Annotated in this window: 55 protein-coding genes and 4 tRNA genes (1 of these 59 only partly in view); 23 read left to right on the top strand and 36 right to left on the bottom strand. The window is 71.3% G+C overall.

Annotated elements, in window-relative coordinates; genetic code table 11:
* The 14 genes from ACZ6ZR_RS32160 to ACZ6ZR_RS32095 form a co-directional block, all read right to left on the bottom strand.
* A protein-coding gene (locus ACZ6ZR_RS32160) for a response regulator (RefSeq protein WP_465648400.1) crosses the window boundary here: on the bottom strand, positions 1-640 show its 5' portion. It extends 35 nt beyond the left edge of the window; the window shows 640 of its 675 coding nt (coding positions 1-640); the start codon lies at positions 638-640; its stop codon lies off the left edge, out of view.
* A gap of 45 nt (positions 641-685) precedes the next feature.
* The gene (locus ACZ6ZR_RS32155; protein ID WP_465648398.1) at positions 686-1852 is read right to left on the bottom strand and encodes a sensor histidine kinase; all 1167 of its coding nucleotides are present in this window, start codon (positions 1850-1852) and stop codon (positions 686-688) included.
* Between the two features lie 46 nt (positions 1853-1898).
* The gene (locus tag ACZ6ZR_RS32150) at positions 1899-2576 is read right to left on the bottom strand and encodes a DUF4097 family beta strand repeat-containing protein (protein ID WP_465648396.1); all 678 of its coding nucleotides are present in this window, start codon (positions 2574-2576) and stop codon (positions 1899-1901) included.
* A 182-nt stretch (positions 2577-2758) separates the two neighbouring features.
* Positions 2759-6652, bottom strand: a complete 3894-nt coding sequence (locus ACZ6ZR_RS32145) for a DNA-directed RNA polymerase subunit beta' (RefSeq protein ID WP_465648394.1) — start codon at positions 6650-6652, stop codon at positions 2759-2761.
* Between the two features lie 101 nt (positions 6653-6753).
* The gene (rpoB, locus tag ACZ6ZR_RS32140; RefSeq protein ID WP_465648392.1) at positions 6754-10230 is read right to left on the bottom strand and encodes a DNA-directed RNA polymerase subunit beta; all 3477 of its coding nucleotides are present in this window, start codon (positions 10228-10230) and stop codon (positions 6754-6756) included.
* Positions 10231-10831: 601 nt separating this feature from the next.
* On the bottom strand, positions 10832-11215 hold the full coding sequence (gene rplL / locus ACZ6ZR_RS32135; protein WP_465648390.1) for a 50S ribosomal protein L7/L12: 384 nt from the start codon (positions 11213-11215) through the stop codon (positions 10832-10834).
* A 91-nt stretch (positions 11216-11306) separates the two neighbouring features.
* Positions 11307-11870: a 50S ribosomal protein L10 gene (gene rplJ / locus ACZ6ZR_RS32130; RefSeq protein ID WP_465648388.1), complete on the bottom strand. Its 564-nt coding sequence runs from the start codon at positions 11868-11870 to the stop codon at positions 11307-11309.
* Between the two features lie 290 nt (positions 11871-12160).
* Positions 12161-13000, bottom strand: a complete 840-nt coding sequence (locus ACZ6ZR_RS32125; RefSeq protein WP_465648386.1) for an SCO4651 family lipoprotein — start codon at positions 12998-13000, stop codon at positions 12161-12163.
* A gap of 53 nt (positions 13001-13053) precedes the next feature.
* A complete protein-coding gene (locus tag ACZ6ZR_RS32120; protein WP_465648384.1) occupies positions 13054-14052 on the bottom strand; it encodes an SCO4651 family lipoprotein in 999 nt (332 codons plus the stop codon).
* Between the two features lie 132 nt (positions 14053-14184).
* Entirely contained in the window at positions 14185-14907 is a 723-nt protein-coding gene (rplA, locus tag ACZ6ZR_RS32115; protein WP_465648382.1) for a 50S ribosomal protein L1, read from the bottom strand.
* 76 nt (positions 14908-14983) lie between these two features.
* Positions 14984-15418, bottom strand: coding sequence for a 50S ribosomal protein L11 (gene rplK / locus ACZ6ZR_RS32110; protein ID WP_402295156.1), 435 nt, complete (start codon positions 15416-15418; stop codon positions 14984-14986).
* Between the two features lie 167 nt (positions 15419-15585).
* On the bottom strand, positions 15586-16575 hold the full coding sequence (gene nusG, locus ACZ6ZR_RS32105; RefSeq protein WP_465648380.1) for a transcription termination/antitermination protein NusG: 990 nt from the start codon (positions 16573-16575) through the stop codon (positions 15586-15588).
* A gap of 197 nt (positions 16576-16772) precedes the next feature.
* The gene (gene secE, locus ACZ6ZR_RS32100; RefSeq protein ID WP_380149372.1) at positions 16773-17120 is read right to left on the bottom strand and encodes a preprotein translocase subunit SecE; all 348 of its coding nucleotides are present in this window, start codon (positions 17118-17120) and stop codon (positions 16773-16775) included.
* Between the two features lie 142 nt (positions 17121-17262).
* Positions 17263-17335, bottom strand: a tRNA-Trp gene (locus ACZ6ZR_RS32095).
* A gap of 239 nt (positions 17336-17574) precedes the next feature.
* Here ACZ6ZR_RS32095 and ACZ6ZR_RS32090 point away from each other — a divergent pair.
* Both ACZ6ZR_RS32090 and ACZ6ZR_RS32085 read left to right on the top strand, forming a co-directional pair.
* A complete protein-coding gene (locus tag ACZ6ZR_RS32090) occupies positions 17575-18810 on the top strand; it encodes a pyridoxal phosphate-dependent aminotransferase (protein WP_465648378.1) in 1236 nt (411 codons plus the stop codon).
* 107 nt (positions 18811-18917) lie between these two features.
* A complete protein-coding gene (locus ACZ6ZR_RS32085) occupies positions 18918-19946 on the top strand; it encodes an adenosine deaminase (RefSeq protein WP_465648377.1) in 1029 nt (342 codons plus the stop codon).
* Between the two features lie 6 nt (positions 19947-19952).
* On the opposite strand, the gene ACZ6ZR_RS32080 is transcribed toward ACZ6ZR_RS32085, so the two are convergent.
* The 6 genes from ACZ6ZR_RS32080 to ACZ6ZR_RS32055 form a co-directional block, all read right to left on the bottom strand.
* Complete coding sequence (locus tag ACZ6ZR_RS32080) at positions 19953-20990, bottom strand: UDP-N-acetylmuramate dehydrogenase (protein ID WP_465648375.1); 1038 nt, start codon at positions 20988-20990, stop codon at positions 19953-19955.
* A 31-nt stretch (positions 20991-21021) separates the two neighbouring features.
* Positions 21022-21444: a MaoC family dehydratase gene (locus ACZ6ZR_RS32075; protein WP_465648373.1), complete on the bottom strand. Its 423-nt coding sequence runs from the start codon at positions 21442-21444 to the stop codon at positions 21022-21024.
* 5 nt (positions 21445-21449) lie between these two features.
* A complete protein-coding gene (locus ACZ6ZR_RS32070) occupies positions 21450-21920 on the bottom strand; it encodes an FAS1-like dehydratase domain-containing protein (protein WP_465648372.1) in 471 nt (156 codons plus the stop codon).
* Positions 21921-22058: 138 nt separating this feature from the next.
* Positions 22059-22223, bottom strand: a complete 165-nt coding sequence (rpmG, locus tag ACZ6ZR_RS32065; RefSeq protein WP_006604855.1) for a 50S ribosomal protein L33 — start codon at positions 22221-22223, stop codon at positions 22059-22061.
* 82 nt (positions 22224-22305) lie between these two features.
* Positions 22306-22378, bottom strand: a tRNA-Met gene (locus tag ACZ6ZR_RS32060).
* A gap of 46 nt (positions 22379-22424) precedes the next feature.
* Positions 22425-22497: transfer RNA gene (locus ACZ6ZR_RS32055), tRNA-Thr, on the bottom strand.
* A gap of 312 nt (positions 22498-22809) precedes the next feature.
* Between ACZ6ZR_RS32055 and ACZ6ZR_RS32050 the strand changes: the two genes are divergently transcribed.
* Together ACZ6ZR_RS32050 and ACZ6ZR_RS32045 are read left to right on the top strand one after the other, a co-directional pair.
* A complete protein-coding gene (locus tag ACZ6ZR_RS32050) occupies positions 22810-24132 on the top strand; it encodes an amidohydrolase family protein (protein WP_465648370.1) in 1323 nt (440 codons plus the stop codon).
* 322 nt (positions 24133-24454) lie between these two features.
* The gene (locus ACZ6ZR_RS32045; RefSeq protein ID WP_465648368.1) at positions 24455-25057 is read left to right on the top strand and encodes a superoxide dismutase; all 603 of its coding nucleotides are present in this window, start codon (positions 24455-24457) and stop codon (positions 25055-25057) included.
* A gap of 60 nt (positions 25058-25117) precedes the next feature.
* Here ACZ6ZR_RS32045 and ACZ6ZR_RS32040 read toward each other — a convergent pair whose 3' ends face one another.
* From ACZ6ZR_RS32040 to ACZ6ZR_RS32030, 3 genes are all read right to left on the bottom strand, one after another.
* Positions 25118-26233, bottom strand: a complete 1116-nt coding sequence (locus ACZ6ZR_RS32040) for an MrcB family domain-containing protein (protein ID WP_465648366.1) — start codon at positions 26231-26233, stop codon at positions 25118-25120.
* A gap of 215 nt (positions 26234-26448) precedes the next feature.
* Positions 26449-27687, bottom strand: a complete 1239-nt coding sequence (locus ACZ6ZR_RS32035) for a helix-turn-helix domain-containing protein (RefSeq protein ID WP_465648365.1) — start codon at positions 27685-27687, stop codon at positions 26449-26451.
* The gene (locus ACZ6ZR_RS32030) at positions 27687-28112 is read right to left on the bottom strand and encodes a putative quinol monooxygenase (RefSeq protein WP_465648364.1); all 426 of its coding nucleotides are present in this window, start codon (positions 28110-28112) and stop codon (positions 27687-27689) included. The genes ACZ6ZR_RS32035 and ACZ6ZR_RS32030 overlap by 1 nt, the downstream gene beginning before the upstream one ends.
* A 371-nt stretch (positions 28113-28483) precedes the next feature.
* On the opposite strand from ACZ6ZR_RS32030, the gene ACZ6ZR_RS32025 reads away from it, so the two are divergent.
* The 15 genes from ACZ6ZR_RS32025 (at position 28484) to ACZ6ZR_RS31955 (ending at position 39647) form a co-directional block, all read left to right on the top strand.
* Positions 28484-28765 carry a hypothetical protein gene (locus ACZ6ZR_RS32025; protein ID WP_465648363.1) on the top strand — a complete coding sequence of 94 codons (282 nt, stop codon included), beginning with the start codon at positions 28484-28486 and terminating at the stop codon, positions 28763-28765.
* Between the two features lie 193 nt (positions 28766-28958).
* Positions 28959-29933 carry a DUF2637 domain-containing protein gene (locus ACZ6ZR_RS32020; RefSeq protein WP_465648361.1) on the top strand — a complete coding sequence of 325 codons (975 nt, stop codon included), beginning with the start codon at positions 28959-28961 and terminating at the stop codon, positions 29931-29933.
* Between the two features lie 11 nt (positions 29934-29944).
* Positions 29945-30283: a hypothetical protein gene (locus tag ACZ6ZR_RS32015; RefSeq protein WP_465648359.1), complete on the top strand. Its 339-nt coding sequence runs from the start codon at positions 29945-29947 to the stop codon at positions 30281-30283.
* Positions 30284-30410: 127 nt separating this feature from the next.
* Entirely contained in the window at positions 30411-30740 is a 330-nt protein-coding gene (locus ACZ6ZR_RS32010; RefSeq protein WP_465648409.1) for an RRQRL motif-containing zinc-binding protein, read from the top strand.
* A gap of 42 nt (positions 30741-30782) precedes the next feature.
* Positions 30783-31232: a hypothetical protein gene (locus tag ACZ6ZR_RS32005; RefSeq protein ID WP_465648358.1), complete on the top strand. Its 450-nt coding sequence runs from the start codon at positions 30783-30785 to the stop codon at positions 31230-31232.
* Between the two features lie 17 nt (positions 31233-31249).
* Positions 31250-31651 (top strand): RapZ C-terminal domain-containing protein, encoded by a 402-nt coding sequence (locus tag ACZ6ZR_RS32000; protein WP_465648356.1) that lies wholly within the window; start codon positions 31250-31252, stop codon positions 31649-31651.
* Entirely contained in the window at positions 31651-31974 is a 324-nt protein-coding gene (locus tag ACZ6ZR_RS31995; RefSeq protein WP_465648354.1) for a hypothetical protein, read from the top strand. Before ACZ6ZR_RS32000 ends, ACZ6ZR_RS31995 begins: the two co-directional genes overlap by 1 nt.
* 97 nt (positions 31975-32071) lie before the next feature.
* The gene (traA, locus tag ACZ6ZR_RS31990; protein WP_465648353.1) at positions 32072-32584 is read left to right on the top strand and encodes a plasmid transfer protein TraA; all 513 of its coding nucleotides are present in this window, start codon (positions 32072-32074) and stop codon (positions 32582-32584) included.
* A 20-nt stretch (positions 32585-32604) separates the two neighbouring features.
* On the top strand, positions 32605-34674 hold the full coding sequence (traB, locus tag ACZ6ZR_RS31985) for a plasmid transfer protein TraB (protein ID WP_465648351.1): 2070 nt from the start codon (positions 32605-32607) through the stop codon (positions 34672-34674).
* A gap of 140 nt (positions 34675-34814) precedes the next feature.
* Positions 34815-35006, top strand: a complete 192-nt coding sequence (locus tag ACZ6ZR_RS31980) for a hypothetical protein (RefSeq protein WP_465648349.1) — start codon at positions 34815-34817, stop codon at positions 35004-35006.
* A gap of 11 nt (positions 35007-35017) precedes the next feature.
* Complete coding sequence (locus ACZ6ZR_RS31975) at positions 35018-35170, top strand: hypothetical protein (protein ID WP_465648347.1); 153 nt, start codon at positions 35018-35020, stop codon at positions 35168-35170.
* A gap of 78 nt (positions 35171-35248) precedes the next feature.
* Positions 35249-36097 carry a bifunctional DNA primase/polymerase gene (locus ACZ6ZR_RS31970; protein ID WP_465648346.1) on the top strand — a complete coding sequence of 283 codons (849 nt, stop codon included), beginning with the start codon at positions 35249-35251 and terminating at the stop codon, positions 36095-36097.
* A gap of 2 nt (positions 36098-36099) precedes the next feature.
* The gene (locus ACZ6ZR_RS31965) at positions 36100-37575 is read left to right on the top strand and encodes an ATP-binding protein (protein ID WP_465648344.1); all 1476 of its coding nucleotides are present in this window, start codon (positions 36100-36102) and stop codon (positions 37573-37575) included.
* A gap of 450 nt (positions 37576-38025) precedes the next feature.
* The gene (locus ACZ6ZR_RS31960; RefSeq protein WP_465648342.1) at positions 38026-38208 is read left to right on the top strand and encodes a helix-turn-helix transcriptional regulator; all 183 of its coding nucleotides are present in this window, start codon (positions 38026-38028) and stop codon (positions 38206-38208) included.
* 62 nt (positions 38209-38270) lie between these two features.
* Positions 38271-39647 (top strand): tyrosine-type recombinase/integrase, encoded by a 1377-nt coding sequence (locus ACZ6ZR_RS31955; RefSeq protein ID WP_465648340.1) that lies wholly within the window; start codon positions 38271-38273, stop codon positions 39645-39647.
* A 183-nt stretch (positions 39648-39830) separates the two neighbouring features.
* Here ACZ6ZR_RS31955 and ACZ6ZR_RS31950 read toward each other — a convergent pair.
* Positions 39831-39911, bottom strand: a tRNA-Tyr gene (locus tag ACZ6ZR_RS31950).
* 218 nt (positions 39912-40129) lie between these two features.
* Here ACZ6ZR_RS31950 and ACZ6ZR_RS31945 point away from each other — a divergent pair.
* Entirely contained in the window at positions 40130-40618 is a 489-nt protein-coding gene (locus tag ACZ6ZR_RS31945; RefSeq protein WP_465648338.1) for a YajQ family cyclic di-GMP-binding protein, read from the top strand.
* Positions 40619-40797: 179 nt separating this feature from the next.
* On the opposite strand, the gene ACZ6ZR_RS31940 is transcribed toward ACZ6ZR_RS31945, so the two are convergent.
* Together ACZ6ZR_RS31940 and ACZ6ZR_RS31935 are read right to left on the bottom strand one after the other, a co-directional pair.
* On the bottom strand, positions 40798-41529 hold the full coding sequence (locus ACZ6ZR_RS31940) for a hypothetical protein (protein WP_465648336.1): 732 nt from the start codon (positions 41527-41529) through the stop codon (positions 40798-40800).
* Between the two features lie 281 nt (positions 41530-41810).
* Positions 41811-42284, bottom strand: a complete 474-nt coding sequence (locus ACZ6ZR_RS31935; RefSeq protein ID WP_465648334.1) for a hypothetical protein — start codon at positions 42282-42284, stop codon at positions 41811-41813.
* A 118-nt stretch (positions 42285-42402) separates the two neighbouring features.
* Between ACZ6ZR_RS31935 and mug the strand changes: the two genes are divergently transcribed.
* Positions 42403-42972, top strand: a complete 570-nt coding sequence (gene mug, locus ACZ6ZR_RS31930; protein WP_465648332.1) for a G/U mismatch-specific DNA glycosylase — start codon at positions 42403-42405, stop codon at positions 42970-42972.
* Positions 42973-42979: 7 nt separating this feature from the next.
* Here mug and ACZ6ZR_RS31925 read toward each other — a convergent pair whose 3' ends face one another.
* A complete protein-coding gene (locus tag ACZ6ZR_RS31925) occupies positions 42980-43930 on the bottom strand; it encodes a LysR family transcriptional regulator (RefSeq protein ID WP_465648330.1) in 951 nt (316 codons plus the stop codon).
* Between the two features lie 146 nt (positions 43931-44076).
* Here ACZ6ZR_RS31925 and ACZ6ZR_RS31920 point away from each other — a divergent pair, with 146 nt between their 5' ends.
* Both ACZ6ZR_RS31920 and ACZ6ZR_RS31915 read left to right on the top strand, forming a co-directional pair.
* Positions 44077-45159: an NADP-dependent oxidoreductase gene (locus ACZ6ZR_RS31920; RefSeq protein WP_465648328.1), complete on the top strand. Its 1083-nt coding sequence runs from the start codon at positions 44077-44079 to the stop codon at positions 45157-45159.
* 113 nt (positions 45160-45272) lie between these two features.
* Positions 45273-45899 carry a DUF4232 domain-containing protein gene (locus ACZ6ZR_RS31915; protein ID WP_465648326.1) on the top strand — a complete coding sequence of 209 codons (627 nt, stop codon included), beginning with the start codon at positions 45273-45275 and terminating at the stop codon, positions 45897-45899.
* A gap of 25 nt (positions 45900-45924) precedes the next feature.
* Here ACZ6ZR_RS31915 and ACZ6ZR_RS31910 read toward each other — a convergent pair whose 3' ends face one another.
* The 9 genes from ACZ6ZR_RS31910 to ACZ6ZR_RS31870 form a co-directional block, all read right to left on the bottom strand.
* Entirely contained in the window at positions 45925-46509 is a 585-nt protein-coding gene (locus ACZ6ZR_RS31910) for a GNAT family N-acetyltransferase (protein WP_465648324.1), read from the bottom strand.
* A gap of 82 nt (positions 46510-46591) precedes the next feature.
* The gene (locus tag ACZ6ZR_RS31905; RefSeq protein WP_465648322.1) at positions 46592-47530 is read right to left on the bottom strand and encodes a formylglycine-generating enzyme family protein; all 939 of its coding nucleotides are present in this window, start codon (positions 47528-47530) and stop codon (positions 46592-46594) included.
* A 51-nt stretch (positions 47531-47581) separates the two neighbouring features.
* The gene (locus ACZ6ZR_RS31900; RefSeq protein ID WP_465648320.1) at positions 47582-48997 is read right to left on the bottom strand and encodes a sulfatase family protein; all 1416 of its coding nucleotides are present in this window, start codon (positions 48995-48997) and stop codon (positions 47582-47584) included.
* Positions 48998-49243: 246 nt separating this feature from the next.
* Positions 49244-49951 (bottom strand): ABC transporter ATP-binding protein, encoded by a 708-nt coding sequence (locus ACZ6ZR_RS31895; RefSeq protein WP_465648407.1) that lies wholly within the window; start codon positions 49949-49951, stop codon positions 49244-49246.
* Positions 49952-50034: 83 nt separating this feature from the next.
* A complete protein-coding gene (locus tag ACZ6ZR_RS31890; RefSeq protein WP_465648318.1) occupies positions 50035-50823 on the bottom strand; it encodes an ABC transporter ATP-binding protein in 789 nt (262 codons plus the stop codon).
* Positions 50820-52103: a branched-chain amino acid ABC transporter permease gene (locus ACZ6ZR_RS31885; RefSeq protein WP_465648317.1), complete on the bottom strand. Its 1284-nt coding sequence runs from the start codon at positions 52101-52103 to the stop codon at positions 50820-50822. Before ACZ6ZR_RS31885 ends, ACZ6ZR_RS31890 begins: the two co-directional genes overlap by 4 nt.
* Positions 52100-53020: a branched-chain amino acid ABC transporter permease gene (locus ACZ6ZR_RS31880; protein ID WP_465648315.1), complete on the bottom strand. Its 921-nt coding sequence runs from the start codon at positions 53018-53020 to the stop codon at positions 52100-52102. The genes ACZ6ZR_RS31885 and ACZ6ZR_RS31880 overlap by 4 nt, the downstream gene beginning before the upstream one ends.
* A gap of 19 nt (positions 53021-53039) precedes the next feature.
* Positions 53040-54215: a branched-chain amino acid ABC transporter substrate-binding protein gene (locus tag ACZ6ZR_RS31875; RefSeq protein ID WP_465648312.1), complete on the bottom strand. Its 1176-nt coding sequence runs from the start codon at positions 54213-54215 to the stop codon at positions 53040-53042.
* Positions 54216-54315: 100 nt separating this feature from the next.
* Positions 54316-55320 carry a zinc-dependent alcohol dehydrogenase family protein gene (locus ACZ6ZR_RS31870; protein ID WP_465648310.1) on the bottom strand — a complete coding sequence of 335 codons (1005 nt, stop codon included), beginning with the start codon at positions 55318-55320 and terminating at the stop codon, positions 54316-54318.
* Positions 55321-55361 lie beyond the last annotated feature (41 nt).

The raw sequence follows: 55361 nt of genomic DNA, 5'->3' as shown, positions 1-55361 counted from the left end.
ACGCGAAGACCACCGCGTGCACCCGGTCCCGGAGCTGGAGCTTGGCCAGCACGTTGGAGACGTGCGTCTTAACTGTGTGCTCGCTCACCACCAAGGCCTCGGCGATCTCCGCGTTGGAGAGCCCGCGCGCGAGCAGCCGCAGCGTCTCCGTCTCACGGGCCGTCAGCTGCTCCAGCAGCCGGGACGGCGGACGCTGCGGCCCCGGGCCGGAGCGCCGGCGGGCGGTGAACTCGCCGATCAGCCGGCGCGTCACCGAGGGGGCCAGCAGTGCCTCGCCGGTGGCCACCATCCGCACCCCGTGGGCCAGGTCGTCCCGGCGGACGTCCTTGAGCAGGAAGCCGCTGGCCCCGGCGTACAGCGCGTCGTAGACGTAGTCGTCCACGTCGAAGGTGGTCAGCATGATCACCTTGGTGGCCGGGTACTCCGCGCAGACCCGGCGGGCCGCCTCCAGCCCGTCCATCACCGGCATCCGGACGTCCAGCAGCAGGACGTCCGGGGCGAGTTCGCGCACCCGCTCGATCGCCTCCGCGCCGTTGGCCGCCTCGGCCACCACCTCGATGTCCGGCTGCGCGTCCAGGATCATCCCGAACCCGGCCCGCACCAGCTCCTGGTCATCGGCCACCACCACCCGGATCGTCACACTGCTCCCCTTCTCGACTTCTCAACTTCTCAACTTCTCGACTTCTCAACTCGCCAACGGCAGGCGGGCACTGACCACGAAGCCGCGCCCCCCGGGGCCGGGCCCCGCCTCCGCCCGGCCGCCGACGGCGGCCGCCCGTTCCCGGATGCCGACCAGCCCGCGGCCGCCCGACCACTCCCCCGCCCGCGGGGCGCCGATCCCCCGCCCGTCGTCCGTCACCCGCACCAGCAGTTCGCGGCCGGTCCGCACCACGCTCACCTCGGCGGCGGTCGCCCCGGCGTGCTTCACGGTGTTGGTGAGCGCCTCCTGCACGATCCGGTACGCCGCCGCCTGCACCTCCGGCGGGCCGACCTCCGTGCAGTCCAGCGCCACCCGCAGGCCCGACTCGCGGACCCGCTCCACCACCGCCGGCAGCTCCGCCAGGGTCGGCTGCGGGGCCAGCTCGGGCCCGGCTCCCTGTTCCCTCAACACCCCGAGCACGCGCCGGAGCTGGACCATCGCGTCCCGGCCCGAGTCGGCGATGGTGTCGAAGGTGCGGACCGCCCGGTCCGGGTCGCTGCGCACCACCAGCGGGCCCGCCTCGGCCTGGATCACCATCAGCGAGACCGCGTGCGCCAGGATGTCGTGCATCTCCCGGGCGATCCGGGCCCGCTCCTCGGCCACCGCGCGGGCCGCGTCCGCCTCGGCCCGGCGGGCCAGCTCACCGGCCCGGTCCGCAGCGTCCGCCGCCTTGCGGCGCAACTCCCGTGCCAGCGAACCGAACACGAACGCCCCGACCGAGGTCAGCAGGCTGAACAGCGCACCGTTCAGCGAACGGGTGCCCGCCACGTTCCCCCAGACCAGGCCGGTCAGCATCAGCCAGCGCTGCCAGTCCCGGCCCCGGTCCGCGACGGTGTAGACCGTCACCACGGCCGCCAGCGGCACCTGCGGCATGGCCGAGTGCGCCGCCACGGTGACCGCGATCGAGACCAGGCTGGTCAGGCAGAAGACCGTGAACGGAGCCTTCCGCCGCCACGGCAGCGGCAGCGCGGTGGCCACCGCCAGCGCGTACACCCACCACTGCCAGTCCGGTTCGTCGTGCCAGACCGTCCAGACCGCGATCGCCGCCGAGGCCACCGCGAGAGCGCCGTCCAGCACGTACGGATCCACCCCGGCCCACCGGGCCCGCCACCACGCCCCGGCCCGCTCCGCGCGCGCCTGCCACCACTCCACCCCGGCCCCACCCCCGTGCGGCCGATCATCCCGCACCGCGCCCGGCTCAACCACCGACGACCGTCACGTCACCCGTCGCCGCCCGCGCCGTGACCTTCCGCTCCGACTGGCTGCGCACCGGCACGTCCACCTTCGCCGCCCCCGTGCCTGTCCTGGCGTCCACCGCGTACTCCGCCCCCGGCGGCAGCTCCAGCCGCACGTCGCCGGTGCCCGCCGTGGCCCGCACGTTCTCCGGCGCCACCGTGAAGCCGGCCTTCACGTCCCCCGTCCCGGCCGTCAGCTCCACCGTCCGCGCCCCGAGCCGCTCCGCCGTCACCCCGCCCGTCCCGGCCTGCGCCGTCACGTCACCGGTCAGCCCCGACAGCCGGACGCTCCCCGTCCCCGTCCTCACCCGCACCTGCGTCCCGGCCGGCGCGTGCACCACGTACCCCACCGAGCAGTCCCCGTCCGGGCAGCGGTACGACAGCGTCAGCGTCCCGTCCACCAGCTCGTGCCGCGCCTGCGGCGCCTCGTCGCTCCACTCCTGACCCTCCGTCACCGAGACGCCCCGGGCCCCCTCCTCGCCCCGCACCACCACGTCCCCGGTCCCCGAGTCCACCACCAGCACCCGCACCGGCCCGTCCACCGCGTACTCCACCTCGCGGCGCTCCTCCCCCAGCGAGCACCCGCTCACCCCGCCCAGCACCACCGCCGCCATCACGGCCCCCACCAGCACACGCTTCACGACCGGACCTCCCCGCCATCGACAACCCGACAACCCGACAAGAAGATCATCCCGCCTCCCCCCGCACGGGACATCCCTCCCCGGAGCGGTTGTGCCCCCTCCCCCGCCAGGGGGAGGAAACGCCGCAGGGCGGCCACCCCGTGTGGGGTGACCGCCCTGACGGCGGATCAGATGACCTGGACTCAGCCGGTGTACGGGCCGTAGTCGTAGTCGTCCAGCGGGACGGCCTGGCCGGAGCCGGCGCCGAAGGGCGACAGGTCGTAGTCGTCGTAGCCGACGGCCGAGTACATCGCGGCCTTGGCCTCCTCGGTCGGCTCGACCCGGATGTTGCGGTAGCGGGGGAGACCCGTACCGGCCGGGATGAGCTTACCGAGGATGACGTTCTCCTTGAGGCCCAGCAGCGGGTCCGACTTGGCGTGGATCGCCGCGTCGGTGAGCACCCGGGTGGTCTCCTGGAAGGAGGCCGCCGACAGCCAGGACTCGGTGGCCAGCGAGGCCTTGGTGATACCCATCAGCTGCGGACGGCCGGAGGCGGGGTGACCGCCCTCGGAGACCACGCGACGGTTCTCGGTCTCGAAGCGGCCGCGCTCGACGAGCTCGCCCGGGAGCAGCTCGGCATCGCCCGACTCGATGATCGTCACGCGGCGGAGCATCTGCCGGATGATGATCTCGATGTGCTTGTCGTGGATCGACACGCCCTGCGAGTTGTAGACCTTCTGGACCTCGGCCACCAGGTGGATCTGGACGGCACGCTGGCCCATGATGCGCAGGACGTCGTGCGGGTTCATCGTGCCGGCGGTCAGCTTCTGGCCGACCTCGACCGCCTCGCCCTCGGAGACCAGCAGCTTGATGCGCTTGGAGATCGGGTAGGCGATCTCGTCGCTGCCGTCGTCGGGGGTGACGACCAGCTTGCGGGTCTTCTCGGTGTCCTCGATCCGGACCCGGCCCTGGGCCTCCGCGACCGGGGCCACACCCTTGGGGGTACGGGCCTCGAAGAGCTCGACCACACGGGGCAGACCCTGGGTGATGTCGTCACCCGCCACACCACCGGTGTGGAAGGTACGCATCGTCAGCTGGGTACCGGGCTCACCGATCGACTGGGCGGCGATGATGCCGACCGCCTCACCGATGTCGACCAGCTTGCCGGTGGCCAGCGAACGGCCGTAGCAGAAGGCACAGGTGCCGACCGCAGACTCACAGGTGAGGATCGAGCGGGTCTTGACCTCGCTGATGCCGTGACGGATCAGCTCGTCGATCAGGACGTCACCGAGGTCGGTGTTGGCGGTGGCAAGGAGCTTGCCGTCCACCGTGATGTCCTCGGCCAGCATGCGGGCGTAGACGCTGGTCTCGACGTCGTCCGTCTTGCGCAGCGAACCGTCCTCGCCGCGGACGCCGATCGCCAGCTTGAGGCCGCGCTCGGTGCCGCAGTCCTCCTCGCGGATGATCACGTCCTGCGAGACGTCCACCAGACGACGGGTCAGGTAACCCGAGTCGGCGGTACGCAGCGCGGTGTCGGCCAGACCCTTACGGGCACCGTGGGTGGAGATGAAGTACTCCAGCACGGACAGGCCCTCACGGAACGAGGCCTTGATGGGACGCGGGATGGTCTCGTTCTTCGCGTTCGACACCAGACCACGCATACCGGCGATCTGACGCATCTGCATCATGTTTCCGCGAGCACCCGAGTCCACCATCATGAAGATGGGGTTGGTCTTCGGGAAGTTCGCGTTCATCGCCTCGGCGACCTCGTTGGTCGCCCGGGTCCAGATGCCGATGAGCTCGCTCTTGCGCTCCTCGTTGGTGATCAGGCCGCGCTCGTACTGACGCTGCACCTTCTCGGCCTGGGCCTCGTAGCCCTCGAGGATCTGCGGCTTGCTCGGCGGGACCACGACGTCGGAGATCGACACCGTGACGCCCGAGCGGGTGGCCCAGTGGAAACCGGACGCCTTGAGGTTGTCCAGGGTCGCCGCGACGACGACCTTGGGGTAGCGCTCCGCCAGGTCGTTGACGATCGCGGAGAGCTGCTTCTTGCCCACCTCGTAGTCGACGAACGGGTAGTCCTCGGGCAGCAGCTCGTTGAAGAGCGCGCGGCCGAGGGTGGTGCTGAGCCGGAACGACTCGCCCTCGAACCAGCTCGACTGACCGTCCTCGTCGACCGGCGGGGTCCAGCCACGGGGCGGGACGGTGCCGACCGGCAGACGGATGTCGACGACGGCCTGGACGTCGAGCTCCTTGGCGTCGAACGCCATCACGGCCTCTGCGGTGGAGGAGAAGGAACGGCCACCGCCCTTCACCTCGTCCCGGTCCGAGGTCAGGAAGAACAGACCGAGCACCATGTCCTGGGTCGGCATGGTGACGGGGCGACCGTCGGCCGGCTTCAGGATGTTGTTCGAGGACAGCATCAGGATGCGGGCCTCGGCCTGCGCCTCCGCGGAGAGCGGCAGGTGGACGGCCATCTGGTCACCGTCGAAGTCCGCGTTGAACGCGGTGCAGACGAGCGGGTGGATCTGGATGGCCTTGCCCTCGACCAGCTGGGGCTCGAAGGCCTGGATGCCGAGGCGGTGCAGGGTGGGCGCACGGTTCAGCAGGACCGGGTGCTCGGCGATGACCTCTTCGAGGACGTCCCACACGACCGGACGGGCGCGCTCGACCATGCGCTTGGCCGACTTGATGTTCTGCGCGTGGTTCAGGTCCACCAGGCGCTTCATCACGAACGGCTTGAAGAGCTCCAGCGCCATGGCCTTCGGCAGACCGCACTGGTGCAGCTTGAGCTGCGGGCCGACGACGATGACCGAACGGGCCGAGTAGTCGACTCGCTTGCCGAGCAGGTTCTGGCGGAAACGACCCTGCTTGCCCTTGAGCATGTCGCTCAGGGACTTCAGCGGACGGTTGCCCGGGCCGGTGACCGGCCGGCCACGACGGCCGTTGTCGAAGAGGGCGTCGACCGCCTCCTGGAGCATGCGCTTCTCGTTGTTCACGATGATCTCGGGCGCGCCGAGGTCGAGAAGCCGCTTCAGGCGGTTGTTGCGGTTGATGACGCGGCGGTACAGGTCGTTCAGGTCCGAGGTGGCGAAGCGGCCACCGTCGAGCTGGACCATCGGACGCAGGTCCGGCGGGATCACCGGGACGCAGTCCAGCACCATGCCGTTGGGCTTGTTGGTGGTCTGCAGGAAGGCGGAGACGACCTTGAGGCGCTTGAGCGCACGGGTCTTCTTCTGGCCCTTGCCGGTCCGGATGATCTCGCGCAGGCGCTCGGACTCCTCGGCCAGGTCGAAGGTCTCGAGGCGGTCCTTGAGGGCCGCCGCGCCCATCGAGCCGGAGAAGTAGGTGCCGAAGCGGTCGCGCAGCTCGCGGTAGAGCAGCTCGTCGCCCTCGAGGTCCTGGACCTTGAGGTTCTTGAAGCGGGCCCAGACCTCGTCGAGGCGGTCGATCTCGCGCTGCGCGCGGTCGCGCAGCTGCTTCATCTCACGCTCGGCACCCTCGCGCACCTTGCGGCGCACGTCGGCCTTGGCACCCTCGGCCTCGAGCTCGGCGAGGTCCGTCTCGGCCTTCTTGGCCCGGTTCTCCAGGTCGGAGTCCCGACGGTTCTCGATCTGCTGACGCTCGACGGAGACGTGCGCCTCCAGCGAGGGGAGGTCGCGCTGACGGCGCTCGTCGTCCACCCAGGTGATCATGTAGGCGGCGAAGTAGATGACCTTCTCGAGGTCCTTCGGCGCCAGGTCGAGCAGGTAGCCCAGGCGGGACGGGACACCCTTGAAGTACCAGATGTGGGTGACCGGAGCGGCCAGCTCGATGTGGCCCATCCGCTCGCGGCGCACCTTGGCGCGGGTCACCTCGACGCCGCAGCGCTCACAGATGATGCCCTTGAAGCGGACGCGCTTGTACTTGCCGCAGTAGCACTCCCAGTCCCGGGTGGGGCCGAAGATCTTCTCGCAGAAGAGCCCGTCCTTTTCCGGCTTCAGGGTGCGGTAGTTGATGGTCTCCGGCTTCTTGACCTCGCCGTGGGACCACTGGCGGATGTCGTCGGCGGTGGCCAGGCCGATGCGGAGCTCGTCGAAGAAGTTGACGTCAAGCACTGGTCGTCAAGCCCTCTTTCGTGAATCGAGGTTCTGTCTGTTGGTCTGAGGGGGGCCTGGGGGCGGGCCGGCTGATGGGGTATCAGCCGGCCCGGCCTCAATCAGACCTCTTCGACGCTGCTCGGCTCGCGCCGGGACAGGTCAATGCCGAGCTCCTCGGCGGCGCGGAACACGTCCTCGTCGGAGTCGCGCATCTCGATGGACGAGCCGTCCGAGGACAGCACCTCCACGTTGAGGCAGAGCGACTGCATTTCCTTGATGAGGACCTTGAAGGACTCGGGAATGCCGGGCTCGGGGATGTTCTCGCCCTTGACGATCGCCTCGTAGACCTTCACGCGGCCCAGGACGTCGTCGGACTTGATGGTGAGCAGCTCCTGCAGCGCGTAGGCCGCGCCGTACGCCTCGAGGGCCCACACCTCCATCTCACCGAATCGCTGACCACCGAACTGCGCCTTACCACCGAGCGGCTGCTGGGTGATCATCGAGTACGGACCGGTCGAACGGGCGTGCAGCTTGTCGTCGACCAGGTGGTGCAGCTTCAGGATGTACATGTAGCCGACGGACACCGGCATCGGGAACGGCTCGCCGGAGCGGCCGTCGAAGAGCCGGGCCTTACCGGTGGAGTTCACCAGGCGCTCACCGTCACGGGTGAGGGTGGTGTGGTCCAGCAGGCCGGTGATCTCGTCCTCGCGGGCGCCGTCGAAGACCGGGGTGGCGAGGTTGGTGCCACCCTCGACCGTGTCGGCGCCGATCGCCTGGAGACGCTGGGCCCACTCCTCCGCGAGGCCGGAGACGTCCCAGCCCTGCTTGGCGAGCCAGCCCAGGTGGATCTCCAGGACCTGCCCCGGGTTCATTCGGGACGGGACACCCAGCGGGTTGAGGATGATGTCGACCGGGGTGCCGTCCTCCAGGAACGGCATGTCCTCGACCGGCAGGATCTTCGAGATGACGCCCTTGTTGCCGTGACGGCCGGCGAGCTTGTCACCGTGGGTGATCTTGCGCTTCTGGGCGACGTAGACGCGGACCAGCTGGTTCACGCCCGGGGGAAGCTCGTCCCCCTCCTCGCGGTCGAAGACGCGGACGCCGATGACCTTGCCGGACTCACCGTGCGGCACCTTCAGCGAGGTGTCGCGGACCTCACGGGCCTTCTCACCGAAGATCGCGCGGAGCAGGCGCTCCTCCGGGGTCAGCTCGGTCTCACCCTTCGGGGTGACCTTGCCGACCAGGATGTCGCCGGTGACGACGTCCGCACCGATCCGGATGATGCCGCGCTCGTCGAGGTCGGCGAGGACCTCCTCGGAGACGTTCGGGATGTCCCGGGTGATCTCCTCGGGGCCCAGCTTGGTGTCACGGGCGTCGACCTCGTGCTCCTCGATGTGGATCGAGGAGAGGACGTCGTCCTGGACGAGGCGCTGCGACAGGATGATCGCGTCCTCGTAGTTGTGACCCTCCCAGGACATGAACGCCACGAGCAGGTTCTTGCCGAGCGCCATCTCACCCTGGTCGGTGCAGGGGCCGTCGGCCAGCACCTGGTTGACCTCGACGCGGGCGCCCTCGTCGACGAGCACCTTCTGGTTGAAGGAGGTGCCCTGGTTGGAGCGGGTGAACTTGGCGGCGCGGTACGTGTTGTACGTGCCGTCGTCGTTGGCCACGGTGACGTAGTCGGCCGAGACCTCCTGGACGACACCGGCCTTCTCGGCCACGATCACGTCGGCGGCGTCGACCGCGCAGCGGTACTCCATGCCGGTGCCGACCACGGGTGCCTCGCTCTTCAGCAGCGGCACCGCCTGACGCATCATGTTGGAGCCCATGAGCGCGCGGTTCGCGTCGTCGTGCTCGAGGAACGGGATCATGGCGGTCGCGACCGACACCATCTGGCGCGGCGAGACGTCCATGTAGTCGATCTCGGTGCCCGGGATGTAGTCGATCTCGCCACCGCGGCGGCGGACCAGGACACGCGGCTCGGCGAAGGTCAGCTCGTCCGTCAGCGGGGCGTTGGCCTGCGCGATGACGAAGCGGTCCTCCTCGTCGGCGGTCAGGTAGTCCACGGCCTCGGTGACGACACCCTCGATGACCTTGCGGTACGGGGTCTCGATGAAGCCGAAGGCGTTGACCCGGCCGTAGGACGCGAGCGAGCCGATCAGACCGATGTTCGGGCCTTCGGGGGTCTCGATCGGACACATGCGGCCGTAGTGCGAGGGGTGCACGTCACGGACCTCGAAGCCGGCCCGCTCACGGGACAGACCACCGGGGCCGAGTGCGGACAGACGACGCTTGTGGGTCAGGCCCGACAGCGGGTTCGTCTGGTCCATGAACTGCGACAGCTGGCTGGTGCCGAAGAACTCCTTGATGGAGGCGACGACCGGCCGGATGTTGATCAGGGTCTGCGGCGTGATCGCCTCGACGTCCTGGGTGGTCATGCGCTCGCGCACGACGCGCTCCATACGGGCGAGACCCGTACGGACCTGGTTCTGGATCAGCTCGCCGACGTTGCGGAGGCGACGGTTGCCGAAGTGGTCGATGTCGTCGACCTCGACCACGATGTCGCGGCCCTCGTCGTCACGCCAGTCGACCTCGCCGGCGTGCAGCTTCACCAGGTACTTGATCGCACCGATGATGTCGGGCTCGGTGAGGACGCCGGAGTCCAGGGACTCCGCGTTGCCCAGCTTGCGGTTCACCTTGTACCGGCCGACCTTCGCGAGGTCGTACCGCTTCGGGTTGAAGTACAGGTTCTCCAGCAGCGTCTGGGCGGCCTCACGGGTCGGCGGCTCGCCAGGGCGCAGCTTGCGGTAGATGTCCAGGAGCGCGTCGTCCTGGCCCTGGGTGTGGTCCTTCTCCAGGGTGGCGCGCATCGACTCGTACTCGCCGAACTCCTCGAGAATCATCTCGTTGGTCCAGCCGAGCGCCTTGAGCAGCACGGTGACCGACTGCTTGCGCTTGCGGTCGATGCGGACACCGACCATGTCGCGCTTGTCGATCTCCATCTCCAGCCAGGCACCGCGGGAGGGGATGATCTTGCAGGAGAAGATGTCCTTGTCGGACACCTTGTCCAGGCTCGAGTCGAAGTAGACACCCGGCGAGCGCACCAGCTGCGAGACCACGACACGCTCGGTGCCGTTGATCACGAAGGTGCCCTTGTGGGTCATGAGCGGGAAATCGCCCATGAAGACCGTCTGAGACTTGATCTCACCGGTCTCGTTGTTGGTGAACTCGGCGGTGACGAAGAGCGGGGCCGCGAACGTGAAGTCGCGGTCCTTGCACTCGTCAATGGAGTTCTTCGGCGGCTCGAAACGGTGGTCGCGGAAGGTCAGCGACATCGACCCGCTGAAGTCCTCGATCGGGGAGATCTCCTCGAAGATCTCCTCCAGACCGGACTTCGTGGGGACGTCCTGACCGTTCTCCAACGCCTCCTCGACCCGTGACCTCCAGGCCGCATTGCCGAGCAGCCAGTCAAAGCTCTCGGTCTGCAGGGCCAGGAGGTTGGGGACCTCGAGGGGCTCCTTGATCTTCGCGAACGAGACGCGGAGCGGGGCGGTGGATGCGGCGGAATTGTTCGAGGCGTTGCGCGGCGCGGCCAAGAGGGGGGTCCTTCCGAGGGCTCGGAGCTCACTACGCGCGTACCGGCCGGGCCTTGCCGAGGCGGAAAACCCCAGGTCAGGACAGGGGCCACTCCGGGCGACGAGTCACGGAGCAGCTAACAGGCAGCGCAAAGGGACAGTGTAGCCAAAAGGCACACTGCTGACAAGCTCTGATTCGGAGACCGAATCGGAGACCCCTCTCCTACCACTCACCAATGGCCCGGACGCCCCGGGCCACCGCACCTCACGATGAGTCAGTTCCCGGCGGAGCCACGGAATATGCATCCGGAACCGCTCCGACCGCTTGGACCCATCACGCGGGGCGCGGATCGAGAATCGCGCGCCCGGTGCGGTTCGTCAAGGGCCGCACCGGAGTGCGGACCTCACACCGTTCATCGTCCGAGCAGGCCACCGCGTTACAGCCCCTGCGAGAGGCCCTCCGGGGACGACAGCGATCACCATACCCGCCACCGCCGACAGTGGCCGAGCCCACAGTCCGCCAGGACGGTGAACGTCAGGTCCCGGAGAACCAAAAAGGCCGGGCCGACCACCCACAGGGGTGATCGGCCCGGCCTCGCGCCCTCTCAGGGAGGGCACTGAGTCACTTGACGGTGACCTTGGCGCCGGCGCCCTCGAGCTGGGCCTTGGCCTTCTCGGCAACGTCCTTGGCGACCTTCTCGAGAACCTTCGCACCAGCGGTGTCGACGAGGTCCTTGGCCTCCTTCAGGCCGAGGGAGGTGAGGGCGCGCACCTCCTTGATGACCTGGATCTTCTTGTCACCGGCGCCATCGAGGATGACGTCGAACTCGTCCTGCTCCTCGACGGCCTCGGCCGCGGCACCGGCACCGCCGGCGACGACGACGGCGGCCGGGGCGGCAGCGGTGACGTCGAACTTCTCCTCGAAGGCCTTCACGAAGGCAGCGAGCTCGATGAGGGTGAGCTCCTCGAACTGCGCGAGCAGCTCGTCCTGGGTCAGCTTCGCCATGATGGCGTCCTTCCACTAAATCGGCAGGTTAGGTGCCGGATGTACGGGGTGAAGCGGGCACTGGCCCGCAGCGAGGCGTGAGCCTGCCGAATTATTCGGCGGCCTCGTCCTCAGCGGCGGGAGCCGGCGCGCCGGCACCGCCCTGCTCGACCTTGTCGCGAAGCGCGTCCACGGTGCGGACGAGCTTCGACGGGAGGGCCTGGAAGAGCGCGGCAGCCTGGGACTGCTTGGCCTTCAGGGCACCCGCGAACTTGGCGAGCAGCACCTCGCGGGACTCGAGGTCCGCGAGCTTCTTGATGTCATCGGCGGACAGCGCCTTACCGTCAAGGACACCGCCCTTGATGATCAGTGCGGGGTTCTCCTTGGCGAAGTCACGCAGAGCCTTCGCCGACTCCACCGGGTCACCGGTGACGAAGGCGACAGCCGTCGGACCAGTGAACTGGTCGTCGAGCTCGGTGATCCCAGCCTCGTTGGCGGCGATCTTGGTCAGCGTGTTCTTCACCACGGCGTACTGGGCGTTCTCGCCCAGCGAGCGACGCAGGGTCTTGACCTGCTTCACCGTGAGACCGCGGTACTCGGTCAGCAGGGCGGCGCTGGAGGAACGGAACTTGTCCGTCAGCTCAGCGACGTCAGCAGCCTTGTCGGGCCTGGCCATAGGCTTACGCCTCCTTCCGTGATGTCGAAGTCAGGCCGACCATGGATCAGTCGACCATCCAACGCCTCGAACCACAGGTGACGAAAAAAGCCCCATGCGCAGGGGCATGGGGCTTGCAGATCTCAACGGCTCCGAAGAACCGGAAATCAGACGCACCAGACACACCTGCGCGGGCCGCCCGCTTGACGCGGGACCTTCGGTGCCGGCTCCCCCGGAAGGGAAACGGCGACAACCAGCGGTCTTTGGCAGGCCCCACCGTACCCCGGGCCGGGCTTTCGAACCAAATCCGGTCAGGAAGCCAACGGAGGCAAGGCGGCCGAGCCCATGTCGGCGGTGTCCGCCGCGTCCGGGGCCTGCACCGGGAGCGAGCCGCCCCAGTCCTGGTACGTCACGGTGTCGTTGCCCTGGCCGCCCGAGCGGTGCAGCCGGACCAGCTGGTCCTTGTCGTCCAGCCAGAGGTCGAGGGTGACCTCCCCGCTGCCGAGCCCGGCCCGGAGCGCCTCCTGGCGGGCCGCCGGCAGCTGGGTCTGCGCGGCGGCGTACCGCTCGGAGGCCAGGACCACCCGGTAGTGCTGGACGGTGACCTCGGCGACGGTCTCCTCGCCGATCAGCTGCGGGCGCTCGGCGGCGACGGCGGCGGTCAGCGCCACCATCGGGTTGAGCCGGTCTACCAGGGCGGCGTACGGGATGTCGCGCTGGCCGCCCTGGGTGGCGTACTTCTCCCAGTGCCGGCCGGCGTTGCGGTCGGCGGTGGCCTGGTCGCCGCCCCGGTAGGCGGTGGTGTCGAGTATCACCAGCTGCTCGGACGAGCCGGGGTGCTTGAGCTTGAGCACCGTCTTGGGGGCCCAGAACAGCGCCCCGGAGGCGGACTCGTCGCCGAGCCGGGCGGAGTAACCGGCCCGGCGGGCGGTGTCCATCGCCAGCTGGGCGGAGAGCAGCACCCCGTGCGGGGAGCGGTCGGTGGGGCTGGGCAGGCCGGTCGGGGTGCGGGTGGCGGAGGGGCTCGGGCCGGCCTTGCCGCTCGCGCCGCCGGAGCCGTCCGGAGCGGGGCCGTCCGAGCCGCAGCCGGCCAGGCCGGTGAGCAGCAGGACGGCGAGCGCCGCGGCCGCCGTGCGCCGTGCCCTCGTCATCCCGTCACCCGTCCTCGTGCCGCCACTCCCCCGCCAACCTCTCACGCCGCGGGTCAGCCGCCGAAGCCCTTGAGCAGATCCGCGACCTCGAACACGTCGGTGGCCGGCGGCGCGGCCACCTGCGGGGCCCGGCCCAGCTCGCCGTAACGGACCGTCATCTCGCCGGCCCGGGACGGGGTCAGGTCCGCGGCCCTGAGCTGGACCAGCTCGTTCCGGCCGTTGATCCACAGGTCCAGCGCGCCGCCGTTGCGGCCCAGGTCGGCCAGGGCCTGCTGCTTCTGTTCCTCCGTCAGACCGTTGACCAGCGCGTCGGCCACGCCGGTGGCGCGGAAGTGCACGGCCTCCTGGCCGTCCACCGACTCGACGCCAACCTTGGCCAGGCCCGGGCTGCCCGCACCGGCGGCCAGCGCCACCGACGGGTTCAGCACCTTGGCCAGTGCGACCAGGCCGCGGGCGTCCTCGCCACCGGCCAGCACCTGGGTGCCGCCGGGCTTGGCGTTCGGGTCGACCTTCATCCAGGGCTTGCCGCCGACCAGCGCGGCGGTCTGCTCGGGCGCGCCGACCCAGACCGAGCCGCCGGCCGCGCGGAGCCGGGCCTGGGCGCCGTCGGGCTGGGTCAGCACCAGGTCGATGGAGCCCTGGGCCCAGGAGAAGGAGCCGCCGCCGCCCTGGGCGACCGCGCCGGTGCCGACCGACAGCTTGGCGTTGCCGGCCTTGGCCATCACCCCGCCCGCCGCGACCAGCACGTCCTTGGCGGCCCCGGCCGGGGCCGGAAGGGTGCCCGGGGCGGTGGAGCCGGAGCCTCCGGTGGTGGTGCCCGTGCCGCCGCCCGCGGTGGGGCTCGCCGAACCGGCGGGGTCCGAGGCGGCCCCCGAGGGGACGGCGGAGCCCGTGGCGCCGGCCGAGGCGGCGGCGGAGGCCGCGGCCGAAGCGGTGCCGGACGGCGCGGCCGTGGCGGCGGTCTTCGCGGCGTCGTCGGAGCCACCGGCCCCGCAGGCCGTCAGCCCGGCCACCAGCAGCGCGGCCAGGGCGGTCACCCGTATCGTGCGCATTCGTGGAACCCCCTACGTCCCGGATCTCGGTAGGCGGACTCTAGTCGACGCGGACACGCGAACGGGCCCGCACCCCCCGGTGAAGGGGAGTGCGGGCCCGTGGGAACGCGGTTACCGCTGGAGCTCGGAGGCTCAGACGGCGGCCGGGTCCTCCTCGACGAGGAGGTTCCGGGTGCGGTTCGGGTCGACCTGGATGCCGGGGCCGATGGTGGCCGCGAAGGCGGTCTTCTTGATGTAGCGGCCCTTGGCGGCGGCCGGCTTGGCCCGGAGGACCTCCTCGAGCGCGGCGGCGTAGTTCTCGACCAGCTGCTCATCGGTGAACGAGGTCTTGCCGATGATGAAGTGCAGGTTCGAGTGCTTGTCGACGCGGAACTCGATCTTGCCGCCCTTGATGTCGTTGACAGCCTTGGCGACATCGGGGGTGACGGTGCCGGTCTTCGGGTTCGGCATCAGGCCACGGGGACCGAGCACGCGGCCGAGGCGGCCGACCTTGCCCATGAGGTCCGGGGTGGCGACGACGGCGTCGAAGTCCAGCTTGCCCTTGGCGACCTCGTCGATGAGCTCGTCGGCGCCGACGATGTCGGCGCCGGCAGCACGCGCGGCCTCGGCACGCTCGCCGGTCGCGAAGACCAGGACCCGAGCGGTCTTACCGGTGCCGTGCGGGAGGATCACGGTGCTGCGGACCATCTGGTCGGCCTTGCGCGGGTCGACACCCAGGCGCATGGCGACCTCGACGGTGCCGTCGAACTTGCTGGTGGAGGTCGCCTTGGCGAGGCGGACGGCCTCGAGGGGGGCGTAGATCTTGGCGCGGTCGACCTGGGCGTCCGCGGCCTTGAGGGCCTTGCTGCGCTTCACTGCTTCTCCTGAAGGTGATGGAGTTCGTGGCGTATCGGGCCGCGCAGGCCCTACCACGGGTGGACGAGAGGGGTGATCAGCCCTCGACGGTGATGCCCATCGACCGGGCGGTGCCGGCGATGATCTTCGACGCGGCGTCCAGGTCGTTGGCGTTCAGGTCGGGGAGCTTGACCGTGGCGATCTCGCGCACCTGAGCCGCGGTCAGCTTGGCGACCTTGGTCTTGTGCGGCTCGGCGGAGCCCTTGTCGACGCCCGCGGCCTTCAGGATGAGGCGCGCGGCCGGCGGCGTCTTCGTGATGAAGGTGAAGGAGCGGTCGTCGTAGACCGTGATCTCCACCGGCACGATCATGCCGCGCTGCGACTCGGTCGCCGCGTTGTAGGCCTTGCAGAACTCCATGATGTTCACGCCGTGCTGGCCCAGCGCGGGGCCGACCGGCGGAGCCGGGTTGGCCGCACCGGCGTTGATCTGGAGCTTGATGAGCCCCGTGATCTTCTTCTTCTTGGGAGGCATGCTCTCCGGGTCCTTCCGAGAGTGGTTTGCTGGTGCGTCCGGCGGCCGGGGCGACACCCGTCCGGGTGGACACACATCGGACCAGGCTAACCGCTGTCACCGCCTGGACCAAAACGAGTTCGGGGCGGGGCCACCAGGCCCCGCCCCGAACTCGAAGCTCTGTCCTACTAGTTCTTCTGGATCTGGTCGAAGGAGAGCTCGACCGGGGTCTCGCGGCCGAAGATCTCGACCAGGCCCTTGACCTTCTTCGAGTCCGGGTTGATCTCGTTGATGGTCGCCTGCAGGGTGGCGAACGGACCGTCGGTGACGGTGACCGAGTCGCCGACCTCGAAGTCGAGCACCTGGACCTCGACCGGACGGATCGGGGAGGCCTTGCCGGCCTCCTTGGCCGCCTGGCGCTCCACGTCGGGGGCGAGCATCTTGACGACCTCGTCCAGGGTCAGCGGGTACGGGTCGTAGGCGTTGCCCACGAAGCCGGTGACGCCGGGGGTGTTGCGCACGACGCCCCAGGACTCCGGGGTGAGGTCCATCCGGACCAGCACGTAGCCGGGGAGCTTGTTCTGCCGGATGGTCTTGCGGTCGCCGTTCTTGATCTGGACGACCTCCTCCTGCGGCACCTGCGAGTCGAAGATGTAGTCCTCGACGTTGAGCGAGACGGCGCGCTGCTCGAGGTTCTGCTTCACGCGGTTCTCGTAGCCGGCGTAGGTGTGGATGACGTACCACTCGCCCGGCGCGGTGCGCAGCTCCTCGCGGAAGACGGCCACCGGGTCGACCTCGACCTCGGGCTCCTCGACGGCGGCCTCGGCCTCGTCGTCCGCCTCGGCGGTCTCGTCGTCGGCGGCCTCGACCTCAGCGGCCTCGTCCTCGGCGCTCTCGTCCTCGTCCTCGGCGTCGGAGCCGACGGCCTGGAGGGCGGCGGCGAAGGCGTCGTCCTCGTCGAGCTCGTCCTCGTCCACCTCGTGCACGGCGGCCTCCTCGGCGGGCTCGCCCGCCTCGGCCTCGTCCGCAGCCTCGACCTCGTCCTCGTCCGAGTCGACCGCGTCCACGATCTGCTCGGCGTCCTCGACGTCGGCAGCCTCGACGTCGGCGGCCTCGGCGGCGAGGTCATCCGCCTCGCGGACGGTCTCGTCGGCGTCGTACAGGGGGGAGTCAGACACGGTGGCTGCTTCTTTCCTGGAAGTGAGATGGAACGGCTCCGGGCCTTCCGGCGCCACGAAGGGCGCGCTGCGGGAACGACCCGGACCTCCAACAGTACCGAGTCAACGGTAGCGGGAACGCCCGGAGTGCGCCGACAGCTCGACCCGGACCGTCATGACGGCCCGGGTCGGGGAGTGGAGCGGGAGGTGGCGGCGGATCAGCCGAACACCCACAGGCTGAGCTTGGAGAAGCCGTAGTCGAGACCGGAGACGAGGCCCATCACCACGACCACGAAGACCACCACGACGATGGTGTACTGGGTCAGCTGGTTGCGGGAGGGCCAGACCACCTTGCGGAGCTCGGCGATGATCTGCCGGTAGAACAGCGCGGCCCGGGCGAAGACGCCCTTCTTGGCCCGCTTGCCGGCCTTCTTGTCGCCACCCTCGGCCTTCTTGGCACGCTTGCGGTCGCGGCGCGAGAGCGCCTCGTCGGCAGGCGTGGCCTCCGCGGCACCCTCGGGGTTGCCGCTCTCAGGCGTTGCGGTGGAGCCCGTGGTCTCCGTCACTCGTCCTCACCTGAATCCGGGTCCTGCCGAGCGTCGCGTCGCGGGTGCGGGCGATCCGGCGAATGCAGTGCTGAAAGGTGCCCTCTCCGCATCAAGCCCGCTCGCTCCAGTGGAGCGAACGGGCTGGGTACGGTTCAAGCAGCAGGGCAAGAGGGACTTGAACCCCCAACCGCCGGTTTTGGAGACCGGTGCTCTACCAATTGAGCTATTGCCCTACGGGGCCTTGTGGGCTCCGGAGATGTCTCACAACCTACCGCATCCTGGCCGCTGCGTTCACTACGCCTCGGTGGAGCTGCACTTCGGGAGCCATCGAGCAGTGAGTGTACGTGTTCCGGGCCGTCAGGTCGAACCCCATTCACCAGGTCGGGGCGCAAGCCGTACGCAATGCGGACCGATCGGTACGCATCCTGGACCCGTCTGCCCCCGGAGCGCCCTCTCTGCGACGATGGCGGGCATGAGCGCTCCCACCCCCAGCAACCGCCCGTCGGACCGCCGTGTCTCCGCCCGGATCGGCGCCATCGCCGAGTCCGCCACCCTCGCGGTGGACGCCAAGGCCAAGGCCCTCAAGGCGGCCGGCCGGCCCGTGATCGGCTTCGGCGCCGGCGAGCCGGACTTCCCGACCCCGGACTACATCGTCGCGGCGGCCGTCGAGGCCTGCCAGGACCCGAAGAACCACCGCTACACCCCGGCCGGCGGTCTGCCGGAGCTCAAGGCCGCCATCGCCGCCAAGACGCTGCGCGACTCCAACTACGTGGTGGACGCCTCCCAGGTGCTGGTCACCAACGGTGGCAAGCAGGCGATCTACGAGGCCTTCGCCGCGATCCTCGACCCGGGCGACGAGGTGATCATCCCGGCCCCGTACTGGACCACCTACCCGGAGGCCGTGAAGCTGGCCGGCGGCGTGCCGGTCGACGTGATCGCCGACGAGACCACCGGCTACAAGGTCTCGGTGGAGCAGCTGGAGGCGGCCCGCACCGAGCAGACCAAGGTGGTCCTGTTCGTCTCGCCGTCCAACCCCACCGGCGCGGTCTACACCGAGGCCGAGGCCGAGGCGATCGGCCGCTGGGCGCTGGAGCACGGCCTCTGGGTGCTCACCGACGAGATCTACGAGCACCTGGTCTACGGCGACGCGACCTTCACCTCGCTGCCGGCCCTGCTGCCCGAGCTGGCCGACAAGTGCATCGTGGTCAACGGCGTGGCCAAGACCTACGCGATGACCGGCTGGCGGGTGGGCTGGCTGATCGGCCCGAAGGACGTCGTCAACGCGGCCGCCAACCTGCAGTCGCACGCCACCTCCAACGTCTCCAACGTCGCGCAGCGCGCCGCGCTGGCCGCCGTCTCGGGCGACCTGGCCGCCGTGGACGAGATGAAGGAGGCGTTCGACCGCCGCCGCAAGACCATCGTCCGGATGCTCAACGAGATCGACGGCGTCTTCTGCCCCGAGCCCGAGGGCGCGTTCTACGCCTACCCCTCGGTCAAGGACCTGCTGGGCAAGGAGATCCGCGGCAAGCGTCCGGCCACCTCCGCCGAGCTGGCCACCCTGATCCTGGACGAGGCCGAGGTCGCGGTCGTCCCGGGCGAGGCCTTCGGCACCCCGGGCTACCTGCGCCTGTCGTACGCGCTCGGCGACGCCGACCTGGTCGAGGGCATCAGCCGGATGCAGAAGCTGCTGGGCGAGGCCCGCGACTGACGCTCCGTCACCTTCCCGGGCCTGCCCCGGTGCCGCCCCCTTCACTCCTTCGGAGGACGTGAGGGGGGCGGTTCCCGTTCGGGGGTGCGATGCGGCAGGATCGGTGAATGGATCAGCCTCGTGACGTACGGGCCCTGCCGAAGGCCCACCTGCACCTGCACTTCACCGGTTCGATGCGGCCCGCCACCCTGCTGGAGCTGGCCGAGAAGCACCGCGTCCGGCTGCCGGAGGCGCTCAGCTCGGGCGAGCCGCCCCAGCTCAGGGCCACCGACGAGCGCGGCTGGTTCCGGTTCCAGCGGCTGTACGACACCGCGCGCTCGGTGCTGCGGGACGAGTCGGACATCCGGCGGCTGGTGCGGGAGACGGCCGAGGACGAGGCCCGGGACGGCTCCCGCTGGCTGGAGATCCAGGTCGACCCGACCTCGTACGCGCCCCGGCTCGGCGGGCTGATCCCCGCCCTGGAGCTGATCCTGGACGCCACCCGGGAGGCCTCGGCCGCCACCGGGGTCGGGATCCGGGTACTGGTCGCGGCGAACCGGATGAAGTCCCCGATGGACGCCCGGACGCTGGCCCGGCTGGCCGTCCGGTACGCGGACCAGGGGGTGGTCGGCTTCGGGCTCTCCAACGACGAACGGCGGGGCCTGGCACGGGACTTCGACCGGGCCTTCGCCATCGCCCGCAACGGCGGGCTGCTGGCCGCCCCGCACGGCGGCGAGCTGTCCGGGCCGGAGTCGGTCCGGGACTGCCTGGACGACCTGGGGGCCGGCCGGATCGGGCACGGGGTGCGGGCCGCCGAGGACCCGCGGCTGATGCAGCGGCTGGCGGACCGTCAGGTGACCTGCGAGGTCTGCCCGGCCTCCAACGTCTCGCTCGGGGTCTACGAGGAGCCCGGGCTGGTGCCGCTGCGCACCCTCTTCGAGGCCGGGGTGCCGCTGGCGCTGGGCGCGGACGACCCGCTGCTGTTCGGCTCCCGGCTGGCCGCCCAGTACGACCTGGCGCGGGACGTGCACGGCTTCTCGGACGCCGAACTCGCCGAGCTGGCACGGCAGTCGGTGCGCGGCTCGCGCGCGCCGGAGGACGTCCGCAAGGTACTGCTGGCGGACATCGACGGGTGGCTCGGCGGTCCTACGGACTGACGGGCGCTACAGGGTGACGCCGACCATCACGGGCTCGTTCACCAGCTCCACCCCGAAGGCGGCCCGGACGCCGTCCCGGATCTCCCGGGCCAGCGCCAGCAGGTCCTCGGTGGAGGCGGCGCCGCGGTTGGTGAGGGCCAGGGTGTGCTTGGTGGAGAGGGTGGCGGGCCCGGAGCCGTAGCCCTTGCCGAAGCCGGCCCGGTCGATCAGCCAGGCGGCGGAGGTCTTGGTGCGGCCGTCCGGCGCAGGGTAGGCCGGGGCCGTCTCGCCCGCACGGGCCTGGAAGTCGGCGTACTGACCGGCCGTCAGGACCGGGTTGGTGAAGAAGGAGCCGGCCGACCAGGTGTCGTGGTCCGCCGGGTCGAGCACCATGCCCTTGCCGGCCCGCAGGCCGAGCACGGTCTCGTGGGCCTTGCGCAGGCCGATCCGCTCGTCCGGGCCGACGCCGAGCGCCTTGGCGACCTCGGCGTAGCGGACGGGGGTGGAGAGGCCGCCGGCGTCCTCCAGCCGGAAGCGGACCCGGAGCACCACGTAGCGGTCCGGGTCGGCCTTGAAGCGGCTGTGCCGGTAGGAGAACTCGCAGTCGGCGTTGCCCAGGGTGACGGTCTCGCCGGTGCGGCGGTCGTACGCCACCACCTCGGTGATGCCGCTCGCCACCTCCTGGCCGTAGGCGCCGACGTTCTGCACCGGGGTGGCCCCGGCCGAGCCGGGGATGCCGGCCAGGAACTCGATCCCGGCCAGGCCGGCGTCGACCGTGCGGGCCACCGCCTCGGACCAGACCTCGCCGGCGGCCAGCTCCAGCAGGGTGCCGTCCAGGGTGAAACCGGTGGTGGCGATCCGCAGCACGGTGCCGTCGAAGCCCGCGTCACCGATCACCAGGTTGGAGCCGCCGCCGATCACCAGCAGCGGCTCCCCGGTCCCGTCGGCCTTGCGGACGGTCTCGATCACCTCGGCGTCGGTGGTCGCGGTGACCAGCCGGCGGGCCGGGCCGCCGAGGCGCAGCGTGGTCAGCGGGGCGAGGGGGGCGTCCAGTTCAACGAGCACGCCCCCCAGCCTAGCCGCGGGTCACTCCGGCCTACTTCAGCCTGACCACCGCGCGGGACATCCCGAGCACCTTGTTGTCGCCGTTCTTGGCGAGCAGGTCGACCCTCACCTTGTTGTCGTCCAGCAGGGCGGCGACCTTGGCCGAGACCTCGATGGTGGTGCCGACACCGTCGTTGGGGACGGGGACGGGCTTGGTGAAGCGGACGCCGTACTCGACCACCGCACCCGGGTCGCCGACCCAGTCGGTGACCACCCGGATCGCCTCGGCCATGGTGAACATGCCGTGGGCGATGACGTCGGGCAGGCCGACCTCCAGGGCGAACTTCTCGTTCCAGTGGATCGGGTTGAAGTCGCCGGAGGCGCCGGCGTACTGGACGAGCGTGGCGCGGGTCACCGGGAAGGACTGCGCGGGCAGTTCGGTGCCGACCTCGACCGAGGCGTACGTGATGCTCATCTCGTTCACTCCCCCTGCTGGGTGTCGCCGGCATCGGCGGCCCGGGCCACCAGCGTCATGACGGCGGTGACCACGTGCTCGCCGCTCTCGTCGTGCACGGCGCCGTTGACGGTCAGCACGTCGTTCCCGGCCAGCGACTTGATGGCGTCGATCCGCACCGTGACGGAGAGCCGGTCACCGGCCCGGACCGGGCGGGAGTAGGTGAACTTCTGGTCCCCGTGCACGACCCGGGTGTAGTCCAGCCCGAGCTCCGGGTCGTTCACCACCTGCGCGGCCGCCTGGAAGGCGATCACGAACGGGAAGGTGGGGGGCGCGATCACGTCCGAGTATCCGAGCGCCTTCGCCGCCTCCACGTCGGTGTACGCCGGATTGGCGTCCCCGACCGCGACCGCGAACTCGCGGATCTTCTCGCGGCCGACCTCGTAGGGCGCGGTGGGCGGGTAGGTCCGCCCGATGAACGAGGGATCGAGAGCCATGGGCCACTCCTCTGACGGTGGGTCACGCTGTGCGGTGGTACGGAGATGCAGAAAAAGCTCCAGGCCGTGCCCCCTTGCGGGAGACACGGCCTGGAGCCAAGAGCCTGATCACAGCAGGCCCGGTGACGCCCTACGGGGTCAGCGGGTCTCGCGGTGCGCGGTGTGCGAGTTGCAGCGGGGGCAGTGCTTCTTCATCTCAAGACGGTCCGGGTCGTTACGCCGGTTCTTCTTGGTGATGTAGTTCCGCTCCTTGCACTCCACGCAGGCCAGCGTGATCTTCGGGCGGACATCGGTGGCAGCCACGGGAGTGCCTTCCTTGAACAATGATTGATGACACGACAAGAGTAGCCGATCGGGAGTTGAACCCCCCGATCGACTACGCGGGTAGCGGTGACCGGACTTGAACCGGTGACACAGCGATTATGAGCCGCTTGCTCTACCAACTGAGCTACACCGCTGAGATGATCGAGCGTCGGATCCGAAGATCCTCAGCTTCCTCACCAGAGCCCCCATGCGGAATCGAACCGCAGACCTTCTCCTTACCATGGAGACGCTCTACCGACTGAGCTATAGGGGCGAACGAGGAAGAGATTACACGTTTCCCGGCCAGAGGTGAAATCCGTTCCCCGACCGGAAGATCGCAGGTGGACGGCTCGTACGGGCACTCCCCCGCAGGACCGGCGTTCGATCGCGCCGTGGAACCCACGGAGGGCCGTACCGACCGCGGGCCCGACCCACGGCCCGACGCGCGGCCCGACGCGCGGCCCGACCCGATACGACTTATGCCAGCCTCCGAGCGCCTCGCACCCGGGCCCCATAGGCTCGACCCTCAGTGATCTTGCGGCTCCCGGAGCGCCCGGCGGGCCGCCGGACAACGAGGAGCCGCCCGATGACCGCGGACAGCGCACCCGCCGACGGGCCGCACCAGGGCGAGGAACCCGCACGCAGCGGCAACCCGCTGGGCCACGGCCCCGTCCTGCTGCTCACCAACGCCCGGCTGACCGACGGCCGGCTGGTGGACGTACGGATCAGCGGCGACCGGATCCAGGCCGTCGGCACCTGCGGCTCGCTCGGGCCGCTGCCCGCCCTGCCCGGCGCCCCCACCAGCACCACCGGCGCCAAGATCGACCTCAGCGGCTACCTGCTGCTGCCCGCGCCCGCCGAACCGCACGCCCACTACGACGTGGCCTTCTCCGCCGCCCTCCAGACCCCTCCCCCGGAGACCCCGGCCGAGCTGGTCCGCCGGGTCACCGAGGCCGCGCTCACCGCGCTCGGGTACGGGGCCACCGCGCAGCGCACCCACGTCCGGATCGCCGACGTGCACGGGCTGCGCCGCCTGGAGGCCGTCCTGACGGCCCGCCAGGCACTGCGCGGACTGGCCGAGCTCCAGGCGGTGGCCGTCCCCCGGCTGCTCACCGGCCGGGCCGGGGCGGACGGCCGGGCCCAACTGCGGGAGGCGCTCAAGCTCGGCGCCACCGCCGCCGGCGGCTGCCCCGACCTCGACCCGGACCCGGCCGGCTACGTCCAGGTCCTGCTGGAGGCCGCCCGGGAGGCGGACTGCCCCGTGGACCTGCACACGGCGGGCGCGGACCCGGCCCAACTCGCCCGGCTGGCGGCCGCGTTGGCTCCGCTGCGGCCGCGGGTCACCGTCGGGCCGCTGTCCGGGATGGCCGTGGGCGGGGCCGCAGGCGGGGGCCCGGGCGGGGCCACAGGCGGCGGCCCGAGCGGGGCCGCCGTGCTGGCCGGGGCCGGGCTGCGGGTGGTCTGCCTCCCGCAGAACGGTCACTGCGTCGGGCTGGAGGGGCCTGCTCGCGCCCTCCGGGCCTCCCTGGTACGGGAGTTGACCGAGGAGGGGGTGGTCCTCGCGGCCGGCGGCGGCGCCCTCCGGGACACCGGCAACCCGGTCGGCCGGGCCGACCCGCTGGAGGCCGCGTACCTGCTCGCGGGCGGGGGCGGGCTCAGCCCGGAGGCCGCCTACGAGGCTGTCTCCAACCAGGCCCGGATCGCGCTCGGGCTGCCGCCGGTGCGGGTGGACGCCGGGTTCCCGGCGGAACTACTGGCCGTCCGGGGCGACTCGGTGGCCGGGGTGCTGGCGGGCGGGCACAGCCGGCTGGTGATCCACAGCGGGCGGATCGTGTCGCGGACCAGTGCGGTGCGGGAGTTCGCGGACACGGTGGCGCTGGCGCTCCCGCGGCAGAACACGCCGGGGTAGTACCCCTCTGCGCCTCCTCGACCGCCCGCGTAGCGGCAACCGCTGCGCGGGGCGGCCGGCCGGCGTGTCCGGAGGGCGGTCGAGCGAGTGGCGGGGGCGGCCGGCCCGACGTCCCGGCGGGCGCCGGTTGGGAAGACGATCAGCACTGGCGGGAGGACTCCCGGCGCGGTGACCGGGACGTTCTGCGGCAGACGGCTGGCGGGCCGACCGCCCCCGCAAGACACTCTCCTGGCTCTCAGATGTAATTGCAAGTCATACGCAATAAGGTGGCAACGGCACGCCGACACACCGTCAGCACAGCGAACTAGGAGCCCTTTTACCCATGGGTCAGTACACGCTCCCCGATCTTCCGTACGACTACTCGGCCCTCGAGAAGGCGATGTCCGCCGAGATCCTCGAGCTCCACCACTCCAAGCACCACGCCGCCTACGTCGCCGGCGCCAACACCACCCTCGAGCAGCTCGCCGAAGCCCGCGAGAAGGACAACTTCGGCGGCCTCGTCGGCCTCCAGAAGACCCTCGGCTTCCACCTCTCCGGCCACGTCCTGCACTCCCTCTTCTGGGAGAACCTCTCCCCCGAAGGCGGCGGCGAACCCGAAGGCGACCTCGCCGACGCCATCGGCGAACACTTCGGCTCCTTCACCGCCCTCAAGAAGCAGCTCACCGCCGCCACCGTCGGCGTCCAAGGCTCCGGCTGGGGCATCCTCTCCTGGGAGCCCCTCGGACAGCGCCTCATCGTCGAACAGGTCTACGACCACCACGGCAACGTCGGCCAAGGCACCACCCCCCTCCTCGCCTTCGACGCCTGGGAACACGCCTACTACCTCCAGTACCGCAACGTCCGCCCCGACTACGTCACCCGCCTCTGGGACATCGTCAACTGGACCGACGTCACCAACCGCTACACCACCGCCAAGAACGCCTGACCCTCGGCATCTCGGCAGACACGAAGCCCCGTCCCGGGACCGGGACGGGGCTTCGATCCGTCAGATCTTCGTTCGATAGAGGTACGACACGACGGACAGGTCGTCCTCCTCGATCATCCACGGGGAGATGCAGGTCAGCTCTCCTCCCGCGGCCGTCGGCTGCTCCGCCGTCCGCTCCAAGGAGATCGAGCGGACCACCACCAGCGCGTTCTCCGGGAACAGCTCCCGCTGCCTCTCGACCTCGGCCCGCGTCAGGACCACTTGCTCCCCCGCCGAGGTCGTCCCCTTCACCTCGACGTGCAACCGCTCGCCGTCGCCCCGGGTCAGCGCGAGGTCGTAGGACTCCTGGGCCCCCACGTCCTTCACCGCCCACCCCTGTCGCTCGAAGTGCGCAGTGGCCGCCTCGACGGCACACAGCTCCACTGCCCGGCGCTCGGCCGCCGTCAGTCGGAAACCCTGACCGCGCCCACCTCTCGGTCGACCGGCCCGTCGGCCCGCCGTCTCCGCGGCCACGTCCAACAGGTCGAGTACCTCTGGCGCGACCTCACCCGGCACCGGAATGCCACGCCGCTCCCCCTCGTAGACCCGTCCCAGTAGTTCGGCCATGAAGACGAGGTCGTCGGTCATGACCTCAGCGGTGGGCAGCTCGGTCAGCGGGTACTCGATCGCCACCACGTTCCCCGCCTCGTAACCGCGGCTGAGCTTCCCCTTCGTGCCCTGCAGGTCGATCGACCGCACCAGGCCCCGGCGGTTGGCAGCCGCCTCCTCGACGAGGGGCAACGCCCATTCGACCCGGGCCCTCAGCTCCTCCGGGCTCCGCTTCGCGAACACTGTCCCCGTCCACACCGTGGTCCCCTGATTGAGAGACAGGTAGACCCGGTCGCCCGAGGCACTGAACAGGTAGACGACATACCAACCGACGGTGGCGCTGGGAGACCTCTGCTTGCTGTGCAGGCGCACCCAGGGGATCACCGAGTTTCGCCCGGTACTCGACTTGCCTTCGAACCCGACGTCATCTGCCGGGAGCCCCAACTCCTTGGCGAGGGCTTCGGTCAGACCCCTCAGCCGAGCCGGCAGCTCCCGCCTGAGGATGGCGCCCCTCCGGTCCATCTCCGGCGTCTTGTCCGCCGACCACGAGGGCTGAAGGGTGAGCACTTCGCGCATCAGAAAGTCCACGTCCGCACAGTAGGACGAACCCCTGACAGCACCACGCACATGCAGAGGGGCCCGGAGAGCGTTTCCGCTTTCCGGGCCCCTCTTTATCCTGTGGCTGGTGCAGGGTTCGAACCTGCGTAGCTTGCGCGGCAGATTTACAGACGACGCACGCGACCTACCCTGACCTGCTGCAACACCGCCAGGGCCGGACTGTCCCCACGCCACCCCCACAGGAGCTAATCGAGAGCATTCGCCCGTTCGGCGAGACCGAGCAGATCGGCCGGAGCAGAACGGCCAGCCACCAACACCAGCTCCCGGATCGTGGCACGAGCTGCGACGTGGGTTCGCACGGTCTCCGGGGCAAGCTCTTCGGCACGAAGGAGGCACTCCAGAGCCTCACCCAGGTGGCGCCGCTGGGCATGAGCCCGGCCAAGATCCATGAGCAACCGGGAGCGTCGCTCCGGGGAGAGCCCGGTCGCGTCGATCTGGCGCCCGAGGTCGAGAGCCTCCCCCGCGTCGCCGAGGTCCACCGCCGCTGACACAGCTTGGATCTCGACGTTGGTGGACCCGAACTCCAAGTTGAAGTCGTTTCGATCTTCCCCGAGCTTGGCAGCAACCTCCCGGGCCTTCTGCAACTCCGAACGCGCCTCCTCTCGTTGACCGCTCCGCGCGTGCACGAGCGCCAGGACAAGGTGGAGCGACCCCAGCACCGAGAGCGCTTCGGGCTCCACACCCTTCCGCTTCGCGTAGCGGCTCAAGGCGTTCACCGCGCTCTCCGCCGCATGCTGAGCCTGGTCGAGGTGCTTGAGACGGACGAACGCCTGAGCGAGACGGAACGTACCTGCAAACACGATGAGCGGCTGAGCTGACCGCTCAGCCGCTCGAATCGAACGGTCAGCGGCCACCCAGGCCGCGTCGGCCTCATCCTGCCGCACGAAGGCAGCAGCCAGCGCCTGGTAGGCCTGACTAAGCAGGCCGTGGACTGATGGCTGTTCGGCGGCCGGAGCGGTGCGAGCGGCCCGCTCCAGCCGAGGCAGCAGCCGTCCCAATGCCGCGCTCAGCTCAGCGAACCGCGCAGCATGCGTCAGCTCCCAGGCCTGCTCGACGGCTGACGCCAACTCCTCGACCGCAGGTGCGTCGTCCCGCCCCGAAGCGCCCAAGACAACATCGAGGGCGGGATGCCCGGAGATCAGCAATCGCGCCTGATCGAGATCGTTTGGCTCTTCCTCCGCCGGCGGTGGCACCGGGACCGGCACGGGGGCATCCGGCCGGAGAACCTGCATCGACACGCCAAGCCCGTCCGCCAGCAGCTGGAGGACGTCCAACCGGACCACGGGCTGGACCCCTCGTTCAACCTGCGACACCCAGCTGGCCGTCCGGTTGATGGCGGCTCCGAGCTCCTCCTGCTTCATGCCGCTCGCCTTGCGAAGCTGCGCGACCCTGGCCCCGAAAACCTTCCGCTCGTCAGGCGTCATCAGACAGCCCCAGCCCCGGAACCCTTGCCGTTGAGCTCATCGAGGAAAGTCACCTCGAACGAGCGGAGGTACTGGCCGCGCTCGGCAAGGAACCGCCTGACGTGTGGCTGCTCCTCGTGCTCCTCGAACGCCGCCCTGTCCCGGTACAGCTCGTAGAAGACCCGCGTGGTCGGCTCCCCCGGCACCGCGTGGTTGACGTACACCAGCGTCCCGGGCTCCAGCCGGCGAATGCCTTCCAGCGCCTCTGCGGCGAGTACATCGAAGGCCTTGGCGGCCTCCTCGTCATTCGCGATGAAGCGAACTACCAGACCGAATCCCATGGTCACAGCCCCTTTGTCAGAGTCGTTCCCCAGTGTCGCATGGTCGCTGATTCTCTGCGACTCGCAGAACTTCTTGACTCGCAGAAACACTGCGACTAACTTCATGGGTGTCGCACCTAGTGAGACAGGGGCGACACAGAGTGGCCTTCTTTGGGCTGCCCTGACCTGCATGAATGCGCTCGCGGTTCGCCGTGAGTGAAGGGGCCCGGGACAGATCGGGCCGAGGTTTCCCGCGCCTTGTCAGCGGAGGGCAGTGACCGAGAGGTCCGCGTCTGCCTACAGCGGGGTCCGCCCCGTAAAGACGCACTGCACGAGCACTTTTGGTCCCCGGTCCACCCCCGCTTCGGCGGTGGCGGGTCGGGCCCATGACTGCTCGTCACGAGCTGTCATGCCCAGACACAGCGAGACCGCCGCGCCTTCCTTGGCCGGAGCGCGGCGGTCTCTTGGGCCACCCCACACAAGGAAGAGGTAGACCCATGAGGAACATCATCGCAGGTCAACACGTACTCGGTGCAGAGGAGTTCGCGGAGCTGGCCCTCGGTGTGGACGTCGAGCTGTTCGCCGGTGTGCCGGGTGAGTCCGAGCTGGAGCGTGCGGCGCGGTTGGACGTGGCGTATGCGGTGCTGGAGGCCCTGCGCCGCGAGGACCTGGAGCTGGCCGCCTACGCGGCCCGGCTGCTGGACTCGGCGTCGGCGCTGCTGGTGCGCCGCCGGTCCGTCCGCCGGCCGTCGGTCGCGGAGTTCGGGGCGGCGGCGTGAGCGCCGCTCAGGTGCAGGCCGATGAGGGGCTGCGCCGGGCAGGCCGGAGCGCCGCCGGCACTGGCCGGTGGTTGGAGAAGGTGGCGGTGCTGAGGGAGCGGGACCGGGTGGCGCTCATCGCGCTCACGGCCGCTCACGACACGCTCACGGGCCGCTCGCGGCAGGCTGGCGGGTGGTCGCGGTGAGGGTGCCGGTGACTGCGGATCAGATCCGCTCGGCCGAGCGGGCCCTGACCGTCGGGACGTGGACGATCACGTTCGGGGCGGTGCTGTACAGCGTGCTCACGGTCACCCCGCTGATGCGAGCCCACACCCCCGACGGGTGGTCGTGGACTGCGCCGATCCTGCCGCTGGTGGTGGACGCGGCGGTGGTGATCGTGACCCGGATGGACGCGGTCCTGGCCCGCCTGGGCGGGGACGGCGGGCGGTGGCCGGTGGTGCTGCGCTGGCTGACCGGCGCGATGACGTTGCTGCTCAACATCGGTGACTCCGCCCTCAAGAAGGATCTGGTCGGGGTCGCGGTCCACTCGGTGGCGCCGCTGCTGCTGATCGTCACTGCCGAGAGCGCGCTCGCCTACCGGCGTGCGATCGGGGCCGCTCTGGCCGTGCGAGCGGAGGCTGAGCGCGCTGAGCGGGCTGAGCGCGAACAGCGCGCCGAGCAGCGGCGGTTGCGGGAGCGGGCCGAGCGGCTGGAGCAGTTTGAAGCCACCGAGCGTCGTGAGCGTGAGCGCCGTGAGCATGAGGCCCGCCTCGCCCGTGAGCAGCGTGAGCACGAGTTCCAGATGGCCCGAGCAGAGCGCGAGGAGCAGGAGCGCCGGGAGGCCGCCCAGCGGGCGGAGCGGGACCGGCGGGAGGCGGCTGAGCGGGCCGAGCGTGAGCGTCGTGAGCGCGCCGTGAGCGAGCGTGAGCGCCGTGAGCGCGAAGCCCTCGACCGGCTGCGCCACGAGCTGCTGACCGCCGAGCCCGCCGCCGGACCGCTTCCGGAGGAACAGGCCCGGATGATCGTTCGCGCCGCCGTGGCCGCCGAGATCCCGCAGCGTCGCGTCGCGGAGGTGACCGGCTGGTCCGCCGGGTGGGTCGCCGCCCGCGTCAAGGAACTCCGCACCGAGGACACCATGCCCGCCGCTCTCGCGCTGGCCACCGCACCGGCCACCCCCAACGCCGCCTGACAGGAGCCCCCATGACCACCACGGACACCAGCCAGTTCACCGCCGCCGGCGCGCTGCTGTCGATCCTGAGCCGCCACCGCGACCTGCCGACCCCGGCCATCCAGTTGCAGGAGCTGCGGGCCCCCGGCTCCGACCACTGGGCGTGGGGCCTGAACCTCACCCTCCACAACGGCTTGGACCACTTCGAGCAGTGGCGCGCCGCGCTGGGCCTGGACCCGGCCGCCGTCGACCACTCCTGGACTGCCGACGCCACCCTGCACTGGCTCACCATCACCGGCACCCACAGCGGCGTGCCCGTCGTCCTCTACGGCTACTTCGACCAGACCGAGAACGAAGGAGACGCGCGGTGAGCGACTACAGCACGAACGGCGGCTACGGCCACCAGCCGATTCCCGTCCCGCCGCCGCCCGCCCCCTCCGACGGCAAGGGCCAGTGACCCACCAGCACCCGGCCCCGGACCACCAGTCCGGGGCCGGGATGCTTCCGGTCTACCGGTGGAAGTGTGCCCCGGACGGCCTGCTGAGCAGGCGTCAGCTCCGCGCCCGGGGGCTTCGCCCGGGCGGTCAGCCGGTTGCGGCGGTTATCCGGTGGCCCTCGCGCTTCGGCGGCACTGCCGAAGCCCACCTCTACCGGCCCGAACTCGCCGCCCCGGTACGGGAGATGACCCCGCGCCGCCGGGCCGCGCTCGCCGCCGCCAACCGGGCCCGCCGCACCTGCCCCACCTGCGCGCGGGACGTGGGCTATGTCCTGCCGCGCCACCTCGGCACCTGCGTGCCGTGCGCGGACCCCGCCGACCTGGCGCCCTGAACCCCTCAACTCCAGCGCACGTCAACCGACTTGGAGACTGCCGTGTCCTACTCCCGCGCTGCCCGCTTCGCCACCTGCTATGCCCTGATCCGCTCGGCCGCCGACGTGGCCGACCACTGGGTGCAGAGTGACCACCAGGCCGCCACCAAGGGCCAGCACGATCACCACGAGGGCCAGTCCAGTGCGGCGGGCCGCCGGGCCTGCGCCGCGCACGTCGCCACCTACACCGCCACCCAGGCCGCCGTCTTGCTGGCTGGCTCCCGGGTGCTCGGTATCCGCCTGCGCCCGGTGCCGGTCGTGGCCGCGCTCGCCCTGTCCGCCGTCACCCACTACGCCGCCGACCGTCGCGAGCCCCTGCGCCGCCTCGCGGACGCCACCGGCAGCAGCAAGTTCTATCGCCTCGCCGACCACGGCATGAACGGCGCCTACGCCCTTGACCAGGCGTTCCACCACGGTGTCGAGACCGTCGCCGCCCTCATCGCTTCCGCCTGACCTCGAAGGAGAGCACCGTGACCCACGCCATCGAGATCGTCAGCTTCGGCTACCTGCACGGCACACCGCCCGAGGGCGCCCACCTGACGCTGGACCTGCGAGAGCACTTCCGCGACCCGCACGTGAACCCGGAGCTGCGGGAGATGACCGCCCGCGACTGGCAGGTGCGGGACGCGGTGATGGCCACCCCGGGCATCCGCGAACTGCTCGGCCCCGTCAGCGCCGCCGTGGAAGCGTTCACCTTCGGGCCGGTGGGCGCGCCGGTGCTGGTCGCGGTCGGCTGCGCGGGCGGCCGGCACCGCGCCCCCGCCTTCGCCACCGCGCTGTCCGACCTGCTGCGCTTCAACTACTTCACCACCGCCCTGACCCACCGCGACCTGGCCAAGCCCGTCGTCCAGCGTGAGGAGGTGGCGTGCTGATGTCCCGTCACCTCGCTTCCGTGCCGCCCCCGGGTGAGGGCCCGGGCCCGGAGCTGGAGCGCCTGGCCGCACTGGTCGCGGCCCAGCTCCAGTACCAGCAGCAGCCCCTCCACCCGCCGGCCCCGCTTCCGGTGGTGCCGCAGCAGTCGGCGGTGGCCGCCCGCTACGGCGGGTACGTGGCCGCCGGCGCCGGTGCTGCGGCGGTGCTGATCCCGGTGCTGCTGGCCACGACGGCGGCGCTGGTCGCGGTCGGCATGGCCGCCCTCGCACTGGCCATCGCGGCGCTGGTGATCCGGTGGATCATCCGCGACATGCGGCGCTGAGCTGGCCGGTTGCCTGTCCTCGCCCAGCCCCGGTTCCGGGGGTTGGGCGGGGGTGGGGAGCCGGGACAGTCCCGGCCCCGTTTGGGGAGGCACCGCGATGACCACCAGCACCCCGCCGGCCAGCGGCGCGAGCAACACCAGCAACCAGCGCAACGGCTTCGGTGGCGGGGCGACCTTCGCCCCGGGCATCAGCATCAACGTCAGCAAGGGCGGCGGCGGGACGAAGTTCGGCGCGGCCGCCAACCCCGGCACCGGGGCGGCCCGCGGCAGCCAGCTCGCCCTGCCCGAGCCCGCGTTCTACTCCGCCGCCGACGTCCGCTCCTACTGCGAGGCGCTGCGGGCGTTCGCCGCCTACGCCGCGATCGAGGTCGAGGTCGGGGCGGAGATCCTCAAGGCCGCGCTGGGGCAGGCCCCCAACGCCCCCGGCTCCGCGCCGTTCGACGCGAAGTTCCGTGCCCGCCGGGTGGCGCGCAAGCTCGCCAAGGCTGCCGACGCGCTGGCCGACGTCGCCAAGCTCGCCGCCGCGACCAACGCCGCGTTCCTGCGCGAGTACGCCGATGTCCTGACCCCCCGCCAGGCGCCCCGCCAGGCACGCCCGTTCCAGTTCTGACCGAAGAAGGAGGCACCGGCATGGCCGGCAGCAGGAAGTCCACCAGCACCGACATCGAGACCCGCCACAGCGAGAACCTCGAAGGCTCCAGCAACGCCAAGGGCGTGGCCGGGTGGGTCGCGCACCGCGCCAAGCCCTACACCCCGCCGTGGCTGCTCGCGGGCGCCACTGGGGTGGCCGGGTCGCTCGCCTACCTTCCCGCGCACGACTCCGCCGGCTACGGCGTCGGGCTCACGCTCGGCTCGGTGGCGCTGACCGGCGCCACCTGGTGGGCCGCCAAGACCACCGGTGCCCAGCGCCGCATCCACTCCGCCGTCACGGTGGCGGCCGGCACCAGCTGGTTCACCGGGGTGGCGCTGGCCGGCTGGTCCGGCTTCACGTTCGGCGCGTTCTGGCTGGGCGGGTCGGTGCTGGCCCTGTCGTGGAACTTCCGGCAGGTGATGCGCCGCAACCCCGACGCCACGCCGGCCGAGAGCGACAAGGACGGCTCCCTGCTGGAGAAGGTGAAGCTCGCCGGCGCTCAGATCCGTAACGTCGTCGTGGAGCCGAACCGGGTGACCGCAGAACTCGCCCTTCCAGCAGGTGAGTTGACCAACGACGACGTCACGCGCTCGCTCGGCAACATCGCGTCCGCGTTGGACGTCGCCCCGACTGCGGTGCGCTACCTGCCCGACCCCGGCTCGGCCCGGCGGGGCGAGCTGGTGATCGTGCCCGAGGACATGCTGGCTGAGGTGGTCGAGTGGACCATGCCCACCGCCGTGGGTGCCTCGATCGCCGAGCCGCTGGTCATCGGGCGTTACGACGACGGCACCCCGCTCCAACTGTGGCTGCCCGGTGACCCGGCGGCTGGCCGCAACTCCACGCACCTGCTGGTGTGCGGGATGACCGGCTCCGGCAAGGGAGACGGCGCACTCAACGTCCTGACCGAGATCCTCAGCCGCCGCGACGTGATCGTCTGGCTGTCCGACCCGAAGTCGTTCCAGGACTTCCGCCCGCTTCTGCCCGCAATCGACTGGGCGGTCGAGGGCGGCGCCCCGACCGAGACCATGGCGTCCGCCGTGCTGGCGGTCATCCCGGCCCGCACCAAGTGGCTGGGCGCGCACAGCTACCGCCAGTGGGTGCCCGAGGCCGCCCTCACGCAGGCCGACCCGGCGCACACCTGCCGCACCGACGGCAGCGCGTGTGGCTGCCCCGGTATGCCCTACCTGGTCGCGTGGTTCGAGGAGGCCGCCGCGTCCATCCGCTTCATGGGCGACGAGGCGTTCACCGAGGCCGCCCAGCTCGCCCGCGCCGCCGGGATGGCGCTGGTCATCAGCCTCCAGCGGCCCAGCCACGACCAGATCAGCACCAGCACCCGCGCCTCCCTCCCGTCGGCCCTGGTGTTCGGCCTCGACAACCGCGACGAGGGCATGGCCCTCCCCGCATCGGTCCTGGACGCGGGCGCCCACCCGGGTGCCTGGGGCAACCGCCGCCCCGGCTACAACTACCTCGTCACCCCCGGCATCGAGGAGACCCGCTACTCCAGCCCCGGCCGAACCTTCCGGTTCACCGGCAACGCCGCCCGCGTCATGGAGCAGCTCGCCGCCTGGTCGGTCCGCAACGGCGCCAAGGTCGACCCCGTCACCGCCGGATCCGCAGGGGCGGCTGCCGGCAACGCCTACACCAACCGCAACCCCCAGACTGCGCAGGACGGTTCGGACGAGGAGAGCGTCTACATGACCACCGACCCGCACGACGACGGGGACGACGACGCGGTGGCCGGCCGGGTCGACCCAGAGGACACCGACCTCGACCCACAGGCCGAACTCCCGCCCGTCCCCGCCGGCATGGCCGATCTGCGGTTCGGCCAGCCCGCCCCGGAGTTCACCCCGGAGGAGGCCCGGGCCGCGATGGACGCCATCGTGGACGCCTTCGAGCGCGAGGGCGTGATGGTGATCGGCCCGAAGGACGTCATGGACCAGGCCACCCAGTTCGGCCGCTCCCGCCCCTGGGTCTCGGGTGAGTTCCGGCGCCTGATCGAGGAGGGCCGCCTCGCCCCCTCCGCGAAGTCCGGCCGGTACCGGATCGTCCCCGCCCCGGCGCTGGTCTGACACCCCCTGACACCTGACACCCCCTGACACCCATTCCCCTAGGCAAACGGGGGTGTCAGGGGGTGTCTGACACCCCCTGACAGCACCTCTGACACTCCGTCTGACGCCTCGCCCTGACACCCGGAAGGAGCGGCCCCACCGTGGCCCTCACGATCTCCACCCTCGCCCTCTTCCTGCTCCTGACCGCGATCCTCATCCGCACCAAGCGCGTCACCGTCATGGTCGCTCTGCCGGTGTTCCTGCTCGGCTTCTCCACCGCCTCCACCGGCGCCGCCAGACCCATCCACGACGCCATCACCGGCATCGCCCAGATGATCACCAACCTCACCTGACGGGGGCACGCATGGACTACTGCGACGAGTGCGCCGACGAGTACTGCCCCGGACACGAGATGTGCGAGGAGTGCGGCGGCGACCTGTGCCCCGAGTGCGACGGCTGCGACTGCCCCGGCTGGGAGTGCCCCGGCTACGCCGCCCACCAGCTCGGCGACCACTGACAACGGCGGCCCCCTTCCGGCAAGAACCGGGGCCGCCGTCGATCCAGAGCCCTACCAAGAGAACTGGAGACACCAAGGATGACCCATCAGACCCACATCCGGGGAGAGCACCTCACCACCGCGCTCGCCCTCGCGGCTGGCAGCGTGCCCGTGCTACCGCTGCGGGCCGGGAAGGTGCCCTTCGGCAACTGCCGCACCTGCGTCGGCAACGCGTGCGGCGGCCGGCCGAACATGAAGACCCCCGGCGCCTGCCAGTGCCCGTACCCCTGCCACGGCTGGGCCGCCGCCACCACCGACACCCGCGTCATCAACTCCCCGGAGTGGGCCGCCGCGTGGCGCGTGGCCGCCAGGGTGGCCTACCACCCGGGCGGGGCCGGCCTGACCGTGGTGGATCTGGACAACGCGGACGCCATCGCCTGGGCCCGCGAGACGCTGCCGGCCACCCGGATCGTGCCGACCACCCGGGGAGAGCACTGGCTCTACCAGGGCGCCATGCAGTCCGGGAACGCGGTGCGGCCCGGCGTGGACATCAAGTCGGCCATGTCCTACGCCCGTTGGATCTCCCCCGGCACCGGCACCCTCACCGCCCTGCCAGACTCAGTCCGGGCCCTGGTGGTGCGCGAGCCTGCCCCGGCCCGCCCGGTGGCCGTCACGGTGCCGACCGGCGGCGGGGTGTGCCCGCACCGCAGCCCCGTGTTCCTGGAGCGCGGCATCACCATGGCCGAGCAGACCATCACCGCGGCTTCCTCCTCGGTGCACGCGACCGTGTTCGCCGCGTTCCTGGCCGTGCTCAAGACGCACGGCCGGTGCGGCTGCCTGACCGAGGCGCACACGGAGCGGTTGTTCGCCGCCGCGCAGGCCAAGGGCGAGAGCGCCCGGCACTGCGCGGTGGCGTGGGCCAACGCCGTCCACAGGCTGGGGATGTAGCCGTGGCGGAGGACGAGAAGAACCCGGCGCGTGAGGTGATCGCCGAGTACGCGCAGTCCCACTTCAGGTACTTCCGCACCGCCGACGGAACCGTCTACGCCCAGAAGCTCGGCCACCCGGTAGCCCGGCCGATCCGCTCGCAGGGAACCACCGGCAGCCACCGCCAGGAACTGATGGTCGGTCTGTACCGGGACGGCTTGGGCGTCTTCAACGGCAGTTCCCTCAAGGAGGCGTTGGACTTGATCGAGGCACTCGCCCTGTCGGAGGACGTTCAGGCCGTCCACATCCGGGTGGCCCCGGGGTTCGACAAGGCCACGTGGCTGGACCTGGGCCGGACCGATGGCCTGTCGGTGCGGATTCACCCCACGGGGTGGGATCTGATGGTGCCGGACCCGCGTGAGGTGTGCTGGCGGCGTACCCAGCTCACTGGCGAGTTGCCGGTGCCGGTGAAGGACACGGACAGCAAGGGGATCGACCTGCTGATGCGGCTGTGCAACTTCGCCAACGCCACCACTGAGAGCCTGGCCATCGCGTGGCTGATCGGCTGCCTGGGCCCGTCCGTCCCGGTGCCGGCGCCGTTCCTGACCGGGCCGCAAGGCGCGGGCAAGTCCACCGGCGGCCGGATGCTGGTGCGGATCGTGGAAGGCATGAGCGGGGACCTGCGCCGCGCGCCGAAGGACGAGGAGAACCTGATCGCCGCCGTCGCGGCCGGGTGGGTCACCGCCCTGGACAACCTCTCCCACATGACCCCGGACCTCTCGGACGCGATGTGCTGCATCGTCACCGGCGCCGAGTCCGTGAAGCGGGCGTTGTTCACGGACGGGGACGTGGTGCGGGCCAGCTACCGCCGGCCGCTGCTGCTGACCGGGATCGACGTTGGCGTGATCCGCCCCGACCTGGCGGAGCGGCTTCTTCCGCTGCGGCTGGAGCGGCCCCGGGTGCGCAGGACCGAAGCGGAGCTGTGGGCCGAGTACGCCGAGGTGCTCCCGGTCGTGCTCGGCTCGCTGCTGGACCTGACCGTGAAGGTGCGGGCGGCTGTGGCGGAGACCCCGACCGACCTGCGGATGGCGGACTTCGCGCACCTGTGCGCGCAGCTCGACGCCGCCACCGGCTGGGGCTCCCTGCCCGCCTATCGGGCCAGCCTGGACGATCTGAACGACGACGTGATCGAGGGCGATCTGCTGGCGCAGACCGTCCTGCGCCACGCCGAGACGATCGCCCCGGGTGAGGCCCAGCGGATGACGTCCACGCAGTGGCTGCACCTGCTCGGCCGCCTCCACACGGGGGAGGAGATGAAGCCGCTGCCGAAGGGCTGGCCCACCACCGGCAAGGTCCTGTCCGACCGGCTCAAGCGGCTCCAGCCCACCCTGGCCGCCCGGGGGCTCCTGATCGACTCCGGCCGCACCCGGGAGGGCCGGTACCTGGAGATGGCCCGCCCCACCCCGGTGCCGCCGTCGGAGCAGCCGCCGCTGCTCTGACCGGGGTGCCCGCCTGAACAGCAAGAGGAGCACGGGCCCGCGCCCGACGACCGTGCTCCTCTTGCTGTTCGGCGAAGCCGCGAAGGGTCGTGCCGCGCAGCGGCTCCGCTCTTCGCCCTGAGGGCGCGCCGAACTGCAACAGCCCTCCCTCTTTCCTAAGTAGGAACCGCTGCGTCACGCACGTCACGACGGCCCGAACACGGCCCCTGACCTGCACCGGAGGCCGTGACGCAGACGGCAACCGCTGCGTCATCCCGCGTCACCCGCGTCACGGTGACACAGCCGCGTGACGCACTCCCGAAGTACTTCGGCCACCGCGTCACACCAAAACCCCAGGCCAGAACCCCTGCGTGACGTGCATGACGCCGTGACGCAGAAATCCCCGCCTAGGACAACACACGCAGCACACCACCAACCGCCCCATCCGCTGCCAAGCGAGGAGACTCCGCCGTGCCCAAGCAGGAACAGCTCACGCTCCCCGAGGTGCTCGCCGAACTCCGCATCTCCAGGGCCGCGTTCTACCGGATGCGCGCCAGGAAGCAGGCGCCGGCGATGAAGAAGCTGCCGAACGGTCAGGTCCGGTGCAGCCGGGCCGTCCTCGACGCCTGGTGGGCCGCCCGCGACGCGGCCTGACACTCCGTACGTCCTCAGGGCCCGGCAACCGCCGGGCCCTTCGTCTTCCCGGAAGCAGGCAGATGCCGAAGCCCACCTTCGCGGTCCGGATCTGGAAGATCCGACCGGTCGTCAACAAGCGGTCCACCTCCTACGAGCTGCGATGGAAGGTCGGCGGTGGCAGCCCGTTCTCCAAGACCTTCGCCACCTTCACCCTTGCGGACGGACGCCGCTCCGAGCTGGTGACCGCCCAGAACGCGGGCCAGCCGTTCGACGAGGTCACCGGTCTGCCCATGACCGAGGTCCGGGCCACCAATGATGTGAGCTGGTACGTCCACGCTCGCGACTACATGGAGATGAAGTGGCCGCTGGCTCCGGCGAAGACCCGGACCACCATCGCGGACATGCTGGCGACCGCGACCCCTGCCATGGTCGACTCCCGGTCCGGGATGCCGACGGCGCAGGCCCTTCGGACCGCGCTCTACAGCTGGGCGTTCAACCTCAACCGGTGGCCGCTGGAGCACCCGGAGGAGGTCCAGAAGACCCTGGCGTGGATCGAGCGTCGCTCCCTGCCGATGAGCCAGTTGGACGACGCGCTGGTGATCCGGAAAGCGCTGACCGCCTTCACGCTCAACCTGGACGGCAGCAGGACTGCCGCCAGCAGCGTGATCCGGAAGAAGAACATCTTCCACAATGCGCTCGGCTTCGCGGTGGAGGCCCGGCGTCTGCCGCACAACCCGCTCCACCAGGTGCAGTGGACCCCGCCGGCCACCACGGAGACTGTTGATCCGGCCGTGGTCGCGAACCCCCGTCAGATGCGGCAGCTCCTGGCCCACGGCGTCCGGCCGCAGGGGCGGCGCGGGCAGCACCTGGAACAGTTCTTCGGCGTGATCTACAACGCGGGTCTCCGGCCCGCCGAAGCCGTCTGGCTCAAGGACACGAACTGCTCACTGCCTCCTGACGGAGCGTGGGGCGCGCTCACCGTGCACTCCTCCCGGCCCCGCGTCGGCAGCTCGTGGACCGACAGCGGCAAGCCGCACGACGAGCGCGGCCTCAAGTGGCGCGCCCCGAAGGAGAGTCGGTCGATTCCGATCCCGCCAGCGTTCGTCGCCAGCCTGCGGGAGCACATCGCGACCCACGGTCTGGCGCCCGACGGCCGGCTGTTCCGGACCTCACGGGGCGGCATGGTGCAGGAGAGCGGCTACGGCGTCGTCTGGGGGCGGGCCCGGGAGGCCGTCCTGACACCCGAACAGGCCAGTTCGCCCTTGGCGAAGCGCACCTACGACATCCGGCACGCCGCCCTGTCGTTCTGGCTGCTGTCCGGCATGGACCCAGCCGAGTGCGCTCGCCGCGCCGGCCACAGCATCGCGGTGCTGCTGCGCGTCTACGCAAAGGTCTTGGACGGTGCGGTGGACCTGGCGAACGAGCGGCTCGCCGAGGCCCTACTGTGCTGGCAGTGACCGCGCGGGGTGGCTGAGTCCGTCCCCACGAATACCCCACATGCGCTGGTCAACGGCGATACACCGGTGAGACAAGGTGGGATTTTCCGGACTTTTCGACCATGTTCGAGATGGCGCGATGAACGTAAAGCAGAAGGGCCCGCGACCGGCGTTTCCGCTGGTCACGGGCCCTTCCCTATCCTGTGGCTGGTGCAGGGTTCGAACCTGCGTAGCTTGCGCGGCAGATTTACAGTCTGCTCCCTTTGGCCGCTCGGGCAACCAGCCAGGATGTTTCATCTTGCGGAGCACTGCCCCGTTCGACGTCGTAAACGATACCTGATGGATGGGGGTGCTTCGCCACTTGGTTGGTCACGCGATGATCAAGGTGGCGGGGTGTGGCTGTCGGGGGTGGGGCGGGGCGGGGGTCGATAGGCTGGGGCGGCGCCTGCCCTCGGGGGCGGGCGGTGACCGTGCAGTCAGAGCATCAAGGAGACCAACACACCATGGCCGACTCCAGTTTCGACATCGTCTCGAAGGTCGAGTGGCAGGAGGTCGACAACGCGATCAACCAGACCTCCCGTGAGATCGCCACCCGGTTCGATTTCAAGAACGTCGGCGGGGAGATCAAGCGCTCGGGCGAGAAGATCGAGATGAAGGCCAACGGCGAGGAGCGCGCCAAGGCGATCCTGGACGTGCTGAAGGACAAGTTCATCAAGCGTGGCCTGTCGCTGAAGGCGCTGGACGCGGGTGAGCCGCAGCTGTCCGGCAAGGAGTACAAGATCTTCGCGGACATCAAGGAGGGCATCTCCCAGGACGACGCGAAGAAGGTTGCCAAGATCATCCGCGACGAGGGCCCGAAGGGCATCAAGGCGCAGGTGCAGGGCGACGAGCTCCGCGTCAGCTCGAAGAGCCGGGACGACCTCCAGACGGTGCAGGCCCTGCTCAAGGGCAAGGACCTGGAGTTCGCGATCCAGTTCGTGAACTACCGCTGAGTCGGGGCGCCGACCCAGCGCGCTCGGGAGGGCGCGGCGGGGCGTGGTGCGACGGGGAGGTCCCCGTACGCCGCGCCGTGCCGCGCCCTCCGTGCTTGCCGGGTGAGCGCGCGCCCGCGCCCCGGGGCCGTGCACGGCCCCGGGGCGCGGGGTGGTGGTGCGGGTGGGGTGACGGGGTGTCAGCCGGTGGCCAGGGTGGTGGCGGTGGCGGCCGTGGCGGCGACGGTGTCGGTGGAGAGGCCCGGGATGGCGGCCTTGACGGCTGCCGGGTCGGGCTTGGTGGCGGTGGCCTTGGCGACCAGGTCGGTGAGGTCCTTCTGGACCTTGGCGAGGGCGTCGGACGGGTTGAGCGGGAGTGGGGCGGCCGGGAGGGCCGGGGCGAGGTCGGAGGGGGCGGCGGCGCGGGTCTGGTCGACCGGGAGGGTCGGGGTGGACGGCGCCGGGGGTGCGGGGAGTTTGCCGAGCAGGGCCTTGATGGCGGCCTGGAGGTCGTCGAGCTGCTTCTGCAGGGCGGCCGGGTCGGGGACGCCGGCAGTGGCCGAGCCGACCAGTTTGGTGATCTGGCCGAGGACGTCGCCGAGGGATCCGAGGATCGCCAGGTTCGCGCCCGGGTCGGGGGTGGCCGGGAGGTCGGGGAGGGCCGGGACGTCCACGGGGGGCTTCACGGGGAGGTCCGGGGCCGGCGGTTTGACGGGAAGGTCGGGGGTGGGCGGGATGATGCCGGCCAGGTCCGGGAGGGAGAGGCCGGCGCGGGTGAGGTCCGGGAGGACGCGCTCGGGGTGGGAGGAGAGGAGGTGGAGGCGGGTCGCGGAGGCGGAGTCGGCAGCGTTCGCGACGGTGACGGACGTGGTGATGACCGGGGCCAGGCCCAGGGTGGCGGTCAGCACGGCGGCCGTCCAGGTGGCACGCATTCTTGCGTTTCCTTTCGTGTGATCAGGCGTTGTCGCCTGCAGCACACGTTGGTGCACCCCGGGGTGACGGGCCACCGCGCGTAGGCCGAACGGTTCGCCGCCCGGTGGCGGGGCGGCGGACGGGGCTTTCGGGGGCGCAAGACCGTGCTCCGGGCGGGTGGGTGACGGTGCGCCAGACGGACGGGTGGCCGGGTAGGCCGTACGGCGGGGGTGCCGGCGAACCGCCGGGGAGGTGCTGGGCCGGACGGAGCAGGGCGGAGATGGGCGGAGCAGGGGGCGGGTCAGTCGGCCGGCCAGTCGACCAGGCGGCTGTGGCGGCCGAGGCCTACCTCGTCGAACTCGTCGGCGGCCGGGGTGCGTTGGGCCCCGATCCGGCGCAGGGCCTGGGAGATGGGGCTGCCGTCCGCCGGGAAGGGCTGCTCGGAGGTGCAGGCGAGCGGGCCGAGGACAAGACGTCCGTCCACCCAGACCGCCGCGCGCTGCGTCCCGTCGCCGTCGACGTAGTGCGCCTCGACGTAGCCGATCGGGGAGGCCTGGGACCAGGCGACCAGGCGACGGCCGAAGCCACCGGGGAAGGCGGCGAAGCCGGGTTGGAGGGGGCCGCCGTGCTCGGCGACGGTGTCGAACAGAAGGTCCGTCATCGGGATCAGCGCCAATCCCTGTTCCAGTCTGGTCACCCGGGCGACCGGCACCTCGGCGGCCACCACCTTGAGCAGGTCCCAGGAGCCGATGAGTGCCTTGAGTTCGTAGGACATCCAGCCATTCTGCGCCCTCCAACGACGGCGTGACACCGGAATATCGAACTCACTCTCCCTTCGTGGCATGGTCGTTGTGAATATGACACCGCGCGCCCCCAAGGGGCAGACTGGACGGATGGTCAGTCAGGCACGGCCCACGGCCGAGGAGTTGGCGGCGGCGCAGGACCGGACGATCCCGGACGTGGTGGCGCCCGGGCTGCGGGTGCTGTTCTGCGGGATCAACCCCGGGCTGTGGTCGGGCGCCACCGGGCTGCACTTCGCCCGGCCGGGCAACCGCTTCTGGCCCGCGCTGCACCGTTCCGGCTTCACGCCGCGTCAACTCCGGCCCCAGGAACAGCTGGAGCTGCTCCCGTACGGGCTGGGGATCACCAACGTGGTGGCCCGGACCACCGCCAAGGCGGACGAGCTGACCGCGGAGGAGTACCGGCTCGGCGGGGCGGCACTGGTGGAGCGGGTGGAGCGCCTGCGGCCTTACGCGCTGGCGGTGTTGGGGATCGGGGCGTACCGGACGGCCTTCGGGCGACGGAAGGCCGCCGTGGGACGGCAGGCGGAGGGGATCGGCTCCACCGAGGTGTGGGTGCTGCCGAACCCGAGCGGGCTGAACGCGCACTACACCCTGGACGGGATCGCGGCGGAGTTCCGCACGCTCCGGGAGTCACTGCCGGGCGAGGGCGAGGGGAACTGACGCTCCGTCAGGGAAGGGCGGGGGCCGGGGCGGTGCGGAGTTGGCGGATCACCGCGCGGACGGCGGCGGTGCGGGCCAGGGCGGGCGTGGTGACGTAGCCGACGTGCCGGGTCGGCGGGTCGGGGTCGAGCGGGGCGACGGTGACGCCGGACGGGGCGGAGAGCAGGGTGAGGGCGGGCATGATCGACATGCCGAGGCCCTGGGCGACCATGGAGAGGGTCACCGTGTCGTCCTCCACGGTGACGGTGGCGGCCGGGATCCAGCTCTGCTCGCGCCACCACGCGCGGGTGTAGGAGCCGCAGTTCTCGTCCCAGTCGACCAGCGGGAGGGTGCGCGGACGCGGGTGCCCGGCGGGGTGCACCAGGGCGTACGGCTCGCTGAACAGGCGGCCGGCCACCAGGCCGGGCAGGGCGGGCGAGGGGATGCTGCCGGTGGCCGCGTCGAGGGTGGCGATGGCGAGGTCGGCGTGGCCGTCGGCCACCTCGCCCGCGGTGCCCCGGCCGAGGTCGCGGACGATCCTGACCTCCGGGCGCAGGCCCGGGTGGCGGGCCGTCAGCCGGGCCAGCACGGCGGGGAGCAGGTGGGCGGCGGCGCTGCGGAAGGCGGCGATCCGGACCGGACCGGTGGGCTCGGCGCTCTCCGGGGTGGCGGCGGCCCGGGTCTCGGCGGCGAGGACGGCGAGCAGGTGCAGGATCTGCCGGGCGTGGGCGGCGGCCTTCGCGCCTGCCGGGGTGGTGCGCGCCCCGTGGCGCCCTCGTTCGAACAGGACGGCGCCGAGCTTGCGCTCGCACCCGCGCACGGCGTGCGAGACGGCGGACTGGGAGAGGCCGAGCGCCGCTCCGGCGGCGGTGAAGCTGCCCTCGCGGTCCACGGCGGCCAGGATCCGGAGGTCGGCGGGGGTGAGGTCGGCCGAGGTGGCGCCGGCAGGGTCGGCGGGATCGGCGGGGCTCGTGGTCACGGGTGAAACCTAGCCGGTGGGGGGCGCCTTCCATGAAGGGGGTTCATGGAAGGGCGGGAACCATGGACGCGCGCCCCTGCTACGTCCGGGCGCCGGTGCCTAGCGTTCGGTGCGTACCGATCGAGGCATCGACGAGGAGACGCACCATGGCCCGCACCGCCCGTTACGTCCACCAGACCGCCCGCCCGCAGGGGCGCCCCTCCCCCGGCGACTTCGCCTTCGTGGAGGCGGCCCTGCCCGAGGTCCCGGCGGGCGGGGTGCTGGTGGAGAACCTGTACTTCTCGGTGGACCCGTACATGCGCGAGGTGATGGACGTCGGCGAGCTGCACACCCCGATGGAGGGGCGCGCGGTGGGCCGGGTGGTCGCCTCGCGGTCGCCGCACCTGGCGGAGGGGGCGCTGGTGGCGCACCGTCAGGGCTGGCGCACGCACGCGGTGCTGACCGAGGGCCAGATCCCCGCGTACGGGGCGCTGCCGGACCCGGGTACGGGGGTCAAGGTGCGGCTCCGGGACGCGGGGGCCGTACTGCCCGATCCGGGCGGGGTGCGGCTGCTCCGGCCGGCCGACGGGGTGCCGCTGACGGCGTACCTGAGCGTGCTGGGCGGGACGGGGCTGACCGCGTACGTGGGGCTGACCCGGGTGGCGCGGCTGCAGCCCGGGGAGGACCTGTACGTCAGCGCGGCGGCGGGCGGGGTGGGGACGGCGGTCGGGCGGTTCGCCCGGCTGATGGGGGCGGGGCGGCTGGTCGGCAGTGCCGGGTCCGCCGAGAAGGTGCGGGAGTTGACCGGACGGCTGGGCTTCGACGCGGCCTTCGACCACCACGACGGGCCGGTCGGAGAGCAGCTGCGGGCGGCCGCGCCGGACGGGATCGACGTGTACTTCGACAACGTCGGCGGGGACCACCTGGCGGGCGCGATCGAGGCGCTGCGGGACGGGGGGCGGGTCGCGTGGTGCGGCGCGGTCGCGCAGTACGACGACCCGGCGAACCCGCCGGCGGCTCCGTACAACCTGTACGACGTGGTGAGCAAGAGCCTGCGGGTGGAGGGGTTCCTGGTGCGCAACCACCGGGACGCGCAGGCCGAGTTGGAGGAGTGGGCGGCGCCGCACCTGCGGTCGGGGGCGCTGGTGGCGGAGGAGACCGTGACGGAGGGGTTCGACCGGTCGGTGGAGGCGTTCCTCGGGATGCTGGGCGGGGGGAACCTCGGGAAGGCGATCGTGCGGGTCGCCTGACGGTGTGTCACAGGAACGTCCTGGGACGGAAACGGGCGGAACGGACCGGCGGGGCGGGCGGTCCTGGCTTCGGAGAGCACCGAACACCGCCGCTCCACCCGGAGGAGAACACCATGCGCGTCCGAAAGCCAGCCTTCGCCGTCCTGGCCGTCGCCGCCGCCCTGCTGCTCACGGCCTGCCAGGACAGCAGGGCGGACACCGCGCGGAGCGCACCGACGCAGGCGTCGTCGACCACTCCGACTCCGACCACCGCCCGGAGCACAGCGGCACCGACGCCGACGCCGACCGCCGCCCCGAGCACCTCCGCCACGGCGGTGAAGACCGCCAAGTGCCGGACTGCCGACCTGACCGTCACCGCCGCGGACCGCACCATCACCGGCGACGGCGAGAACACCGTGGTGGTGGAGCTGAAGAACCACAGCGGCAAGGACTGCACGATCGCCGGGTACGCGGGCGTCGACCTGAAGACCTCCGCGGGCACGGTGTCGGCGAAGCGCTCCGGCGAGCCGGTGGTCGCGGGCGTGCTGGCGAACGGGAAGTCGACCTACTTCGGGATCGGCTACCCGGCCAACTCCTCGGGCGGTTCGGGCATCCGGATCACCGGACTGGTGGTGACCCCGCCGGACGAGACCCAGCCGGTCACCCTGGCCTGGCCGGGCGCCGGTTCGCTGCCGGTCACGGAGGGCGGCGGCTCCCCGGTGCGGATCGGCCCGATGGGGAGCGCCGGCCAGGGCGGCTGAGCAGGACGGGCGGCCTGACGTCCGGTCAGTCGGTGGCGAGCCGGGCGTGCAGGTGCTCGTCGTGGTGCTTGCCGTCGCCGAAGCGGTGGCTGGCGCGGAGGGTGCCTTCGAGGGGGTAGCCGGCCCGGTCGGCTACCGCGCAGGAGGCGAAGTTGCCGGTGCCGTGGGCGAGTTCGATCCGGCGGGCGTCGGCCTCGGCGAAGGACCAGCGGGTGACGGCCTGGAGGCCGAGGGTGGCCAGGCCGCGGCCGCGGGCGGCGGGGGCGAGCCAGTAGCCGATCATGCCGAGCCCGTCGAAGCGGTCCACCCAGCGGACGGTGACGCCGCCGAGGAGGTGGCCCTGGTCGGGGTCGAGCAGGGCGAAGGAGCCGGCGTCGCCGCGCTCCCAGGCCGCCACCCGTCCGGCGATCCAGCGTTCGGCGTGGGCGGGGGTCTCGGCGGGCAGCGGGTTCCAGAGGGCCACCGCCGGGTCGGCCGCGATGGCGGAGAGCTCCCGGGACCGGCGCTCGACGTCGTCGACCAGACTCCAGGGCACCGCCCGGAAGCCGTCGCCGGTCAGTTCGGCGGGGCGGAAGGTCGGGGCGAGGGCGTTCGGGTCCACGGTGCTCATGCACACCTGTGTACACGGGTACGAATGCCCCCGCCAGGCATTTTGTGACGGCGGGAACGGAGGGAACAGCGGGGGCGACGGGCTACCCCGCCACCCGGAAGCCGATGTTCCCCGCCGAACTGTCCGGGGTGTTGGAGCTGCGGGCGGCCACCCGGTAGCGGTTGCAGTAGGAGTCGTGGCACATGTGGGAGCCGCCCCGCATCACCCGGGCGGTGCCGCTGGGCGGGCCGGCCGGGTCCTGCCGGGGGCCTGTGCGGTGGAAGTCGGGGCTGAACCAGTCCGCGCACCACTCCCAGACATTGCCGGCCACGTTGTGCAGGCCGTGGCCGTTCGGCCGGTAGGACTTCACCGGGACGGTGCCGCGGTGTCCGGTGTTGACGGTCGGGAAGACGCCCTGCCAGATGTTGCACATCTCCCGCCCGCCGGGGGCGAGTTCGTCGCCCCAGGGGTAGCGGCGCTGCTCCAGGCCGCCGCGCGCGGCGTACTCCCACTCGGCCTCGGTGGGCAGCCGGGCGCCGGCCCAGGCGCAGTAGGCCTGGGCATCGTGCCAGGAGACCTGCACCACGGGGTGGTTCTGCCGCTCCCCCACCGAGGAGCCGGGGCCCTCGGGGCTGCGCCAGGAGGCGCCGGCCACCGAGCGCCACCACGGGACGGCGGCGACCTGGGGTGAGACCAGGGCCAACTCCCGTGCCAGGAAGCCCTCGAAGACGAAGCCGGCGCCGAAGGTCTCGGCCTCGGTGACGTATCCGGTGGCCTTCACGAAGGCGGCGAACTGCGCGTTGGTGACGGCCGTCGGCGAGATCCGGAACGGGGCGACCTCGACCTCACGGACCGGGCCCTCGCCGTCGGCCGGGTAGCCGAGGCCGTCGTCCGTGCCCATCAGGAAGCGCCCGCCCGGGAGTTGGAGCAGGCCGCGGGCCTGCCGGGCGGGCGGTGCGAGCAGCGTCAGCGGGCCGGCACCCGCGGACCGGCCGGGCGTGCAGCAGGACTGGTGCTCGGCGGCCGGTCCGTGGGTGGTCATCGTGCTCCTCTCAGGTGACGGGTGGTCAGCCGGTCCGGTCAGCCGGTGCGGTCAGCTGGTGCGGTCGGCGGCCAGGGTGGCGGCCAGGGCCGGGATGCCGAGCGCCTGCTCCTGGGCCGGGGTGGCCTGGTGGAGCAGGTTCTGCAGCTGGTACGGGTCGCTGACCAGGTCGTAGTACTCGCGGAAGACCACCTGGCCGGTGCCGCTGACCACCCCCGCCGCATTGGTGTGCAGGGCGTAGTACTCGGTGTACTGCCGCTCCTTGTCCACGTACGAGGCCCAGGTGTTGGGCCCGCCCGCAGCGGTGCCCTGCTTCCACCACTCGACCAGCAGGTGGCTCCGGGAGTACCCGGTCAGCAGCGAGCGGCCGTCCTGCGGGGTGTCCGGGGTGATCCCCGCGGCGTCCAGGATGGTCGGGGCGATGTCGATGTTGGCGACCAGCCGGTTGTCGACGGTGCCCGAGCCCAGCCCGCCCGCCGGCCAGGAGAGGTAGAACGGCACCTGGTGGCTGGGCGAGTAGGGCACCGACTTCTTCAGCCAGCCGTGGTCGGCCCAGGTGTAGCCGTTGTCGCCGATGTAGACGACCAGGGTGTTGTCGAGCTGGCCGAGGGCCTCCAGTTTGTCCCGGAAGGCCTGCACCGCGTCGTCCACCGAGAGCAGGGTGCGGAGTTGACGCTTGCGCAGCTCCCGGGCGTCGTCCAGGGTCGCGGTCGCGTTCTGGACGTATGCGGGCTTGTCGCTGCGGTCCGCCTCGGTCACCGAGGGCCGGCCGTTCCACGGCGGGACGGGCGTGTCGGCGTACTTGGGGGCCGGCACGTTGGGCTCGTGCGAGGCGAAGGGGGTGATGTAGGCGAACCACGGCCGGGTGTCGGTGGCGGCCCGGTCCAGGAAGGCCAGCGCGTGGTTCTTGATCACGTTGGTGGGGTAGCCGGTGAGCTGGTGGACGGTCCCGTTGTCGTTGTAGCTGGCGCTGTTGTTGTAGCTCGGCTGGAGCAGCAGCCAGTCCTCGAAGTGCGGCGGATTGTCGGCCAGCGGCCAGGAGTTGAGGTACTTGCCGAACAGGCCGGTGCGGTAGCCCGCCTGCTGGAGGTAGCGCTGCACGGTGCTGTGCTGGTCCAGCGCGGCCGAGGCGCCGTTGTTGCGCACACCGTGGTTGTGGGCGTAGCGGCCGGAGAAGACCGAGGAGCGGGACGGGGCGCAGAGCGGGGTGGCGACGTGGCCGTTCGGATACTCCACGCCCTGGCCGCCGAGCCAGGCGATGGTCTTCTGGATGGCCCAGTCGGTGTGCTTGGGCTGGTCGTCGGTGACGATCAGCAGGATGTTGGGGCGCGCGGCGGCGGCTGCGGGCTCGGCGGCCGCGGCCCGGCCGGCGGTCAGGGGGACGGCCAGCGGGACGGCGGTGGCGGCGGCCACCGCGGCGGCGCCGGTGAGGAAGCCGCGGCGGCTGGGGGAGGTGTGCTCGGGCATGGCTGTGCCTTCCGATGTCGCGGAGTGGACGGGAGCGGAGGGATCAGCGGCAGAGACAGAGCCCGCAGGCCAGGCGTCCGTGGTCGACGTGGCGGCGGGCAACGAGGAGGACTCCGGTTGCCATGCACGCGACCCTAGGAGCGGCTGCGGAGCGCCCACAAGGCCGAGGTGGGGAAGTACGCGGGAACGACACAGCCGCGTGACGTGGCGACACATCACGCGGCTGCGACCGGTTGTGAGGAGGGGTCAGGCCGCGCCCTCGCCGAGGTAGGCGGCCCGGATCCGGGGGTCGTGGAGCAGTTCGGCAGCCGGGCCGTGCATCCGGATCTCGCCGGTCTCCAGGACGTAGCCCCGGTCGGCCAGCCGGAGCGCCTGGGCGGCGTTCTGCTCGACCAGCAGGACGGTGGTGCCCTGCTGGTTGATCTCCCGGACGATCTCGAAGAGCTGGGCCACGATGATCGGGGCCAGCCCCATCGAGGGCTCGTCCAGCAGCAGCAGTTCGGGGCGGGCCATCAGGGCCCGGCCGATCGCCAGCATCTGCTGCTCGCCGCCGGAGAGGGTGCCGGCCACCTGGCGGCGGCGCTCGGCCAGCCGGGGGAAGAGCCCGAACACCCGCTCCAGGTCGGCGGCGTCCACCCGGCCGAAGCGGTAGGCGCCGAGGTGCAGGTTCTCCAGCACCGTCATCTCGGCGAACACCCGCCGCCCCTCCGGGGCGTGGGCGATGCCGAGGCCGACCACCTCGTGGGAGGGCACGCCGTCGATCCGCTCGCCGGCGAACCGCACCTCCCCCGCCGCCGGGCGGAGCAGGCCGGAGACCGCCCGCAGGGTGGTCGACTTGCCCGCGCCGTTGGCCCCGAGCAGGGCCACCACCTCGCCCTGGCGGACCGTCAGGTCGATCCTGCGCAGCGCGGTGACCGCCCCGTAGTCCACCCGCAGCCCGGCCAGCTCCAGCAGCGCCGGGGCGCTCCCGGCCGGGCCGGTGCCCTCGCTGCCCCCGCCGCCGCCCCCGGTCGCGCGGACCGGCTCCACCACGCTCGTCACGCCGCCACCTCCGCGCCCAGGTAGGCCTCGACCACCGCGGGGTCCTGCTGGACCTCGGCCGGGGTGCCCTCGGCGATCACCTTGCCGAAGTTGAGCACCATCACCCGGTCGGCCACCGACATCACCAGCTTCATGTCGTGCTCGATCAGCAGCACGCCGATCTCCAGCTCCCGGTTGATCCGCCGGATCAGGGCGGTGAGTTCGAGCTTCTCGGTCGGGTTGGTCCCGGCCGCGGGCTCGTCCAGCAGCAGCACCCGGGGGTCGGTGGCCAGCGCGCGGGCGATCTCCAGCCGCCGCTGGTCGCCGTAGGAGAGCGCCGCGGCCGGCTCGTCCGCCCGGGCCGGCAGACCCACGAACTCCAGGAGCTCACCGGCCCGTTCGGCGCTGCGCCGGGCGGCCCGGCGGGCGTGCGGGAGGCCGAGCGCGATGCCCAGCGGGCCGCTGCGCAGCCGGCTCTCGGCCGCCACCTGAACGTTCTCCAGCGCCGTCAGCGCGCCGAACAGCCGGATGTTCTGGTACGTCCGGGCGACCCCCGCCCGGTTCACCAGGTGCGGCTTGCGGCCGAGGAGTTCGTACGTGCCGCCGCCCTCCCGGTGGAAGGTGACCCGGCCCTCCTGGGGGCGGTAGACGCCGGTCAGCGAGTTGAACAGCGAGGTCTTGCCCGCACCGTTCGGGCCGATCACGGCCAGCACCTCCCCGCGCTCCATCCGCAGGCCGACCCCGGCGAGCGAGGTGAGCCCGCCGAAGCGCAGCGTCAGCCCCTCTGCCTCCAGCACCACGCTCATCGGCGTCCGCCCCCAACTCGCTTGCCACCGGCCGGGATCAGCCCCTGCGGGCGATAGATCATCATGACCACCAGCAGCGCCCCGAGGTACATGAAGCGGTCCTTCTGGTCCACCACGTCCTTGAGCGCGTGCGGCAGCCAGGCCAGCAGCCCGGCGCCGAGCAGCACCCCGGGCAGCGAGCCCATGCCGCCGAAGATGACGTAGGCCAGCACCAGCACCGAGTAGAGCAGCGGGAAGTTCTCCGGGTTCACGAAGCCGACCTTGCTCGCGTACACCACCCCGGCCGCGCCGGAGGTGCAGGCGCCGATGGCGAAGGCCATCAGCTTGTACTTCACGGTGTCCACGCCGTGCGCGGCGGCCGCGATCTCGTCCTCGCGGATCGCCGCCCAGGTGCGGCCGACCTTGGAGTGCTGGAGGCGGCGCAGCACCAGGACCGCCAGCACGATCAGGCCGAGCAGCAGCCACCAGTAGTCGATCGGGTCCAGCTTCCAGCGGTAGGAGACCGGGCCGAGTTCGATCGAGAAGTGCGGGATGCCGAAGGCCCCGTTGGAGCCGTGGGTGAGGCCCTCGGCGTTCTTGGCCACCAGGTAGATGATCTCGTGGAAGCCGAGCGTGACGATCGCCAGGTAGTCGCCGCGCAGCCGCAGCGTCGGCCCGCCGAGCAGCACGCCGGCGACCAGGCAGGTGAGCATGGCGACCGGGATCACCAGGAAGGGGTTGAGCTCGAACGGCGGCTTCACCGGCAGGTGTCCGGTCCAGAACGCGGCGCTGTAGCCGCCGATCGCGAAGAAGGCGACGAAGCCGAGGTCGAGCAGCCCGGCCCAGCCGATCACCACGTTCAGGCCGAGGGCGAGCAGCACGTAGATGCCGACCCAGTCCACCAGCACCTGGTTGGTGGCCCGGCTGAGCGCGAGCGGGGCCAGCACGGCCACCGCCAGGCCGAGCAGGACGAACACGGGCCGTGCGGCGCGCGGGAGTTGCGGGCGGGGCAGGCCGGTCAGGGCCCGCCGGGCGGCGGCCCGGGCCGGGGCGCCGAGCTCGGCCAGCGCCCAGAGCAGCACGCCCAGGCCCAGGCAGATCCAGAGCCGGGCGCCGGTGAGGGTCTCGCGCAGCGAGTAGAGCAGGTCGCGGCCGTTGCCCTGCTCGCCGGTCACCACGGCCAGCAGCAGGCCGGCCCCGAGCAGCGCGAAGAGCCTTCGCCAGCGCGGCAGTCGGTGCCACTTGGGGGTGCGCAGCCGGGCCAGCCGGTCGGTGCCCGGCCGCTGGAGCAGGGTGGTCATGCCGTCCTCCCGATCCGGACGCCGAGGATGCCGGTCGGACGGAGCATCAGCACCCCGACCAGCACCACGAAGGCGGCCACGTAGCGCCACTCCTCGCCGAACAGCGGCACGTTGAAGGTCTCCACCAGGCCGAGCAACAGACCGCCGAGCATCGCGCCGCGAATCGAGCCGACCCCGCCGAGCACCGCCGCCGCGAAGGCGGTGATGCCGGGGTTGAAGCCCATGGTGAAGGAGACCTGGGTGTTCAGCCCGAACAGGAAGCCGGCCACCCCGCCCATCAGGCCGCCGATCACGAAGGTCCGGGAGATCACCCGGTCGGTGTCCACGCCCATCAGCCCGGCCGTCTCCGGATCCTGGGCCAGGGCCCGGATGCCGGCCCCCAGCCTGGTCCGGTGGACCAGCAGGTCGAGCCCGCCCATCATCACCACCGCGCAGACCACCAGCAGGAGTTGGGTGATCGTGACGCGGGCGCCGAAGACCGTGAAGAGCACGTTGTTCCGGTAGATCTCCGGCATCGGCATCGGGTCGCGGCCGAACAGCTTGCCGGCCAGGTTGTAGAGGAAGAAGGAGGCGCCGATCGCGCTGATCAGGAAGATCAGCTTGGGCGCGCCGCGCCGCCGCAGCGGCCGGTAGGCCACCCGCTCCAGGCCGTACGCGGTGGCCCCGCCGACCAGGCCCGAGGCCAGCAGGCCGGCCAGCACCAGCAGCACCGAGACCAGGGCCGAGGGGTGGTCGGGGGTCAGCTGGGTGAGCACGATCAGGCCGCCGAAGCCGCCCAGCATGAAGACCTCGCTGTGGGCGAAGTTGATCAGCTGGAGCACGCCGTAGACCAGCGTGTAGCCGATCGCGATCACCGAGTAGAGCGCGCCCAGGGCGATGCCCGGTATCAGGTAGTCCCAGAACTCGTGGAGCGGCATCGGAGGGTCCTCCCCTGGCCTAACTCGCGGCCAGTGTCTGGATGTTGCCCCGGTAGACGATCTTGCCCTCGGCCACCTCGTAGAGGAACGCGGTCTTGTCCGGGAACTCGCCCTTGGCGTCGAAGCGGAAGCGCTTGGTCAGGCCCTTGTAGTCGGCCTGCTTCACCTTGGCCAGCACCTGCTCGCGGGTGGCGTCCGGGCCGAGCGCCTTGAGCTGCTCGATCACCAGGTTGGTGACGTCGAAGGACTCCGCGGAGTAGGTGCCGGGCGCGGTCCTGAACTCGGCCTGGTAGTCGGCGGTGAACTTCTTGATGCCCTCCTCCACCGACGCGTCCACGCACGGGCAGGTGACCAGCCAGCCCTCCGAGGCGGCACCGGCCAGCTCGATGAACTTCTTGTCGTTCACGCCGTCCGAGGCGATCCTCGGCTTGTCGAAGCCCGCCTCCTTGAGCTTCTTGGCGAACGGCGCGGCGTCCGCGTAGAAGCCGGCGTAGATCAGCGCGTCGGCGCCCGAGTTCTTCGCGGCGGTGGCCACGGCGGTGTAGTCCGGGGTCTTCTGCGGCACGCTCTGGCGCACCACCTCGACCCCGGCCGCCTTGAGGTCGGCGTCCGCCACGGCGGACAGGCCGATGCCGTACTCGGTCTTGTCGTCCACCAGGAAGACCTTCTTGGCCTTCAGCTTCTTCGCGTAGTACGCGGCCATCCCGCCGCCCTGGGCGTTGTCGTTCGGGACGCCGCGCAGGAAGGAGCCGAAGCCGAGCGTGGTCAGCGAGGGGCTGCTGGCGGAGGGCGTCAGCGCCAGCAGGTTCGCCTGCGAGTAGAGCTGGCCGGCCGCCTTGGTCGGGCTGGAGAAGGCCGGGCCGATGGTGGCGAGCACCCTCTCGTCGTCGATCACCTTCTGCGCGGCGGCCGGGGACTGGTCGGCGCTGCCCGCGTCGTCGGTCGGCACGTAGGTCAGCGAGAACGGCAGGTCACCGCGCTCGTTGGCCTGCTTGACCGCCAGCTTCACGCCGTTCTCCATGTGCACCCCCAGCGCGGCGTTGTCCCCGCTCAGCGGCCCCTGGTAGGCGATCTTGACCACCTTCTTGCCGTCCGCGCCGACCTCCCCCTCGTCCTTGGCGCAGGCGCTCGCGGTGAGCGCGAGCGCGCCGACGAGCAGTGGTGCGGCGGCGGTGAGCAGTCTTCTGGGCAGCACGAAGTCCCCCTGGATGCACGGCGGTTCGGAACGCCCGTGACTCTATGCAGCCCCGATCCGCCGGAGGGAGCGTCGCGCCCGTGGTCTGTCACCTCCCCGCTCAGGTGTGGGTGAGCACCACCCGGCCGAAGGCCGTTCCCCGCTCCAGGTGGCGGAGGGCCTCCGGGAGCCCGCCGAAGGGGAACACCCGGTCCAGCACCGGCCGGACCCGGTGGACCGCCAGGGCCCGGTTCAGGGCGGTGAACTGGGCCCGGCTGCCGACCGCGAGCGGCCGCACCTGGACACCGGCGCCGAACATCAGCCGGGCGTCCAGGGGTTGGCCGGCCGGGGCGGCGCCCACCCGGTAGCCGACGTAGGCGAGCTCACCGCCGAGGGCGGTCGCCCGCACCGAGCGCTCCAGGTCGCCGGCCACGTGCACGACCTTGTCCACGCCGCGCCCCTCCGTCAACTCCCGTACTGTGGACTGCCATTCTGGGTACGCGGTGCGGTCCACCACCTCGTGGGCGCCGAGCGCCTTGAGCCGGTCCGCCTTCTCCGGCCCGGAGGTGGTGGCGATCACCCTGGCCCCGGCCAGCTGGGCGAGCTGCACCGCCGCCAGGCTGACGGCGCCCGTGCCGAGGGTCAGCACGGTCTCGCCGGGCAGCAGCGGGCGGCCGCCGGTCAGGGCGTTCCAGGCCGTCAGGGTGGTGAGCGGCAGCGCGGCCGCCTCCTCGTACGACAGGTGCTCCGGGAGACGGACCAGGGCGCGCTCGGCGGCCACCGCGTACTCGGTCAGGGTGCCGTCCAGCATGGAGCCCAGCTGCGCGGCGCGGTCCAGCCCGAACGGGCCGTCCACCCACTCGGGGAAGACCGTGAACGCGACCCGGTCGCCCTCGGCGAGGGTGGCGACGCCCGCCCCGACGGCGGCCACCTCCCCCACGCCCTCGCACCCGGCGACCACCTCCGGGCGGACCGGCAGGGGGTAGTCACCGGCCAGCACGGTCAGGTCGCGGAAGCTGAGCCCGTTGGCCCGCATCCGCACCAGCACCTGGCCGGGACCGGGCTCGGGGACGGGGTGCTCACGGAGCGTCAGGTGGCTTCCGCCGGTGATGTGGTAGCTCTTCATCTCTGCTCGACCAGCTCTCGATCAGGGGCCGTGGCGCAGCC

The organism is Kitasatospora sp. NPDC088742 (assembly GCF_055584905.1).
This window is presented reverse-complemented; position numbering and strand designations above follow the sequence as displayed.

Excerpts from the sequence above, each read along its gene's own strand:
- ACZ6ZR_RS32015 (WP_465648359.1), top strand. The coding sequence starts at position 29,945 with ATGACCACCACGGACACCAGCCAGTTCACCGCCGCCGGCGCGCTGCTG.
- ACZ6ZR_RS31900 (WP_465648320.1), bottom strand. The coding sequence starts at position 48,997 with ATGCCCGAGCACACCTCCCCCAGCCGCCGCGGCTTCCTCACCGGCGCC.
- ACZ6ZR_RS31940 (WP_465648336.1), bottom strand. The coding sequence starts at position 41,529 with ATGCGTGCCACCTGGACGGCCGCCGTGCTGACCGCCACCCTGGGCCTG.
- traB (WP_465648351.1), top strand. The coding sequence starts at position 32,605 with ATGGCCGGCAGCAGGAAGTCCACCAGCACCGACATCGAGACCCGCCAC.
- rplK (WP_402295156.1), bottom strand. The coding sequence starts at position 15,418 with ATGCCTCCCAAGAAGAAGAAGATCACGGGGCTCATCAAGCTCCAGATC.
- ACZ6ZR_RS32045 (WP_465648368.1), top strand. The coding sequence starts at position 24,455 with ATGGGTCAGTACACGCTCCCCGATCTTCCGTACGACTACTCGGCCCTC.
- ACZ6ZR_RS31910 (WP_465648324.1), bottom strand. The coding sequence starts at position 46,509 with ATGAGCACCGTGGACCCGAACGCCCTCGCCCCGACCTTCCGCCCCGCC.
- ACZ6ZR_RS32030 (WP_465648364.1), bottom strand. The coding sequence starts at position 28,112 with ATGAAGTTAGTCGCAGTGTTTCTGCGAGTCAAGAAGTTCTGCGAGTCG.
- ACZ6ZR_RS31935 (WP_465648334.1), bottom strand. The coding sequence starts at position 42,284 with ATGTCCTACGAACTCAAGGCACTCATCGGCTCCTGGGACCTGCTCAAG.
- ACZ6ZR_RS31890 (WP_465648318.1), bottom strand. The coding sequence starts at position 50,823 with ATGAGCGTGGTGCTGGAGGCAGAGGGGCTGACGCTGCGCTTCGGCGGG.
- ACZ6ZR_RS32090 (WP_465648378.1), top strand. The coding sequence starts at position 17,575 with ATGAGCGCTCCCACCCCCAGCAACCGCCCGTCGGACCGCCGTGTCTCC.
- ACZ6ZR_RS31945 (WP_465648338.1), top strand. The coding sequence starts at position 40,130 with ATGGCCGACTCCAGTTTCGACATCGTCTCGAAGGTCGAGTGGCAGGAG.
- ACZ6ZR_RS31915 (WP_465648326.1), top strand. The coding sequence starts at position 45,273 with ATGCGCGTCCGAAAGCCAGCCTTCGCCGTCCTGGCCGTCGCCGCCGCC.
- ACZ6ZR_RS32010 (WP_465648409.1), top strand. The coding sequence starts at position 30,411 with ATGCTTCCGGTCTACCGGTGGAAGTGTGCCCCGGACGGCCTGCTGAGC.
- ACZ6ZR_RS32025 (WP_465648363.1), top strand. The coding sequence starts at position 28,484 with ATGAGGAACATCATCGCAGGTCAACACGTACTCGGTGCAGAGGAGTTC.
- ACZ6ZR_RS32120 (WP_465648384.1), bottom strand. The coding sequence starts at position 14,052 with ATGCGCACGATACGGGTGACCGCCCTGGCCGCGCTGCTGGTGGCCGGG.
- ACZ6ZR_RS31975 (WP_465648347.1), top strand. The coding sequence starts at position 35,018 with ATGGACTACTGCGACGAGTGCGCCGACGAGTACTGCCCCGGACACGAG.
- ACZ6ZR_RS31995 (WP_465648354.1), top strand. The coding sequence starts at position 31,651 with ATGTCCCGTCACCTCGCTTCCGTGCCGCCCCCGGGTGAGGGCCCGGGC.
- ACZ6ZR_RS32075 (WP_465648373.1), bottom strand. The coding sequence starts at position 21,444 with ATGAGCATCACGTACGCCTCGGTCGAGGTCGGCACCGAACTGCCCGCG.
- ACZ6ZR_RS32085 (WP_465648377.1), top strand. The coding sequence starts at position 18,918 with ATGGATCAGCCTCGTGACGTACGGGCCCTGCCGAAGGCCCACCTGCAC.
- ACZ6ZR_RS31955 (WP_465648340.1), top strand. The coding sequence starts at position 38,271 with ATGCCGAAGCCCACCTTCGCGGTCCGGATCTGGAAGATCCGACCGGTC.
- ACZ6ZR_RS32125 (WP_465648386.1), bottom strand. The coding sequence starts at position 13,000 with ATGACGAGGGCACGGCGCACGGCGGCCGCGGCGCTCGCCGTCCTGCTG.
- ACZ6ZR_RS32070 (WP_465648372.1), bottom strand. The coding sequence starts at position 21,920 with ATGGCTCTCGATCCCTCGTTCATCGGGCGGACCTACCCGCCCACCGCG.
- rplL (WP_465648390.1), bottom strand. The coding sequence starts at position 11,215 with ATGGCGAAGCTGACCCAGGACGAGCTGCTCGCGCAGTTCGAGGAGCTC.
- ACZ6ZR_RS31970 (WP_465648346.1), top strand. The coding sequence starts at position 35,249 with ATGACCCATCAGACCCACATCCGGGGAGAGCACCTCACCACCGCGCTC.
- ACZ6ZR_RS31905 (WP_465648322.1), bottom strand. The coding sequence starts at position 47,530 with ATGACCACCCACGGACCGGCCGCCGAGCACCAGTCCTGCTGCACGCCC.
- ACZ6ZR_RS31920 (WP_465648328.1), top strand. The coding sequence starts at position 44,077 with ATGGCCCGCACCGCCCGTTACGTCCACCAGACCGCCCGCCCGCAGGGG.
- ACZ6ZR_RS31880 (WP_465648315.1), bottom strand. The coding sequence starts at position 53,020 with ATGCCGCTCCACGAGTTCTGGGACTACCTGATACCGGGCATCGCCCTG.
- ACZ6ZR_RS31870 (WP_465648310.1), bottom strand. The coding sequence starts at position 55,320 with ATGAAGAGCTACCACATCACCGGCGGAAGCCACCTGACGCTCCGTGAG.
- rplJ (WP_465648388.1), bottom strand. The coding sequence starts at position 11,870 with ATGGCCAGGCCCGACAAGGCTGCTGACGTCGCTGAGCTGACGGACAAG.
- mug (WP_465648332.1), top strand. The coding sequence starts at position 42,403 with ATGGTCAGTCAGGCACGGCCCACGGCCGAGGAGTTGGCGGCGGCGCAG.
- ACZ6ZR_RS32050 (WP_465648370.1), top strand. The coding sequence starts at position 22,810 with ATGACCGCGGACAGCGCACCCGCCGACGGGCCGCACCAGGGCGAGGAA.
- ACZ6ZR_RS32035 (WP_465648365.1), bottom strand. The coding sequence starts at position 27,687 with ATGACGCCTGACGAGCGGAAGGTTTTCGGGGCCAGGGTCGCGCAGCTT.
- ACZ6ZR_RS31885 (WP_465648317.1), bottom strand. The coding sequence starts at position 52,103 with ATGACCACCCTGCTCCAGCGGCCGGGCACCGACCGGCTGGCCCGGCTG.
- traA (WP_465648353.1), top strand. The coding sequence starts at position 32,072 with ATGACCACCAGCACCCCGCCGGCCAGCGGCGCGAGCAACACCAGCAAC.